Origin of the sequence: Streptococcus sp. A12, from assembly GCF_905372335.1 — a bacterium.
Lineage (GTDB): Bacteria > Bacillota > Bacilli > Lactobacillales > Streptococcaceae > Streptococcus.
In genome coordinates, this window is record NZ_CAJPOU010000007.1 from 1 (window position 1) to 48811 (window position 48811).

The window sequence follows — 48811 nt, forward strand, 5'->3', positions numbered from 1 at the left end:
GAGTGCATGGGAAGCCAGTTAGCTTCAATCTTGATGACCTTTGGATCAAGAACATCACGCTCAATACTGGTTTGGTCAATGCCAATACAACTGAAATGCTTCTTAACGTCTTGAAATCTGGTAAGATTGATGCGACGAAGTTGGTGACCCATCATTTCAAACTGTCAGAAGCAGAAAAGGCATATGAAATCTTCAAACATGCTGGCGAAAACAATGCCTTGAAAGTCATTATTGATAACGACCTCAGCTAAGAAGGCTCAATCGTTTGATGCTGAAACAAAAAGGACAGGAACAGTTTCATGTTCCTGTCCTTTTTAACAGATGTAGTAGTTGTTCTTGTCACATCTATTTACTTGCTACTCCTAATAAAACGTACTATAATATGATTAGAAATATAACATAAATAGAAAGGTGTGATCTTATGAAAATGTTCCATTATCATCGTGAGTTCTGGTTGGACTTTCATTTCTGGCTCTTGGTCTTACTTTTAGTGGCTGTAGCTATGATGACACAGGATCCGATTTCGGTTGTTAGCCTTGCTTATCTTGCTTTTGTAGGGATTTTGATTCTTCTTCAGGTCTTTCAACCGCAGGTGTCCATTCGCCAGCATCCAGTAGGTAGCTACCATTTCAATTGGGACTTTTATCGTGACACCAGACTGTATATTGATCTCTTTTTATTGGCTGGTCTCTTAGAAGGTCCGTTCACTTCAACGGATATAGTTTATTGGATCTTGCTTGGGGCATTCGTCGGCTCTATTGGCTTTGTGTTTGTCGTAAAGGAAAAACCGATTCAAAAAACGGCCTAGTGCACGAAAGTTCTAGAAGACATTTATTTGGGATCTCTCTCCTCGATGATGAAGAGGGAGAATAGAAAAAGGGCTTGCTTCGTTCAAACGAAAAAATCCTAGCTTTTTTAAAAGCTGGGATTTTTTGTACTGTTTAGTGAGATGATAAAGAAGTGTTACTGTTTGCCTCGTTTGCGAGCGTATTCGTCAAAGGCACCAGCGAAGGTTCCCATGAGTAGGGGAGTTGCGATCAGTCCGACAGTGATCCAGACGGATCCACCATCTACATGGCTGAGTTCCTGCTCGGACAAGCTTCTAAAACGTGTTTCTTCGAGTTTCATGCTTGCTCCTTTCTAGTGCATGATGCCATTGATGATACTACGGCCAAAATCACGTCCAGAATTGTATAAAATATTCCATGTTTGAACGATGAATTTTGCCGAGTCAAAGACGGAGGCTCCTCCATCAATGGTGGCCAGTTCAGCTTCCGTTAGGCAAGTATAATGAATGCTTGTATCCATAGGTGTCCTCCTTAATGTAAGATCGTGTAGAGTAAATCAATTGCCTCGTTGAGAATGGTGAAAGTGACCATGAAGGCAATAGCAAATTTAGGAAAGTACCCTTCTACCTGTTTGGGTGCTTTTTTATCAAGAATGCAGTATCCTGTCAAAAGGATGAGGGTGATAAAGGGCAGAGAAATCATAGAAATGCCTCCTTTTAGAAGAATTTCTTTTTGATATCTTTGCCAATTGTATAGGATAGAGCGAATAGTGAGACGCAGATTGTTGCTGAAATTACTGCTCCACCACCAACATCAACCAGTTCATCTTCCGTCAAGGTTACAAAGTTTTGTGTGAATTCTGTTGTCATTTAGTTTTCCTTTTTATGTTTTACTTGTTTTAGGGCAGTATCGACTGCCAAATAGATTGTAGCTGCAATGGCTAAATTAATCTGCGGTTGAAATGCAATCAGATGTGCATCGTGCAAAATCGTTAAAGTGATGATGATCGCAAATAGAATGGTGTGTACATGTTGTTTCATAATCCTTATCCCAAAAGCCAACCTAGGGCTAGACCGGTGATGATGCATCCTCCGTAGACGATGAAGGGAGCCACCCCGCCGTTGACATGAGTTAACTCTTCATCCGTCAGAGTAGCGAATTGATTGTCAATCAGTTGATTTGTTTGTGTCATAAACTATCTCCTTTTCTAATGTATTGTCTGTTATTACTTTCTTTGGCAACTACTTAAAGCCAAAAGTCCAAGAGGAATCAAGATGAAAGGGAGGAAACCTCCAGTACATTCTTCTAGTTCAGCGTCGTTTAGTTTTGAAAACTTTTTATCAATTGTTTTCATGATATTTCCTTTCTGTTAGAGCACATTGGCTAGTGTTTTCCTAGCTCGTAGCCTACTTGATAGATGCCATACATCAAAACGGGTGCTAGAATGCTAGCGAGTATGATGAGTGCCATTTTTTATTTTTCCTTGTTTTCATGATATTTCCTTACAGGATGATCAGTGATAAGAATAGTAATAGAATAAAAAATTGTGTATTCTTTTTCATGTTCGGTATTCCCTTTCCTTATTTATTTACGGAAGAAGTAATACAAAAACCATGGGATGATAATGGGAGTATAGTACATCTGTTGTCCTCCTTTCTTTTTGTTTGGTCACTTATACTATTCGTATAAAAATCTGGAAATGGATAAAATTTCTTAAAAAGTTTTAGAATGTTTGCATCTCTGAAACTAGTTTTAGAGATCTTTTTATTTTTCCCAAAATGTGAAACTATAATCCAATTGCAAGAATAATATTGTAAGCGCTTTAAAAATAGATTATAATCAATTTACAAGTACTCGAGTTGCCTTAGTATCAAAGGAGAAGGAGTTATGTCAAAGATTACAAAAGATGAACTGATTGAACAAATCAAAGATGGCATCATTGTTTCTTGTCAGGCCCTCCCTCACGAACCGCTTTATACAGAAACAGGAGGAGTCATTCCTCTCTTAGTTAGAGCGGCTGAGCAGGGTGGAGCTGTCGGGATCCGAGCCAATAGTGTCCGGGATATCAAGGAAATCAAGGAAGTGACCAAGTTACCGATCATTGGGATTATCAAGCGTGACTACCCACCGGAAGAACCCTTTATCACGGCTACCATGAAAGAAGTCGATGAGTTGGCCGTATTAGATATCGCGGTTATTGCTCTGGATTGTACCAAACGTCCCCGTCATGATGGTCTTTCGATTAGTGACTTTATCCATCGAGTCAAAGAAAAATATCCCGATCAGCTCTTGATGGCCGATATCTCGACCTTGGAAGAAGGATTGACGGCTGTTGAAGCGGGAGTAGACTTTGTCGGAACGACCTTATCTGGATATACAGACTACAGTCCAAAGGTCGATGGACCCGATTTTGAACTGATCCATAGCCTCTGCCAATCAGGAGTGGATGTCATCGCAGAAGGTAAGATCCACTATCCTGATCAGGCTAAGAAAATCCATGATCTCGGGGTGCGCGGTATCGTCGTAGGTGGCGCTATTACCCGACCAAAAGAGATCACTGAGCGCTTTGTCGCAGCCTTAAATTGAGAAAACAAAACAGAAGATTGAAGGAGGAGGAGGCCCAATAGAGACTAGTCGAATTCATTTAATGAGAATGTTTCAGTGAAGGATAACGATGAAGATTTCAAGAAGGAAGTCATATTTGCTTAACTTTCTGCAACATAAATCTAGTGTAAAAGGAGAAATAGATGATATTTGATGATTTAATAAACATAAAATTGTACAAAGGGATTCATCCTAATCTGGATCAAGCGATTGATTTTCTCTATGAACACCGGAAAGATTCTTTTGAGCTAGGGAGATATGATATCGACGGTGACAAGGTCTTTCTCGTTGTCCAAGAAAACACCCTTAACAAAGATGAAAATGATCGCTTTGAACATCATCGCCGTTATGCCGACCTTCATTTATTAGTTGAAGGACATGAATTTTCTAGCTACGGTTCCCGTATCCTAGATGAAGCTATTCCATTTGATGAAGCAAGTGATATTGGCTTTGTTCATTGTGAAAAATTCTATCCACTTCATTTGGGCTATCATAATTTTGCAGTCTTCTTCCCTGGTGAACCTCACCAACCAAATGGCTATTCAGGTCAGGAAGAAATAGTCAGAAAGTATCTATTCAAAATTGCGATTGATTAGATATGTCAAATAGAAAATGGAGGAGATAAGCGATATAGTTAGTTTTTCGGAGAAGTTACGGCTTCAAAGCACTGATTACATATTTTGTATTTAAAATAGAAAGAGGAAAACAATGAAAAATAGTAAGAAAATTCTTTTCGCTTTGGTTCTCGCGTTATTCGCATTGTTTGTCACTGCATGTTCATCTTCGAAAGATACTGCAGAAGGAAGTAATAAATCTGGAGAATTATCTGGAGAAATTGTAATTTGGCATTCCTTTACACAAGGACCGCGCTTGGAAAGTATTCAAAAATCAGCTGATGAATTTATGAAGAAACATCCAAAGGTTAAAATTAAAATTGAAACCTTCTCGTGGAATGACTTTTATACAAAATGGACGACAGGGTTAGCGAATGGGAATGTTCCGGATATTAGCACTGCATTGCCGAATCAGGTCATGGAAATGGTCAATTCAGATGCTTTGGTTCCATTGAATGATACCGTTAAAAAAATAGGAGAAGATAAATTTAATAAAACAGCATTAGATGAAGCGAAGGTTGATGGCAATTTTTATTCCATTCCTTTGTACTCACATGCTCAAGTAATGTGGGTTCGCACCGATTTATTGAAACAATATAATATTGAAGTTCCAAAAACATGGGATCAATTGTATGAGGCTTCCAAAAAATTAAAAGAAAATGGAGTTTATGGAGTGTCTGTACCTTTCGGGACAAATGATATGATGGGGACACGCTTCTTGAATTTCTATGTACGAAGTGGTGGTGGAAGTCTTTTGACAAAAGATATGAAAGCTGACTTGACAAGCAAACTGGCTCAAGATGGAATTAAATATTGGGTGAAGATGTACAAGGAATTTTCTCCAAAAGATTCACTTAACTTTAATGTCTTGCAACAAGCCACTTTGTTTTATCAAGGAAAGACAGCATTTGACTTTAACTCAGGATTCCATGTCGGTGGTATCCAAGCAAATAGCCCTCAATTGATTGATGCAATTGATGCCTACCCTATTCCAAAGGTGAAAGAATCAGATAAAGATTATGGTATTGAAACTTCTAATATTCCATTGGTAGTTTGGAAGAATTCCAAACATCCAGAAGTAGCGAAGGCATTCTTAGAATCTTTGTATGAAAAGGAAGATTACATTAATTTCTTAGATTCAACTCCTGTTGGAATGTTGCCTGCCATCAAAGGAATTAGTGATGTTCCTTCCTATAAAGATAATGACATCCGCAAGAAATTCCAACATGCAGAAGAAGTTATTACAAAAGCAGCAGAAAAAGGTACAGCTATTGGATATGAAAATGGTCCAAGTGTTCAAGCTGGAATGTTAACTAACCAACATATCATTGAACAAATGTTCCAAGATATTATTACAAATGGTAAAGATCCAATGGAGGCTGCCAAGGATGCAGAAAAACAATTGAACGATTTATTCGAAACTGTAGCAGTTGATGTTAAATAATAATAGCAGAGGCTACAATAATGTGGCCTCTGTTTTTAGAGAGGAATAAGCATATGGTCAAAAATAGAAATTTGACTCGATGGGTGTTTGTGTTACCTGCTATTATTATTGTTGGACTATTATTTGTTTACCCATTTTTCTCCAGCATCTATTTTAGCTTTACAAACAAACATTTGATCATGCCACGGTATAAATTTGTAGGATTAGCAAATTATAAAGCAGTTTTATCGGATCCTAATTTCTACAATGCTTTTTTTAATTCCCTTAAATGGACAGTCTTTTCTCTTTTGGGGCAAGTGCTTGTTGGTTTTGTGTTAGCACTTGCATTGCATAGAGTTAGACGTTTTAAGAAGCTATATAGGACATTATTGATTGTTCCTTGGGCATTCCCAACAATTGTCATTGCCTTTTCTTGGCAATGGATTTTAAACGGGGTATATGGTTATCTACCTAACTTGATTGTGAAATTAGGACTGATGAATCATGTACCTGGATTTTTGACAGAAAGTACCTGGGCCTTTATCTGTTTAGTATTTATTAATATTTGGTTCGGTGCCCCTATGATCATGGTCAATGTTCTATCTGCCTTACAAACGGTTCCAGAGGAACAGTTTGAAGCCGCTAGGATTGATGGAGCTTCCAGTTGGCAAGTTTTTAGATTTGTTATTTTACCTCACATTAAAGTAGTAGTCGGATTACTTGTTGTACTGAGAACAGTATGGATCTTTAATAACTTTGATATTATTTATCTGATTACCGGTGGTGGCCCTTCAAACGCAACAACAACATTGCCAATATTCGCATATAATCTCGGTTGGGGAACAAAACTTCTTGGGCGTGCCTCAGCGGTAACAGTCTTGCTATTTATTTTCTTGTTGGCAGTATGTTTCATTTACTTTGGAGTAATTAGTAAATGGGAGAAGGAGGGTAGAAAATGATGAAGAGAAGAACAAATGTACTCCTTGATATTGGCTCACATGTTGTTTTAGTTATTTCAACTATTATCGCAATTTTTCCTTTAATTTGGATCCTTTTATCTTCTGTAAAAGGAAAAGGTGAATTAACCCAGTTCCCAACAAGATTTTGGCCTAAACAGTTTACTCTCGATTATTTTACGCATGTTATTAATGACCTACATTTTATAGATAATATAAAAAATAGCTTATTAATCGCATTAACGACAACTGTCATCGCTATTATCATTTCTGCAATGGCTGCTTACGGGATTGTTCGCTTCTTTCCAAAATTAGGGGCGATCATGTCTCGGTTGCTAGTAATTACCTATATCTTCCCTCCGATCTTGTTGGCAATTCCTTATTCTATTGCCGTTGCAAAAGTTGGATTAACCAATAGTTTAATTGGTTTAATGATTGTTTATCTTTCGTTTAGTGTCCCTTATGCAGTGTGGTTGTTAGTAGGGTTCTTCCAAACAGTTCCAATTGGAATCGAGGAAGCAGCGAAAATAGATGGCGCAAATAAATTTGTTACCTTTTATAAAGTGGTGTTACCAATTGTTGCACCAGGGATTGTGGCCACAGCCATCTATACCTTTATCAATGCTTGGAATGAATTTCTTTATGCATTGATCTTGATCAATGATACAAGTAAGATGACGGTTGCGGTGGCTTTGCGTTCATTAAACGGTTCGGAGATTCTAGATTGGGGAGATATGATGGCAGCCTCTGTAATTGTGGTACTGCCTTCAATCATCTTCTTCTCAATTATCCAAAATAAAATTGCAAGTGGTCTTTCTGAAGGATCCGTAAAATAGTAAAAATAGAAACAGGAGAAAAACAATGGTTGTAAATTATGGTGTTGTTGGCACAGGATACTTTGGTGCTGAATTAGCAAGATATATGAAAGAAAATGACGGTGCAGTAATTACAGTTGTGTATGATCCAGAAAATGCAGAAGCTGTAGCAGAAGAATTAGGAGCACGAGTGGCTTCGTCACTGGATGAATTGGTTCAAAGTGATGATGTAGACTGTGTGATCGTTGCCTCTCCTAATAATCTGCATAAAGAACCTGTTATTAAAGCTGCTCAGAATGGAAAAAATGTATTTTGTGAAAAACCGATTGCTTTATCATATGAAGATTGTAAAGAGATGGTAAAAACATGTAAAGAAAATGGTGTGATTTTCATGGCTGGTCACATTATGAATTTCTTTAATGGTGTCCATCATGCTAAGGAATTGATCAATCAAGGTGTTATTGGGGACGTTTTGTACTGTCATACAGCTAGAAATGGCTGGGAAGAACAACAACCATCCATTTCATGGAAAAAAATTCGTGAAAAATCAGGAGGCCATCTTTACCACCATATCCATGAGTTGGATTGCGTTCAATTTTTAATGGGAGGTATTCCAGAAACAGTTACGATGACAGGTGGAAATGTAGCTCACCAAGGAGAAAACTTTGGTGATGAAGATGACATGATTTTTGTTAATATGGAATTCCCTGGTAAGCGATTTGCCTTGCTTGAATGGGGCTCTGCCTATCGTTGGGGAGAACACTATGTCTTGATCCAGGGAACAAAGGGTGCTATAAAATTAGATCTATTTAATTGTAAAGGTACTCTAAAAGTAGACGGAAAAGAAACTTATTTCTTAATTCATGAATCTCAGGAAGAGGATGATGACCGTACAAGAATTTACCATAGCACTGAGATGGATGGTGCCATTGCCTATGGTAAACCAGGGAAACGAACTCCATTGTGGCTTTCATCTGTTATTGATAAAGAAATGAAATATCTTCATGACATAATGAATGGTGCTCCTGTATCAAAAGAATTTGAAAAACTATTAACCGGAGAAGCAGCGCTAGAAGCAATTGCGTCTGCTGATGCTTGTACTCGTTCCATTAATGAGGACCGAAAGGTTAAATTATCAGAGATCATGGGTTAATAACATTACTGATACGACAAAAGGAGAAAAGAATGTCAGATTTAAAAAAATATGAAGGAGTCATCCCGGCTTTTTATGCCTGCTATGATGACCAAGGAGAAATTAGCCCGGAGCGGGTACGTGTGCTGGTAGAATATTTTATCGCGAAAGGTGTGCAGGGCTTGTATGTCAACGGATCTTCCGGAGAATGTATCTACCAGAGCGTAGCCGATCGCAAGCTGGTCTTAGAAGAAGTCATGGCAGTGGCTAAAGGAAAATTGACCATCATCGCTCACGTGGCTTGCAACAATACCAAGGACAGCGTGGAATTGGCACGACATGCAGAAGAGCTAGGAGTAGATGCCATTGCGGCCATTCCGCCAATTTATTTCCGCTTGCCAGAATACAGCGTGGCCCACTACTGGAATGAAATCAGCGCAGCAGCACCAAACACAGACTTTGTCATCTACAACATCCCGCAATTAGCAGGGGCAGCTCTGACACCGAGTCTGTATACAGAAATGTTGAAAAATCCACGGGTGATTGGGGTGAAGAATTCCTCTATGCCTGTTCAGGATATCCAGACCTTTGCTTCTTTGGGAGGCGATGACCATATCGTCTTTAATGGTCCAGATGAACAATTCTTAGGTGGCCGTCTTATGGGAGCAGGAGCTGGTATTGGGGGCACCTATGGTGCTATGCCGGAGCTCTTCTTGAAACTCAATCAGCTGATTGCTGAGAAAGACTTGGAAACAGCGCGTGCCTTGCAATTTGCCATCAATGGCATTATCGGAGTCTTGACGTCTGCTCATGGAAACATGTATGGTGTCATTAAAGAAGTCTTGCGGATCAATGAAGGTCTAGAACTGGGATCTGTTCGGAGTCCATTAAGTCCAGTAACTGAAGGAGACCAGGAAGTGGTTCAAAAAGCAGCTAGCTTAATCCGTGAAGTCAAGGAACGTTTCCTTTAAAAAAGAGTGTAAATCGGAAAGGAGAGGTGTATGGCCTATTACCTAGCGATTGATATCGGTGGGACCAATATCAAATATGGTCTGATTGATGAAGCAGAGAATTTGATTGAGTCGCATGAAATGCCGACAGAAGCTGAAAAAGGAGGCCCTGGGATTCTAGGGAAAACCAAAGCTTTAGTAGAATCTTACCTCGAAGAAAATACCATCCTTGGAGTCTGTATTTCGTCAGCTGGCATGGTTGACCCCGATAAGGGGGAAATCTTTTATGCAGGCCCTCAGATTCCTAATTATGCAGGAACTCAGTTCAAAAAAGAAATTGAAGAGACCTATCAAATCCCCTGCGAAATTGAAAATGATGTCAACTGTGCTGGTTTAGCAGAAGTGATGTCAGGGAATGGTCAGGGTGCTCAGGTTGCCGTCTGTTTAACGGTCGGTACTGGCATTGGTGGCTGTCTCTTGATCAATGGGGAGATTTTCCATGGCTTTAGCAATTCTGCCTGCGAGGTAGGTTACCTTCATCTTCAAGATGGGGCCTTCCAAGATTTGGCCTCGACGACGGCTTTGGTTGAATATGTTGCCAAGCAGCATGGGGATCCTGTTGAACAATGGAGTGGTCGTCGCATTTTTAAGGAGGCGACTCAAGGAAATACCATCTGTATGGCAGGAATTGATCGCATGGTTGATTACCTGGGCAAGGGGCTTGCCAATATCTGTTATGTTGTCAATCCTCAAGTAGTCATTCTTGGTGGTGGAGTCATGGGACAGGAAGCCATTTTGAAACCAAAAATTTCAGCTGCCCTCAAAGACTCCCTCGTTCCAAGCCTAGCGGACAAGACGCAATTGGAGTTTGCGCATCATCAAAATACGGCAGGGATGATAGGAGCTTACTACCATTTCAAACAACAACAAGCCAGACGGAATTAAAAAAATGCTCACCACTTAGGTGAGCATTTTTTGAATGTAGACAAACTATTGTTTTACATAAAACGGCTAGATAATTTTCAAAAAATGACTTATATTTATAGTCATTTAAGAAGATGAAAAAACTTTCCGCTGTGAGAAAAGTTCCTGAAACACAAGTGTTTCAGGAACTCGGGAGTTTTGGAACCTTAGGTCCAAAACTAAGTCATGGAACTTCTTCGAAGTTCGCTGACGTCCGTACTCACCTAAGGAAAATTTTTTAGAAGACTTTATTTCAATCTGAAACGCTCACCTAAGCAGTAAGTATTTTCTATTGAAAAGAAAAACCATGTTGCAGAGAAAAGAATTCTCAGCTCCTGGTGATAAATCAGAAGACTAGCGTCTACGTGAATCGTAGCCGTTGAGTTTTTTGTTTTCCCAATAGCTATTGAAAATTCTTTCTTTACGTTCCCGATCCATTTCGAGAAAGTGAGCATAGATTAAATCAATCGTGGTTAAGAAGGGAAGGGTTGCCGTAATACGGTCGATATAGGTGCTTCCAGGTAGGGGAGCAACTGGTAAAATTTCCGTAAAGTCATCTTTGATAGCGTCTGGTTGAGCAGTAAGAAGAACGGTTTTTGCCCCCATTTCTTTAGCATCCAGAAGGCTGTGGATAATCGAGCGGGTAGTTCCCGATAGAGAGAAGGCAATGACCAGGCAGGATTTATCCAAGATACTGGTCGTCCATGCAAAGCCGTCTTGATCGGTTAGGGCCTCGCAAACAACGCCCAGTCGAAGGAAGCGAAGTTTCATCTCGGAGGCGACTAGCCCTGAGCTTCCTTTTCCAAAGAAGTAGACCCGATCTGCTTGAGTGATTAAGTTGGCGACTTCTTTGATTTGGTCATCTTTTGCTAGGGTTTCTGTAGCCTGAAGGACCTGCTGGTAGCGACGCAAGACATCTTGGGTTAATTCGTCGTGCAGGGATTGTTGCTTTTGAGATTTGGTTTCTTCGTTAAAGTGATATATAAATTCACGGTAGCCTGTGAAGCCACACTTTTGGGAAAAACGGGTCAAAGCAGCTTTTGATACATGCAAAAGTTCCGTCACTCTAGACGAGGAAAGAGAGTGTTGCTGCGCTTCAGGAGATAAAAAATAGCGGGCAATGTCTAACTCTAGCTCCGTCATTTCTTCTTGATGGCTCTTAATAATGCTTCTGAGATCATGATCTTGTTTCACAGCGGTCCTCCTTTCAACTGTTGTTACACCTGGAGAAAATCCTATAATATATTTCACAGTATAACATAAAAAGCTGTGATATACAAGGAATACGACCAGTGAACGACTGAAAGAAGGAACAGAATCCACATCTTTTTTGAAACAATTTTGTTATAAAAATAACCTCTGGAAACAAAGGAAAGATGCTGAAAAAAGTTGATGAAATATGTTATAATTTACACAAGAATTTGTTCCTTCTCGTAAAGGAAGAGGTAAGGAGGTGGAGTGATGGCCAACGCAACTCTCGAAATGATGCAAGAGATTGAAATGGCGGCAGAAGCCGTTGTCGCAAGTTACGAGGATCAGGTCCAAAATTTGCGCCAACAGCTAGGTGATCACCTACAGGAGGTAGCAGCATCCTATGACAAAGAGACCGCTAAGCTAGTCGCAGAGCGGGAAGAGTCCTCGAAAGCGACGATTGCTAGCTTGGAAGCAGACCTGGCAGTGACCAGTCAACGCAATGACGAAAAGGTGCAGCAAGCTATGACAGATAAGCGCGCAGCTTTGGTAGACGAAATTGTAGAAAAGGTGGTAGCAACCTATGGCAATTAGTCCAATGCAACACCTTTCTCTGGTCTTGCCCACAAATCTAATGGACGAGCTTCTCTTGTCTCTCCAGTCAGAGGAGTCGGTCCAAATTTATGATTTGAGCGAGCAAGAGGATTGGCAAGTTGCTTTTCAGACGAGTGATGGGTCCAAAGGATCAGCTCTAAGAATGGATGAACTAAGACGTCGGGAAGAGCAGTTAGAAAAGGCCATACAGGCCCTGGAGCCTTTTATTCCCCAGAAGAAGGGATTAGAAAAACTAAAAGAAGCTCCCTTGTCCTTGTCTTTTCACGATTTAGAGTCTCATGGGGTCATCCGTGATGAGCAACGTCTTTTACAATCCGTACAAAAACAATTGGCTGTCTTAGCAAAGGCTCGGGATCGCATCCAGCAAGCCCAAGAGGAAATCGCCTCTTTAGAAAAATGGGCTACCTTGACGACAACACCTGACCAGCTCAAGCGTTTCCGTTATGTTCGTGGCTTAATCGGTACCATTCCGAATAGTGAACAGGATCAGGCGCGACAAGCCTTACTGGCTCATCCAGATGTAGAAGTTGATGTGGTCTTCAGCTCGGAAACGGAGCATGGGGTAGTAGTCTTGTATAAGTCTGGGGATTTAACAGACCTTCAAGATATGCTGACCAGTTCGCATTTCAAAGAGTTTGACTATCAAGGAGAAACGCTACCAAAAGAACGTTTGGAGCAACTCAAGAGAGAGATCAAAGAACAAGGTGCTGTCGAAGCAGCTACGTTGGAAACGCTCAGTCAAGCCAAGGAAGACCTCAACCAGCTCAAGTACCAACTCGATTATGTCTTGAGTCTAGGAGCTAGGGAAGAGGCCAAAGGCTCTCTTGCCAGTACAGCCCATTTGGTTGCCCTAGAGGGATGGATTGAAACTGCTCAACTCGATGCTTTAAAAGCCAAACTTCAAAAGGAATTTGGGAACCAAGTCGTCTTGCAGACGCGAGAAGTCGCTCAAGAAGAATGGGACCAGGTGCCCATCAAGCTGAAAAACAATGCCTTGGTGGAGCCCTTCGAGTTAGTGACAGAGATGTATGCTTTGCCCAAGTATTACGAGAAAGATCCGACCCCAATCGTCTCTCTCTTCTACTTTGTTTTCTTCGGCATGATGGTAGCAGATATCGGCTATGGTCTCTTGTTGACATTGGCAACTGGCTTTGCTCTAAAGGCCTTCCAGCTTCAGCCGAGCGCAGCAAAAAACCTTCGCTTTTTCTGCCTTTTAGGAATCTCGGTAGCCCTTTGGGGAGTCGTCTATGGTTCCTTCTTCGGCTTTGAGATGCCATTTGCTTTGATCAGTACGACGACCAATGCCATGACTATCTTGATCCTATCGGTTGTCTTTGGTTTCATCACCGTTTTGGTCGGTCTCTTCCTAGGTGGAATGAAAAACGTTCGCCTGAAAGACTATACGGAAGCCTACAATGCAGGCTTTGCCTGGGTCTTGATTTTATTGGGCTTGATGCTCTTAGCGGTCGGAAACATCCTACCAGGTTTATCCTATCTAGTCCCCATTGGCCAGTGGCTAGCCATTCTCAATGCGATTGGCATTTTGGTCGTGTCTATTGTCAGTGCAAAGAAATTATCAGGACTTGCAGCAGGTCTCTTTAATCTTTACAACGTCAGTGGCTATGTCGGAGACTTGGTCAGCTTTACTCGTTTGATGGCGCTTGGTTTATCAGGGGCCAGCATCGGGTCGGCCTTTAACCTGATTGTCAATCTCTTCCCAACCCTGGGACGATTCACCGTCGGCCTTGTCCTCTTTGTCCTCCTTCATGCCATCAACATGTTCCTGTCCTTTTTATCAGGCTATGTGCATGGAGCACGTTTGATCTTTGTCGAGTTCTTTGGCAAGTTCTACGAGGGTGGTGGCAAGCCCTTCCGACCTCTAAAACCGTCGGAACGCTATGTCAAAACGAAAAAATAATTCAGTAAATCAATCATAAAAAATTTTATAGGAGTATATTCATGGAATCTTTAGCTTCATATTTCTCAACCCATGGGGGTGCCTTCTTTGCAGCACTTGGTGTAGCCATTGCAGTGGCTCTTAGTGGAATGGGTTCAGCCCTCGGTGTTGGTAAGACTGGTCAGGCAGCTGCCGCACTCTTGAAAGAACAACCAGAAAAATTTGCCCAAGCCTTGATCTTGCAATTGTTGCCAGGTACACAAGGTTTGTACGGTTTCGTTATCGGGATCTTGATCTGGTTGCAAATTAAACCAGATATGGCTCTTGAAACAGGAGTTGCTTACTTCTTCACAGCCCTTCCAGTAGCGATCGTCGGCTATTTCTCAGCAAAACACCAAGGAAATGTCGCAACTGCTGGGATGCAAATCTTGGCAAAACGCCCTGAAGACATGATGAAAGGGGTTATCCTTGCGGCCATGGTTGAAACCTATGCCATCTTGGCCTTCGTTGTGTCCTTCCTTTTGACTCTTCGCGTCGGCTAATCTAGACACACCTCAGTCAAAGAAGAGGAATGTTCTCTTCGTCTATTATCGGTGGCGAAGAACTCCAAAGGAGGAAATAAAAACAATGACGGATTATTCCCAATTAAAGGATTCCATCCTTGAACAGGCCCATGAAAAAGGCCGGAAATTAGTGGCGGAAGCAACGGCTAAGGTCCAAGCAGAAGCCCAGTTGCAGGAAGCTCGTTTGGTAGAAGAAAAGCTACACCAACGGGCGGTTCAATTGCAGACCATTGAGCGCCGCTTGCAACGTGAAAGCCAACAAATAGAAAATCAAAAGCGCCAATCAACATTGGTCACCAAGCAACGGGTCTTAAAAGAGTTGTTTGCGGATGCCTACCAGAAAATGGCGACTTGGTCACGCCAAGAAGAGCTCGCATTTCTGCATCGCGTTCTTCCTCGCTATGCAGATCAAGCAATGGTCTTAACGTTTGGTGCTGTGACGGCAGAAAAATTGACAGATCAAGATCGTCAGGATTTGCTAGAGGCCTATCCACAGCTTCAATTAGCGAAAGAAACACTTGCCCAAGAGGCTGGTTTTGTCCTTTCCTTTGGCAAAGTGGATGCCAGCTACCTCTACCGTGATTTGGTTGATGCTGTGCGGGAGGAGCAAAGCTTCCATATGGCAGCTAGCATTTTTAAAGAAGAGAAAAACTAGGAGGGTCTATGAGTGAACGGACGTATTCTCAAGTAAATACCGGGATTAGTGTACGTGAAGCTAGTTTTTTGAGCCCGGCTCAGTTTGATGCCCTTCTGAACAGCTCCGATGCAGAAGCGCGTGCTAATCTCTTGCAAGGGACGGCCTATGCCTTGGAGGCAGATCAACTGCGTCAAGTCCAAGTGGTCGAGCAAGCCTTGATGAAGCACCTTCTAGCAGAGTACGATTGGGCTTATCAGGTAGCTCCGAACCCTGCGGTAGTCGACCTCTTCGCCCTCAAGTACACCTATCACAATCTCAAGGTCTTCTTGAAAGAGCGAGCAACGGGGCGGGATTTGAACTTCCTATTATTGGATGCAGGTCCCTATTCCTTAGCAGTTCTTGAACAAGTAGCCAAGACCTTTTCTTCAGAGAACTGCCCAGAGTTTATGGCTCAAGAAGTCGCAGCAACCTGGCAGGAATATGTCGACTATCAGGATATTCGGGTTCTGGAGATCGGCATGGATTTGGCTTACTTTGATCATCTCAAACGCTTGGCGAAAGATCTGGACCATCCACTTTTAAAATCCTTGGTCACCTTGACCATTGATTGTTACAATGTCATCACAGTTGAACGAGCCCTCAGTTTGAAAAAGCCGAACAGCTTTATGAAGCAACTCTTGTCCGATGCAGGGACCTTCTCAGCAAGAGAAGTCATCCAGTGTGTCGAGCAGGGCAACCTCATCAGTTGGTTCCAACAAGTCAATCCCTTGCCTTATGATGTGGAATTGACACAGTACGAAGAACAGATGCGATCTGGCAGAGTAACCGCCGAGACAGTGGAATACCTGGAGCATGTGCTTAAGTACCGAATATTGGAACAAGCTTCCTTTGAGATAGACGGGCCCTTGCCTTTAGCTCGCTATCTCTTTGGAAAAGAGCTGGAGGTGAAGAACCTTCGTTTGGTCTTGACGGGTCTGGATAATCAGCTCCCGATTGACAAAATAAAAGAAAGGATGAGACCAATCTATGGCCAGTAAAACGCAAAAAATTGCCGTTGTGGGAAACCGTGATGCCATCCTTCCTTTTCAAATGATTGGCTTTCAGACCTTTCCTGTAGCAGAGGCTCAGGAAACCATCAATACCTTACGTCACTTGAGCCAAGAAGATTTTGGCATCATCTATCTGACGGAGGATATGGCTCAGGAAATCCCAGATACCATTGCCCACTATGATCGCCAAGTAACCCCAGCCGTCATCTTGATCCCTACTCATAAGGGAACGACTGGACTGGGGCGGCAGCGAATTCGGGACAATGTCGAAAAGGCAGTAGGACAGGATATTTTATGAGAACAAATGAATTTGGCCAAGCGATTGGCGATGCACTGCCGGATTTTACTCCGGGGCGTCTGCCAGCTATTGAGCGGATCGAAGGTCGCTATACCGTGATCGAGCGCCTCTCAAAAGAAAAACACGGAGCAGATCTTTATCAGGTCTACGGGCCGGACTCTCCAGCAGTGATGTGGACCTTTCTATTCAAAGGCCCTGCCCGCAATGAAGAGGAGTGGGACCGCTTATTGGATGATCTCATGACAGATCAAGGTCGCTTTTACTATGCGATTGTAGACAAAGATTCAGGCAAGGCTTTGGGGACTTTCTCTCTCATGCGGATCGATCAAGCTAACCGAGTGATCGAAGTCGGAGCAGTGACTTACTCACCAGCGCTCCAAAAAACACGCATGGCTACAGAAGCCCAGTATCTCTTAGCGCGCTACGTGTTTGAAGATTTAGGCTACCGCCGCTATGAATGGAAATGTGATGCCCTAAACCAAGCATCTCGCAAAGCAGCTGAGCGCTTAGGGTTCACCTATGAAGGCTGTTTCCGTCAGGCTGTTGTTTATAAAGGTCGTACCCGTGATACAGACTGGTTGTCCATCATTGACCAAGAATGGCCAGCTATTAAACAGCGCTTCGAAGCTTGGTTGGATCCAAGCAATTTCGATGCCAATGGCCAACAAAGGCAAGCTCTAAGAGAGATAGCACAAAAGTAAAACAAAGAAACAAAGGATTCCCAGGAGGAATACATGACTCAAGGAAAAATTATTAAAGTTTCTGGTCCCTTGGTGGTCGCATCAGGGATGCAGGAGGCCAATATCCAAGACATTTGCCGGGTCGGCGATCTTGGTTTGATTGGCGAAATTATTGAGATGCGGCGGGATGAAGCCTCTATCCAAGTATATGAAGAAACGTCAGGAGTCGGACCAGGTGAACCAGTGGTAACAACCGGAGCTCCCCTTTCTGTCGAGTTGGGACCTGGTTTGATTTCTCAGATGTTTGACGGGATCCAACGTCCCTTGGAACGCTTCCAAGAAGTCACCGCCAGTGACTTCCTTATTCGTGGGGTGCAAGTTCCCAATCTAGACCGCGACACCAAATGGACCTTCGAGCCAAGTGTGGCAGAAGGAACAGAGGTAGTTGCCGGAGACATCATCGGTACAGTTCAGGAGACCAATATGGTGGAGCACCGTATCATGGTACCGTTTGGTGTTAGTGGACGTGTGACCAAGATCGCAGCAGGTTCTTACACAGTGGAAGAGTCAGTTTATGAGATCGAGCAGGCAGATGGTAGCCTCTTTACTGGTACTTTGATGCAAAAATGGCCAGTTCGTCGAGGCCGTCCTTTTGCACAAAAACTGATTCCAGTAGAGCCTTTGGTTACAGGCCAACGGGTCATCGATACCTTCTTCCCTGTGACTAAGGGTGGGGCTGCAGCTGTTCCTGGTCCTTTCGGAGCTGGAAAGACAGTTGTGCAACACCAGGTGGCCAAGTTTGCCAATGTAGACATCGTAATTTACGTTGGTTGTGGGGAACGTGGAAATGAAATGACGGACGTTCTGAATGAGTTTCCAGAGTTGATCGATCCAACGACCGGTCAATCCATTATGCAACGGACGGTTCTAATCGCCAACACTTCGAACATGCCAGTAGCGGCGCGGGAAGCTTCCATTTACACAGGGATTACCATTGCCGAATACTTCCGTGATATGGGCTATTCAGTTGCCATCATGGCCGATTCGACATCGCGCTGGGCGGAAGCTCTTCGTGAAATGTCTGGTCGTCTAGAAGAAATGCCAGGGGATGAAGGCTACCCAGCCTATCTTGGTAGCCGGATTGCTGAATATTACGAGCGTGCAGGTCGGGTTAAGACACTCGGAACCACTGCGCGTGAAGGTTCGATTACCGCCATCGGTGCCGTTTCCCCTCCAGGTGGAGACATTTCGGAGCCGGTGACCCAAAATACGCTGCGGATCGTCAAGGTCTTCTGGGGACTAGATGCTCAGTTGGCGCAACGCCGTCACTTCCCAGCCATCAACTGGTTGAGTTCTTATTCCCTTTACCAAGATGAAGTGGGCCAATATATCGATCAGCATGAGCAGATTAGCTGGGCAGAAAAAGTGACCCGCGCCATGAACCTATTGCAAAAAGAGAGTGAATTGCAGGAGATCGTGCGTTTGGTTGGTCTGGATTCCCTGTCTGAGAAAGACCGCTTGACCATGAATGCGGCCAAGATGATCCGCGAAGACTACCTGCAACAAAATGCCTTTGATGAGGTCGATACCTATACTTCCTTCAGCAAGCAGGTGGCCTTGTTGACCAACATTTTGACTTTTGACCAAGAAAGTCAAAAAGCGTTGGAATTGGGAGCTTACTTCACAGAAATCATGGAAGGAACTGTAGATCTTCGGGACCGCATTGCCCGGAGCAAGTTCATCCATGAGGATCAGTTGGCCACCATACAAGCTTTAAAAGAAGAAATCGTAGAAACCCTACACCAAATCGTCTCAAAAGGAGGAGTAGACAATGAGCGTGATTAAAGAATACCGTACTGTCAGCGAAGTTGTTGGCCCCTTGATGATTGTCGATCAGGTCGAAGGGGTTCACTACAATGAGCTGGTAGAAATCAAGCTTCATGACGGAACGACCCGCCAGGGACAAGTCCTCGAAGTCCAAGAAGATAAGGCCATGGTCCAGCTCTTTGAAGGATCTAGCGGAATCAACTTGGAAAAAGCCAAAGTCCGCTTTACGGGACGTCCCCTAGAACTCCCAGTGTCTGAAGACATGGTGGGACGCATCTTTAACGGGATGGGCAAACCCATCGATGGTGGTCCAGAGATTATCCCAGAGAAGTACTTGGACATTGATGGGCAAGCCATTAACCCTGTTTCGCGGGACTATCCGGATGAATTTATCCAGACAGGGATCTCAGCCATTGACCATTTGAATACTCTAGTTCGGGGGCAAAAGCTTCCAGTCTTCTCAGGTTCTGGTCTTCCTCACAAGGAGTTGGCTGCTCAGATTGCTCGTCAAGCGACGGTGCTTAATTCGGAAGAAAACTTCGCCGTGGTCTTTGCGGCTATGGGGATTACCTTTGAAGAAGCCGAGTTCTTTATGAACGACCTTCGGGAGACAGGTGCGATTGACCGCTCTGTTCTCTTTATCAACCTAGCTAATGATCCAGCTATCGAGCGGATTGCCACTCCTCGGATCGCCTTGACCGCTGCCGAATATTTGGCCTATGAAAAAGACATGCACGTCTTGGTTATCATGACCGATATGACCAACTACTGTGAAGCCCTTCGGGAAGTCTCTGCTGCCCGCCGGGAGGTTCCAGGACGTCGGGGCTATCCAGGTTACCTTTATACTAACCTTTCAACCCTCTATGAACGTGCAGGACGCTTGGTTGGAAAGAAAGGATCTGTGACCCAAATTCCGATCCTCTCCATGCCAGAAGATGACATCACCCACCCAATCCCTGACTTGACAGGCTACATCACCGAAGGTCAGATTATTCTGTCCCGCGATCTCTACAATAGTGGTTACCGCCCACCGATCAATGTTCTTCCATCCCTTTCCCGTTTGAAGGACAAGGGTTCTGGTGAAGGCAAGACTCGGAAAGACCATGCGGCGACCATGAACCAGCTCTTTGCGGCCTATGCCCAAGGGAAACAAGCCAAAGAATTAGCCGTGGTGCTCGGAGAATCCGCCTTGTCCGATACCGACAAACTTTATGTCAAATTTACGGATCGCTTTGAGAAGGAGTACATCAACCAAGGCTTTACCACCAATCGGACCATTCAAGAAAGTCTGGATCTAGGTTGGGAATTGCTGGCTATCCTGCCACGGACAGAGCTCAAGCGGATCAAGGATGACATGATTGACGAATACCTCCCAAAAACTTCTCAGGAAGCACAAGCCTAGGAGTAGAAAGGAGGAAGTCAGATGGCACGATTAAATGTCAAACCCACTCGGATGGAGTTAAACACCCTCAAAGAGCGTCTGAAAACGGCAACCAGAGGACATAAACTTCTCAAGGACAAACGAGACGAGCTCATGCGACGCTTCATCGAATCGGTCCGTGAAAATGACCGCCTCCGTCAGAAGGTTGAGGCAGCTCTCATTGGCAATATGCAAGAGTTTGTCCTGGCTAAATGTCTGGAAAATGACCTCATGGTCCAGGAAATCTTTGCAGTTCCGACGCGGGAAGTCAGCCTGCATATCGAGACGGAGAACATCATGAGTGTGCGTGTGCCCAAGATGCATGCCCATATTGACAATCCATATGGAGACGATGAGGGAGACGTGGTCTACAGCTATGTGGCTTCTAATAGCCAGATGGACAACACCATTCAAGAAATGGAAGAGCTCCTTCCAGACCTGTTGCGCTTAGCAGAGATTGAAAAAACTTGTCAGCTAATGGCTGATGAGATTGAAAAAACGCGTCGTCGGGTCAATGGATTGGAATATGCGACCATCCCAGATCTCAAAGAAACCATCTATTATATCGAAATGAAACTCGAAGAAGCCGAACGCGCCAACCTGGTCCGAATGATGAAGGTCAAATAAGATACAAAGCCGTTAAGCAACTCAAAGGAAAATAGAAAATCCAACGACGAAGAATCAGCTTCTAGTTGGATTTATCTTTTTCCAAAGAGTTGTAGGCGTGTTCAATTAATAAGATACAAGCCGTTAAAAACAGCACCCCAAGTGATGTCTACAAGACACGAACTTGGGGTGTTTTTTAGCTTTTATTCAACTGAAAAATCTTTCAAAATTCCCTCGTTCATGGCTTTCAAAGGCTTCTGATACAATGAATTTGTTTGAGTATCCAAATAGTACTAACTGTCATTAATTGTTAAGAGAATGTAACAAGAAAGGGCTAATGTTACAAATTAGGGTCAGTTAGATTAAAAGAAAAGAAGAGCCATTTTAAAGACAAATAATGTGGTAGAATATTAAATGTATCTGTCTGGAGATAAATCTCCGATAATAAGAAAACGAGGAAATAACGTATGAAGAAAGTAAATAAAAAGGCTTTAATTGCGTCGACTGTTACTATGGCGGTCTTGCCATTTACAACTGGTAAAGCAGAATCAAATGGGGATTGGGTTGCCCGTTCTGTAGATGAAATTCGTGCAGATATTTCAACTTCAGAAAACAAACAAACCTACACCATCAAATATGGGGATACCCTAAGCACGATTGCGGAAGCTTTGAATGTTGATGTAACTGTTTTGGCAAACTTGAACCAAATCAGCAACATTGATTTGATTTTCCCAGGAACTGTCTTGACAACAACTGTCAATGATCAAAACCAAGTAACAGGTGTAGAAATCCAAACTCCTACAGCAGGAAATGCTGATGCAACTGTGACAACTTCTGCTGATTTGACAAACAACCAAATCAAAGTAGACAACCAAACTGTTGCAGTGGGTGATTTGACAAAACCAGTAGCAGATGAAAGCAACCAAGCTGTAGAACTCCCTCAAGCACCTGCAGTTGTAGCAGCAGTGGCAGAGCAAGTATCAGAAAGCTTGCCAACTCCAGAAGCACCAGCTGAAACACCTGCCCCAGCTGCTCCAGTAGCAGAGGAAGCCCCAGCACCAGTTGTTGAAGAAGCACCTACGCAACCTGCTGTAGCGCCAGCTGAAGAAGCGGCTCCTGTAGAAGCACCAGTTGTTGAGGAAGCCCCAGCGACTCCAGTAGCTGAACCAGCTCCAGTCGTAGAAGTTCCAGCAGAACCAGAAGTTACTGCGGTTGCTTCAACACCACAATATGGTGCCCCAGCACCAGTTGTTGATACTACAGCTTCAACTCCTTCAACAGCAACTCCAACTTCAAATGAAGGTCTTCGACCTCAAACAATTAAATTCAAAGAACAAGTGATTAATGAACTTGGCTTGACTGATATCGGTGGTTACCGTCCTGGTGACCCAGAAGATCACGGTAAAGGTCTTGCGGTCGACGTTATGGTTCCAGAAAGTTCAGAGATTGGTGATCGAGTAGCTCAATATGCAATCGATCACATGCAAGAAAATGGAATTTCTTACATCATCTGGAAACAACGTTTCTATGCTCCAGTAAATAATATTTATGGACCAGCAAACACTTGGAATGAAATGCCAGACCGTGGTAGCGTAACAGAAAATCATTACGACCACGTACACGTATCATTCTACGAATAATCAAGTTATACCAAAGAATCAGGAATGTCCTGATTCTTTTTTCGTATAAAAAATAGATCCCATTGCTCAATGGGATCTAGCGGATTAAAGGATGATATCAGATTTTTCAACTTGATAGAGAGCCATACTCATAAACAAAGCAACAACAAGAAGAATAAGAATCCCGGGTGTCCAAGAGTGGAAGATTTGTTGGCTTGAACCAAATAAGATAGGTCCAAGTGCAGCAAAGACGTATCCTCCCGTTTGAGCTAGTCCAGAGAGCTGAGCAGTTTTCTCAGGAGAGCTAGACTTCATGGAGAAGGTAACCATGAGGTAAGGGAATAAGATACTCGTAAAACTTCCGATCAAGATATTCAGGATCAACCAGTAAATGAAGTTGTCTGTATTTAGTAACAGCATGGCTATTCCAGTAAAACCAGCCAAAACAGTCGTTATCAGCATGATGCGACGGTTTCGTTCAGAAAGGCTGGTGGTGAGACTTGGAATGGTCATAGAGAAGGGAAGACTCATCAGGGTGAATACAGATGCTAAAATTCCTGCATTGGCTTGACTGATGCCGGCTTGGGTCGCCATGGTAGGAAGCCAGGTCATCGTGGTATAGAACAAGAGAGATTGTAGACCACAGAAGAGCATGATAGCCCAGACCTTACCATTCTTATACCAGCTAGTCTTATTTTCATTAGAAGAGGAGCTTTTTTTCAAATAATGATTATGACGAGCATTGGGGAGCCAGATCACAAGTGCAAGCGCACAGACAACTGTCAGAACCCAAACCAGACCTTGCCAAGAGGTGGCTTGAGTGATAGGAACAGCGACAGAAGAAGCTACCGTAGTAGACAAGCCCATTGCAGTGATATAGAGGGTTGTTAAGAAGCCAAGACGTTTTGGCTCATTGGCTTGGATCAAGCTTGGTAGAAGGACATTGATAAAGGCAATAGCAGCACCAATCAAAAGAGTTCCCACATAGAGGAGAGGCAGATTGATGGTGCGTAGAGCAGATCCAATCGTCATCAGAATCAAAACTCCAAGAAAGAGTCGCTCAATCCCAAATCGTCTCGCCCAGCTAGTAGCAAAAGGAGAGAAAATAGCGAAGGTTAAGAGGGGCAGACTCGTCAAGAGGCCGAGAGAACTCACCTCGACACCAAAGCTAGCAGCAATATCTGATAAGACAGTGGAGAGGGTCGTAAATGGGGCCCGCAAGACCACTCCTAGTAAAAGGATCCCTGGAATGAGAAAACGTGAATGGTTTTGTTTCATAATGTACCTCCTTGTTCGAAAATGAACAGCATCCGTATCATTATAGCACAAGAACTTGGAGGAGGCAAAAAGAATTATCGGGGAATAAAGCCCGTAAAATAGCTATTTTGCCTATAAATATAGGAAATAATAGAAAGATAGAGCTGAAAAAATTTTTGAAGGTTTTAAAACTTTCTTCACACATACTTTTTATAGGAGTCTAATTATCTTCGCTCAAACTGCGTCAACGTCCCTAAACTCGCCGATGCTCGTAAAAAAATAAGGAACGTAGTTCTCACTGTCGTTCGAACTGCATCAATGTACCTAAGCTCACTAACGTTCGCTAAGGTACATAGAAAAAGCCACCGGATTTGGTGGCCTTTATGGGAGATTATTATGAAAAAGTTTAGGATTTTCTATCAAACAAAGTTAGGAGGTCTTCATTTGATGATATTAGTATAAATCGGAAAACTTAAAGAAAACTTAAGATACCTTCCTGTAATTATAAATCAGTCTTAAGACGGATGGTTTGATTTGTAGCTGTCATTCAATCTCATTCTAGGTGAACTTGCATTATTATCAGAATTGTGAGAAAATAGTCTTCATTAAAGGAGGGAAAGGATAGCGAGATGAGAGAGGATATCAAGATTAACGACCGTGCCCTGGCACTGGAGAAACAATTGATTGAGAAGTTAGAGCTTGTGTTTGATACCGATGTTGAGTTGGACGTCTACAACCTCGGTTTGATTTATGAGTTGGATCTGGATGAGGAAGGGACTTGCAAAGTAGTCATGACCTTTACCGATACCGCTTGCGACTGTGCGGAAAGTTTGCCTATCGAAATCGTCGCCCGCCTAAAAGAAATTGACGGTATTGAAGACGTCAAAGTAGAAGTAACCTGGTCACCCGCTTGGAAAATTACACGGATCAGCCGGTATGGGCGCATCGCCCTTGGGCTTCCCCCACGATAAAAAAGTTCTTCTTCCTGAATACAGAGAAGAAGATTTTTTTATCCTTGATTCCCCCCAAAAAACAGGTCCCAGTATTACTGGAAAGACCTGTTTTGTTTTCTATTCATCTTGTTTTTTCAATACAAGCGCACTTCCTGCACCCGCAAAGGCTAAACCTGCCACAAGAAGGCCAGTACTGATGACTTCTCCGGTAGAAGGAAGTCCTTTTTTCGGTTCTTCTTTTGGTTTTTCACCTGGAACAGATGTTTTCGGTTTTTCCATTGAAGGTGGCGGTGTATTTCCTTTTGGAGGCGTATTTGGAGTCTTTTCATTTGTGAAAAGTCCCTTGTCCACTACAAGATCTGCCGCTCTATTAAAGTCACTTGCTGCAACCTTAATCGTATCTGTTGAAAGTTGATAACCGATTGGTGCTGTGAGTTCCTTGATCACATAGTCCTTAGTTGCAAGACCTACGAAGCGAACCAAACCAGTGGTGTCTGAGGTAGCCGTTGCTTGACCTTCCCCGTATGGATTGGCAACTGGGGTCACGCCATCTGCCTCAAAGAGACCGAAGACTGCACCAGCCAAAGCTTTCCCACGACTATCAACCTTGTGCAATTGAATCGAATAGAGTTTTGTTTTTGGTTTATCCACTGTTGGTGGTGTTGGCGGAATTTCAGTGAATGGTTTATTGACCACATTTCCCTTATCCACTACAAGATCTGTCGCGGCATCAAAATCGCTGGCTGCTACCGTAATAGCATCCTTCGCGATTTGATAGCCTGCAGGTGCTGTCAGTTCCTTGATTACATAATCTTTGGCTTCAAAGCCGATAAAGCGAACCAAACCAGCCTCATCTGAGGTGGCCCTTGCTTGACCTTCACCATATGGGTTAGCAACTGGAGTCACGCCGTCTGCCTCAAAGAGACCAAAGACTGCGCCGGCTAGAGCAGCTCCCTTGTCATCGACCTTATGCAATTGAATCGAATAGAGCTTCAATTCCGAGTTGTCCACTGTTGGTGGTGTCGGCGGAATTTCGGTGGTAACAACTTTGTTAACAAAATTTTGCTTCTCTCCATCGATGGCCACTTGGGCTTGTAATTGGCCAGATGCATCTTTTGTGACCGTCACTGTTACCTTCACTTCTTCTGCATCATACTGGACTTTTTCGTCAGTTCCCTTGACTTCTGAGACGGTAAAATGATAGGTTCCTTCTTTGGTAAAGCCTAGGTTTTTAAAGGTAACCTTACCGTTTTTATTTTTAACGGTCTTAAGGACTTTCCCCTTCTTATCTTTTAATTCAAAACTGAATTGACCGTCCTTGAGTTCTCCACCCAGGAGTTGTTTCTCAAGCTCGATAGTCGCTTTAGCTGGCTCGAGTTTTTTATTGATCACTTCTTTACGAATCACATGATCTTGAGTATCTGCCTGATGAATCGTTATTTCTTCATCTGACAAGGCATAACCAGCTGGAGCTTTGGTTTCTTTGATGGTGTATGTTTCTTCGTCTAGTTGATCAAAGGTTACTAAACCATTGGCATCTGAAGTTGCTGTTTGGACAAGCGTGCCATTATGATACAGGCCGAATTCAGCGTTAGCTAATGCTTTCTGATCCTCAGACTTTTTGGTCAATTGAACTGTATAAAATTCCTTTGAGCCTCCGCCCCCATTATCTTGATAAACAACAGGGTATCTTGAGGTATAAGCATATCCGGAATCCAAGTCCATCCGTGCATCGTTATTCAGAGTGATTCCGCTTGTATGTTTTCCAGTCAGCTTCACATCGTATTTTACATAGTAGCCTTTGTTTGGATCAAACGGGGGAAAGCGCAAGGAGAATGATTTCCCATCTGCAGAAAATTGAGGAGCATAACTTGCGGTCACATCTTCTGCCCAACCAAGTCGAAGAGAATTATCTGATGTGTCTGTATACCAATAACCTGACAAGACTTGGAAGCTAGATGGATCAATCCTTGCATTATCAAATTGAAGGGTATCACTTACCGTAAATTCCCCAAGATTTGCGTAATTCTGGTTAATGTACAAAATATAATGTAGTTTACTACCATCATTTTCATCTTGCCAACCAGATTTCGCAAAGGTCTGAGGTTCCGTTCCAGCAATTCCTGTATAGTCTACAGTTCCGGCATAATGCGGAGTTTGGTTGACTGTAACGGTTACTGGAATTGATTGCGCATCGCGCACCACATTTCGATCGACTCTCACCGTCATGTGGAAATTACCTGTGAAACCTGTACCTTTGGATACATAATCAGTGAATGTTACGGTTACATTCTTGTTGCTTGCATCTGCAGTAGCAACCGCTACGACCTCTCCATTTGGGTCTAAGATATTGAACTGAGAACCTACAAATACGAGTTCATTTGGCAAAGAGACGGTGATTGTGTCTCCAGGTTGTACCTGACCTCGATTGAATGCAAAATCTGCATTCAGTCGCATATTGGTCCAACCTCCAACGCCCTCTGTTAATTCTCCTCCTTGAGAATTTTGAAGGGTCACATTGGTAAGGACATTATTCACTTCTGCTGCCTTCACCCTTGTGGAGCGAACTCCTAGCGCAATGAGGGAGAAGAGTAAAAAGACTCCCGTTAACGCGAGTAGAATACGACTAAATTTTTTCATTTTAACCTCCCATTATCTACACCTTAATGACGCGTCATCAAGATACAGAAAAACACGCCCTAATCGTGTTTTATCAAAATTTAGTTTCATTTCTGAAATTATATAACATTTTTTTAAAAAAAGGAATCCTATTCATAAAAAAATTCGCAATGTTATCATAATGGATATAGTAGGTGAAAAAATAAAATGAAAACCTTGCCAGCAATTGCTGGACAAGGCTTTTTCAACTATAGTACATTAAGATTTACCAGACTGTTCCATATTCCAGAAGTCTGTCACGGCACCACGAGAGGCTGAAGAAACAATGTGGGCGTATTTACCCAGCACCCCACGGCTATATAGCGGTGGCAAGGTTGTTTCAGCTTTCCGTTTGGCCAACTCTTCATCTGAGACGTGCATGGTGATTTCTTTGGTATCTTGGTCAACTGTTACCAGATCCCCTGTGTGGAGATAGGCGATTGGACCGCCGACCTGAGCTTCAGGCGCAATATGTCCGACAACGAGACCATAAGTACCACCAGAGAAGCGTCCGTCTGTCAAGAGGGCCACCTTGTCCCCTTGGCCTTTCCCAACGATCATAGATGACAAGGACAGCATTTCCGGCATACCAGGACCACCCTTAGGTCCTACGAAACGAACAACAACAACGTCGCCATCCACGATTTCATCCGAAAGAACCGCTTCAATGGCAGCTTCTTCCGAGTCAAAGACCTTAGCAGGACCAGTGATGTTACGAACTTTCACACCTGATACTTTGGCAACCGCCCCTTCTGGAGCCAAGTTCCCTTTCAAGATGATCAATGGACCATCCGCACGTTTTGGATTTTCAAGTGGCATGATGACTTTTTGACCTGGTGTCAAATCAGCAAAGGCTTCCAAGTTCTCAGCTACTGTTTTACCAGTACATGTGATGCGATCCCCATGAAGGAAACCATTCTTAAGAAGGTATTTCATGACAGCTGGCACGCCACCGACATTGTAAAGGTCTTGGAAGACGTATTGACCAGAAGGTTTCAAGTCTGCCAAGTGAGGCACGCGCTCTTGGAAATCGTTGAAGTCTTCAAGGGTCAAATCCACATTGGCCGCATGAGCGATTGCGAGCAAGTGAAGGGTCGCATTGGTGGAGCCACCCAGCGCCATAGTCACTGTAATCGCATCTTCAAAGGCTTCACGGGTCAAGATATCAGATGGTTTCAGTCCCATTTCAAGCATTTTGACAACTGCACGACCCGCTTCTTCGATATCGGCTTTTTTATCAGCTGATTCAGCAGGGTGAGAAGATGAACCTGGCAAGCTCATACCAAGGACCTCAATCGCTGTCGCCATGGTGTTAGCCGTATACATACCCCCACAGCCACCAGGGCCAGGGCAGGCATTACATTCCAGTTGCTTCACTTCTTCAGCAGTCATATCACCGTGGTTCCATTTCCCTATCCCTTCGAAAACTGAAACCAAGTCGATATCCTTGCCGTTCAGATTACCCGGTGCAATGGTACCACCATAGGCAAAAATCGCAGGGATATCCATATTGGCAATGGCAATCATCGAACCAGGCATGTTCTTATCACAACCCCCGATGGCTACAAATGCATCCACGTTGTGACCGCCCATAGCCGCTTCGATAGAGTCCGCAATGATATCACGAGAAGTCAAGGAGAAGCGCATCCCAGGCGTTCCCATAGCAATCCCATCGGCAACCGTAATGGTTCCGAATTGAACCGGCCAAGCTCCCGCATCTTCTACACCTTCTTTGGCCAATTTTCCAAAATCATGAAGGTGCATGTTACAAGGCGTGTTTTCAGCCCAGGTAGAGATTACCCCTACGATTGGTTTTTCAAAGTTTTCATCTGTCATCCCAGTTGCCCGAAGCATAGCCCGGTTAGGGGACTTGACCATGCTGTCGTAGACGCTACTGCGATGGCGAGTATCTAATTCTGTCATCTGATTCCCTCTCACGTATTTTTTATTATTATAGCACAATTTACGGCCCAACGACAGAAGAAAATTCTTGAATTTTCAGACAATTCAGCTTGCTCGGTTTCTTGCTAAAATAATTTACAGTTATATCTTGACTTTTATAAGCAAAGTGATATCATTTAGATATCACAAAGAAAGAAGGGCTCGTCTCATGGAAGAAAAAATTTTAACCCAAAAGAAAAACGGCTTAGCTGCCCTTATAGGATTGCTAGTTGGGGATCTTGTCTTAGTTTTAGCCTTTATTAGTGCGATTGCTAGTCTACCAGAAGGTTTTCCACTTGCGATTGCAGTTATTACTTGTATTTTTCTCTTTATTGCTAGTCTGGTGTGCTATGCGGGGATCAAAATTATTAAACCGCAAGAGGCCTTGGTTTTGACCTTGTTTGGGAACTATATTGGAACCATTCGAGAAGCGGGTATTTACTTTGTCAATCCTTTCTGTGTCGCTGTCAATCCTGCCAATAACACCCGCTTGGGCCAAAGTGGTGATGTCACCACCAAGTCATCCATGTCTGTCAGTAAAACAGCAGAAGGTAACAATATTTCTATCGAGACAGGTAAAAAGAATATTTCCTTAAAAGTGATGACCTTGAACAACTCTCGTCAGAAGATTAATGACTGTTTGGGAAATCCTGTAGAAATCGGTATTGCAGTCACTTGGCGTGTAGTGGATACGGCTAAAGCAGTCTTCAATGTGGATAACTACAAAGAATATCTCTCATTGCAGTGTGATAGTGCTCTTCGTAATATTGTCCGCATCTATCCTTATGATGTAGCTCCTAATGTCGATACGACAGGAGACGGCCAGGCAGATGAGGGTAGCCTAAGAGGCTCCAGTGAAATTGTGGCCAGTCGTATTCGAGAAGAGATTCAAGCACGTGTAAAAGATGCTGGGCTCGAAATTCTAGAAGCTCGTATTACCTACTTGGCCTATGCTCCAGAAATCGCAGCTGTCATGCTTCAACGCCAACAAGCTTCTGCCATTATCGATGCGCGGAAGATGATTGTAGACGGAGCAGTTGGGATGGTTGAAATGGCCCTTGAACGCCTGAGCGAAGGAGAGATTGTAGAGCTAGACGAAGAACGGAAGGCTGCCATGGTTTCGAACCTTCTTGTCGTTCTCTGTGGCAATCATGATGCACAACCAATTGTCAATACGGGAAGTCTCTATTAAGAATGGCTGACCAAAAGAAAAAACAGATTCCACTTAGATTGTCAGCCAAGTTATATGCTGCTATCGCATCATGGGCAGAAGATGACTTTCGATCGGTCAATGGGCAGATCGAGTACCTGCTGACAGAATGTGTCAAACAACGAAAAAAGGATGGCAAATACGTTTCGGAAACGATTGATGAGCCATTTGAAATAGACCTTTAAGGAGAACTCCTGTTCCATTTGATGGGGCGGGAGATTTTTTTAACAATTTTTTGTCAAGTAACTTTACTTTACAAAAAAGTTTTGTTATACTGTTAAAGTTGATGAAAATCAAACCTAATTGAATTTATATCTTAAAAGGAGAAAAACGAAATGGCAGTACCTGCACGTCGCACATCAAAAGCGAAGAAAAACAAACGTCGTACACACTACAAAGTAACAGCTCCATCTGTAAACTTTGACGAAACTACTGGAGATTACTCACGTTCTCACCGTGTATCACTTAAAGGATACTACAAAGGACGTAAGATCGCTAAAGCTGCATCAGCTGAATAATAGAAGGGAGATACCATGCGCGTAAATATTACACTTGAACACAAAGAATCTGGTGAACGCTTGTACCTTACTTCTAAAAACAAACGTAACACTCCAGACCGTCTTCAATTGAAGAAATACTCACCAAAACTTCGCAAACACGTCGTGTTTACAGAAGTTAAGTAATTAAGTAAGCAAAAGCCTTTGAAATCAACGTTTCAAAGGCTTTTTTCTTTTTGTCAAATGCAGTATATTTCAGTTCAATCACTATCTTTGTCACTACTTTTTTAGATAAATTTCAATGAATATACTAGATTATAGAAAGAATATAAAAAACTATGACTTTCCGAAAAAAGCCTGTCCCCGAAAGTTGGGAATTTGAAACGATGAATATACAAAAACAACCGGAAAAGAAACAGTTCCCAACTAGTTCTTCTCTGGTTGTTTTTTTATAAATCATACATAAAATAAACTTTCCTAAAAAGAGAACCGGATGACTCTTTTAAAAATCTAATATATATTAATGATTAGTTCACTTTCTATACTGATCTAACATATTGTTGATTGTTTGTTTTAAATCATCTACTAATTTTTGAGGTTTAGTGATCACCAAACTATCTCCCTGACTTAGTAGCCACCTTTTCAGACCTGGAGTATATTGCGTTTCAATCTCCATAACTGTCTGATTCTCTTCTTGACTTAAAATTTTTGTATTGGGAAATTGATCCAGAACAATAGAGGGATCATTGTTAAACTTGAGCCTGATTTTTATGAGAGATCCTGAAAATGCATCAACTTTCATGTTTCTCACATCTCCATCACGAAACTTATTGCGATGGGGTATGTTTGGTTTCTTACTATCGCTTAATTTCCATCTTTTGATACGATCAATTTTAAACGTTGTATATGTCTCATGCTTAAGGTGATATGCAACTAAATAGAAATAGTGAAAATCATAATACATTGAGACTGGGAAAACGATGTGCTTTTTTACAAAATCTGTATAGGGACTTTTATATTCTAATTCAATTACTTGTTCATAAATAATCTTTTCTGAGAGCTCCCATGTTTTAACTATACGATCTTGCTTGTCAGAGATTGGCTCGTAATTTAATTTTTCGCTAGCTATAACTGATTCGATTAATTTTTTATCGTCTATTGAAAGTGTGTTTAATAAACTATTTATCACTCTATTAAATTCATTTTTATTTAATGCTCTGTTTTCCAATAATATTTTAGATATAAATAGTACTTCTTGCTTTTCTACAGTTGATGGTCGATCTATTGAATATTTTTTTATATCTCTATTGTAAACAAGATTACCTAAAATACTTGAATGAACAGACACAAAATATCTCAAAAATGATAAATCTCTTTGTATTGTTCGTTCATTAACTTCAAATTCATCTGCTAGAGATTTCTTTTGTAATTTCTCTCCAAAAAACAAACGTAAAAATATATTAAGAATTCTTTCTTGATCATTCATATTGATTACCCCACATATTAAAAATTATAACATACTAACAAACCTTACAAAATTTGTTTTTTACAATCTTGACAATTAAAAAGGACAAATATTGTCTATCTGATCTGATATAATTAACACATAGTGAGTTTCTCACTAATGCTTTTAGAAAAAATTTAATTAATATTTTACCTTTACTTAAGGAGTTTGGATCATGAAAGAAATGCAAATTGTTTATCAAGGACAACATCAATCTTTTGAATCTTTATCATATATTGTATTCGATATAGAAACAACCGGATTAAATGCTACTAAAGATGAACTTATTCAAATTAGCGCCGTAAAAATTGAAAAGGGAGAGAAAATTGATAGTTTCAATGAGTATATTACTCCTTCTCAACCTCTCAGTGATTTTATAAAAGAAATTACCAATATTACAGATGAAGATATAATGAATTCAAAATCATTACCAGAAGTACTACAAAACTTTTTAGATTTTGTTCAAGATAGTGTACTTATTGCTCACAATATAACTTTTGAAATGAAGTTTCTTCAAGAAAAACTAAAAAATTGTCATTACCTGCCATTAGAAAATACTTATATCGATTCTCTGGAACTCGCTCGCCGTATTTATCCAGATAGAAAAAGACATGGGCTTGTACCACTGATCCGAGATTTTTTGAACAGTGAAGACTATAGTGGCCAAGGTTGTTTGGCAGGTGTAAACGCGCTTTGCAAACTGTTTCCTATCATGTTAAACGAAACCCTAGCCAAATATAATTTTAAAGAAATTGAACAACTAAATGATTTACCCGTAAAAAATCTATCTATATAAAAAATGTAATTCTAGAGTTTTTAATCTGTTGTCTTTGAAAAATTCCCTACATTGACAATACTTGCACTAGGTAAATAATAGATTTTATTTAGGAGAAAATAGATTATTATGAAAAAACAAACTATTGTTTATTGTTATAGGATGACCCATGATTATGGTATAAATCCTTGTGTTTTTACTGAAAATTATGATAAAACACCTCAGCTTCTAAGTGAAGGTGGTTGTATGCAGCAGCTAAGAAGAAACATTAAGAAGAACTGGGCCGATAAAATTAATAATAATGAAGTGGATGCATACATAATGGCGATAGCTGGCCATTCGAAAGATGGTCAACAGTGGAAAGATGACCAAGGCACCTTTATTACCCCCAAATACAATCATTTAATTTTTGTGGCTAAAATTAGTGAAATTATGACTATGGGAGAATATTTAAGATCTCCAAAGTCAGAAAATCGGCGGGATTCGTATACTTATCAATGGATGATTGAGCATGATGGATTGCATAATACTCATTTTATGAATGAGGTGGTTATTCTCGCAGACCGTTTTAGCTATTTTGGAAAATCTCCTCTTGAAATACCGAAGGAAATCCTTTCCTTTTTTCCTATGGGAAGCCGAGCTAGACTAAATGGCAAACCATTTCCGCGATGGAATGCAAAAAATGGGTTTTATAATTCAAATGATCGATTTATGGATACTCTAGAGTTAGCAAATTTTGCTGAGAATTTACTAGGATCACAAAACAAAATTATTGATTTACCATACCATCCATTCTACATAAAAGGAAACAAACTATGAAAATCATTTTATCTAGAAAGGGGTTTGATTCGTCTAATGGAGGAATTCCAAGCCCAATCTTACCTGACGGAACCTTATTATCAATACCAATTCCTGGGAAGTTTGATAACTTATCTTTTGATGATTTAAACTATAACGGGGTTAGTTTCTCAAATATTTTAAGACAATTGAGAGGAAATGAAGATAAGACTAATCATTATAACTGCCATCTTGACCCTGATATAAGAGAAGGTCTGAGAAATGTGCCTGTCTCTGACTGGAAACCTGCATTTGGACAGATTAATAGTTCGCAAGGTTTACTACGAAACCAAAATGTTGCGGTTGGGGATCTCTTCCTATTTTTTGGTTGGTTTAGACAAACCGAAGGAGATATTCAGGATGGAACACTACATTTTAAAAAAGGTTCACCTGATTTAAATATTATTTATGGTTATTTGCAAATTGGTGATCTAACAAATAATCAAGATATATTGAAAAAAAGTTATTCTTTTCATCCTCACTCTAACAATCATCTGATCAATGCTAAATCAAATATGTTGTATATGCCCAGTGATAAATTAGCATTTTCATCTAATTATAAAGGTTATGGAACATTTGATTTTGATGAGAAGAGAGTATTAACCATGAGAGGAAAAAGCAGAAGTGTTTGGAAAGAAATCCCTGCATTAATGCCTGAAAATCTATGTGGTAATCATAGAAATTCTGCTAAAAACGAAGGAATACAATATTCTGGAATATGGCAGGAAAAAGTATTAATGGAGAATAAAATCACAACTAATTGGGCAAAAAGTCTATTTTCGTAATTGGAAGGCAAATTAATACATATTCTAGACATTCCTAATATACCAACACTAGTATAGTCATTACGTATATTAGATGACAAAGAATTATCCAATTTAACACTCCAGCAAGAGGAAACATCCACCAAACTGTTGACCTAAATTGCTATCGGTATAAGAGCGTATTCTTATGAGAACAAGCAAAAACAACCGGAAAAGAAACAGTTCCCAACTAGTTCTTCTCTGGTTGTTTTTCATACTAACGATTTTTCCGACTTAATTGGTAAGAGTACATCACAGGGATAAACACAATGGCGAGGATGACCAGCACCAGCACATAAGAAAGCGCGAATTGAAGGCCAGCTTCCAGTAGGAGGATCAAGCCACCAAGCACCCACAACTTCCCTGCCAAGCGATGGGTTTTGTGCCAGTTATCTTCACTCTGTAAGGTCCAAGGTAGGCGGATTCCAACCGTGTGATTCACTTTCAACTTAGGCATGTAGTTGCCCATGATCACAAAGATGAGTCCTAGCAAAGCCGAAACAAAAACAGATGGATTGGTAGTAGAACCTAGCGCTTTGCTATAGATGAGATAGGAGACGATTAAGGAGACTATTGGAATCAACCAGTAGATTACTTTGACCATTTTCTCATTCATAGTACGGTTCTTAGGATCACGTCCGATCATAAAGATCACAAACAGATGCACCAAGAGAAGGAAAACAGGAAGACCAAACACAGCTAGTGCTTTCGATTGGAAGTTATTGGCCTGACCAGCAGCGTTAAAGTGAATCGAGATTTGGTTAGGCAATTGCGACCAAATCATCAGTCCCCAAAGTATGGGGAAGAGTGTTACGGTAGAAGTTACAGTCAATAGGGTTTTATTCGTTTTCATCAGTAGAGTCTCCTTTCAAATCAACGAGCCAGACCATTAAATCCTCTAAGACTGAAGTATTGAGTTCATAGTAGATAAAATTCTTCTCTTTTTCCTCTCGAATTAAATCTGCCTGCTTGAGTATGCTTAAATGATGGGAAATGGTCGCTCCTGCTACATCAAAGTGGTCAGCGATATCGCCAGCGGATAATTTCCCTGCCTTTAGCAGCTCTAAGATACTTCTTCTTATCGGATTCGATAAAGCTTTAAATGTTTGCGCAAAATTCATTCTCTATCTTCTCCAATCTATTTAGATTTCTTTCTAAATAGATTCTAGTACTTCCAGATAGATTTGTCAACTCTATTTAGAAAAAAATCGAAATAGGTCTGAATTGGATCTCCTTACGACCTGCTAGAAAGATACTATTACTAGTAGGAATGTTGTTTTCGAATACAAAAAACCTCTAGCCATTAGCTAGAGGTTGCGATTTAGTCAGGTTTATTGATTTGAGAGTTTACGTTTCAATAAGATAGCACCTGATAGAACAACTGCTCCTAGGACAATGAATCCAGTAGCGGCAACTTCACCTGTACTTGGGAGAACTTTCTTCCGACCTTTACCGTTGCCATCGCCGGTACCTTCAGTTGTTGAAGATGATGGAGTTGGGTTTGGAGTAGTCGTCACTTTAGTAGTCGGTTCTTCACTTGTAGTAGTAGTTGTAGTCGTGGTTTCGCCTGTAGTAGTAGTTGTAGTCGTGGTTTCACCTGTAGTTGTCGTGGTTGAAGTAGTAGTCGGCTCTTCAGTTGTCGTAGTCGTTGAAGTAGTAGTCGGCTCTTCGGTTGTCGTAGTCGTTGAAGTAGTAGTCGGCTCTTCGGTTGTCGTAGTCGTTGAAGTAGTAGTCGGCTCTTCAGTCGTCGTAGTTGTTGTAGTAGTCGTCGTTGTAGTCGTGGTCGTCGTAGTTGTTGTTTCTTCTTTCGGATTGACGATCGTCTTGGTTACTGAGTGATCGGCTTTGAAATCTTCAGCATTGACTTCGGTATCTGCAGATTTGATGGTGTACCCTGCAGGTGCTTCAGTTTCAGTTAAGATATACTTATCTTTTAACAAGGCATTGACAGTAATGTTTCCATTTTCGTCGGTTACATATTCACCGATGACTTGGTTGTTCGACTGACGTACGACCTTGAATTTCGCACCTTGAAGAGGTTGGTTGGCATCATCTACTTTGTGGATATTGATGGTAAATACATAACCGATACCAGAGCCACCAGCGATTTGTACAGCGGCAGCATTTGTTACGGCTTTGTCATCAATGTTTTTTCCTCTTAAGATGGCATCATTTTTGAGGAGTTCACCATCTACAGGTTCGTAGTTGAGCTCAACGTCGTAAGAAATGCGATACTGGTCGTTTTCAGTGATGTCTCCTAAGTCAACTACAAAGGATTGACCGTCTTCACTAATAGTCACCTTGTGTTGGTCAGTGACATCCGTTCGGTTGCTAAATTGCCATTCACCTGCTACAAAGGCAAAGGTACCTTTCAACACCTTGATGCTACCAGGTACATAAGAAGCGTTGGTGAATTTCATATGGTCTTCGATGGTCACGCTATTGATATTTTCTTTGGTCCGGTTGACAGAAATGGTATAGGATACCTTCTTGTGATTGTCTGAATTCACCCAGCTTGTCTTTGTCAAGACTTTGGGATTTCCGTCTCCAATTCCCTTGAAGTTCACTTTGCCGCCGATTTTTAGCTCGTTGTTAATGGTGATTTCAATCGGGATTTCTCCTTTTTCAGGGTGCTTCTGGAAATCAATCCGTGCATAGAAGAAGAAGGAACCGTTTGTGTCAGAGTGTTTTTCAACATAGTCTGTATAGGTGAGGGAAATCGATTTTTTTGCAGCATCTACGGTTGCATGAGCGATGATCTCGTTGGTATTAACATCTCGAATCTCGAAGCTGTCTGAAGAAATGATGAGGGCCTCTGGCACAGTCACGACAGTGGTGTCCCCTGCCTTGACATTTTTTCCAGCTAAATCGTAGGTGGCATTAATTCGGAAAGTAGCCCACTGTTCCAACTCCCAAGTGAGATCTCCACCTTCGTTATTGGTGACGTTAACACTGGTTATTGTGTCCGCAAATTTCCCTGTTACCGAAACAGTCGATGTTTCAGCAGATGATCTATTCAAACCTAAAGTGAATAGGGTGACTAGTAAACAAAGAATAAACGGGAAAATCAAAAATTTCTTTTTATCCATAATTTTCTTCCTTTTTCATAAAATGGGTATTTAATAAACAATCCTACTCTTAGTTCAACTAAGACTATCAGTAGGTTTCCAAAAGATGGAGTCGCTATTAAACGACACGGTATTGCGACAGGTTACTCGGTTGTTAGTTATGCTGTTGTTAAGAATAAAATCCTCCCTTTGTTCAAACAATCACAAGATCGTTTTCTTAGATAGATTGTAGCACAAAAAGCACCTTATTTCAACAGTATAACTTTGATTGTTAAAATAAAAATGAGTATAAAATAGATAGGTTAAATAGCTGAAAGGAGTAGGTCTTGAAACAGCTTTCAAAACCCTCTTTTTGAAGCAGTAAGTATTGCTTTTTCTCTAAAAAAGCGTATAATCAAATTCATACTATCTAAAGGGAGTCTCTATGAAGAAGAGTTTTATTCACCAACAAGAAGAAATTTCATTTGTAAAAACAACATTTACCCAGTATTTGAAAGATAAACTAGAAGTCGTTGAGGTTCAAGGTCCAATCTTGAGCAAGGTAGGAGATGGGATGCAGGACAACCTATCCGGAGTGGAAAACCCTGTCTCTGTAAAGGTCTTGCAAATTCCTAATGAAACTTATGAAGTGGTTCATTCCCTTGCAAAATGGAAGCGTCATACCTTGGCGCGATTTGGCTTTGGGGAAGGGGAAGGTCTCTTCGTCCATATGAAGGCTCTTCGTCCAGATGAAGATTCTTTGGATGCGACCCACTCAGTTTATGTCGACCAATGGGACTGGGAAAAGGTCATTCCAAATGGGAGCCGTAACCTAGCCTACTTGAAGGAAACAGTTGAAAAAATCTACAAGGCCATTCGTTTGACGGAGTTAGCTGTCGAAGCTCGCTATGATATTGAGTCTATCTTGCCGAAGCAAATCACCTTTATCCACACAGAAGAGTTGGTTGAGCGCTATCCTGATTTGACACCAAAAGAACGGGAAAATGCCATCACCAAAGAATATGGAGCAGTCTTTTTGATTGGGATTGGTGGCGTCTTATCAGATGGCAAACCGCACGATGGACGAGCGCCAGACTATGACGACTGGACAACGGAGACCGAAAATGGCTACAAGGGTTTAAATGGGGATATCCTTGTTTGGAATGATAACCTAGGGGCGGCATTCGAACTGTCTTCTATGGGGATCCGGGTCGATGAAGATACCCTCAAACGCCAGGTTGCTATTACAGGAGATCAAGATCGTTTAGAATTGGAATGGCACCGCGCGCTCTTGAATGGACTGTTTCCGCTAACTATCGGAGGTGGGATCGGTCAATCGCGGATGGCTATGTTCTTGCTTCGCAAGAAACATATCGGAGAAGTCCAAACCAGCGTCTGGCCACAGGAAGTTCGCGAACAATATGAAAATATCTTATAAGATAGTTGAAAGTAAAGCAACGAAAGAAATCGAGCCTTGCACCTGATGCGGGCTCGATTTTTATGGGCTGGGGAAGCTACCTTTTTCTATTCCTGATGGGCTTGCAGTCTGATTTTATCGCTTGAGCGCTGTCACGAACTAGAAATTATGATAGAATAAATAGTACAAAGCAAGCAAAGGAGTGGTGTCTATGAAATTACAAAAACCAAAAGGAACCCAAGATATCCTGCCACAGGAATCCGCTAAGTGGCAATATGTAGAAGGATTTGCTCGCGAAACCTTTAAAAAATACAATTACGCAGAAATCCGCACACCTATTTTTGAACATTACGAGGTCATTAGTCGTTCGGTAGGGGATACAACGGATATCGTGACCAAGGAGATGTACGACTTCTATGATAAGGGTGATCGTCATATCACTTTGCGTCCGGAAGGGACAGCACCAGTGGTCCGCTCCTATGTTGAAAATAAACTCTTTGCACCAGAAGTTCAAAAGCCAAGCAAGGTTTATTATATCGGGCCCATGTTCCGCTATGAGCGCCCTCAGGCTGGCCGTTTGCGTCAGTTCCACCAGATTGGCGTAGAATGCTTTGGATCTAGCAATCCTGCAACAGACGTTGAGACGATTGCCATGGCTGACCAATTCTTCAAAGAGATTGGCATTGAAAATGTCGTCCTCCACTTGAATACCCTTGGTAGCACAGCTAGTCGGGCAGCTTATCGTCAAGCTTTGATCAACTATCTCCTTCCAATGAAGGACCAACTTTCAAACGATAGCCAACGTCGTCTAGAGGAAAATCCGCTCCGCGTCTTGGATTCGAAAGAAAAAGAAGACAAGCAAGCGGTTGAGAATGCTCCATCTATCCTGGACTACTTGGACGAAGAAAGCCAGGCACACTTTGATGCCGTACGGGCTATGCTAGACGGCCTAGGAATTGACTATGTCATCGATACCAATATGGTACGTGGTCTAGACTACTACAACCACACCATTTTCGAATTCGTAACAGAAGTAGATGGGAATGAGTTGACCGTTTGTGCGGGAGGTCGTTACGATGGCTTGGTAGAATATTTTGGTGGACCAGCAACGCCAGGTTTCGGTTTTGGGATGGGACTTGAGCGTCTTTTGTTGATCCTCGATAAACAAGGAGTTGAGCTTCCTGTTGAGACATCATTGGATGTCTACATTGCTGTGTTAGGTTTAGAAGCAGAAGTAGCCGCTTTGGAATTGGTTCAGGCCCTTCGTCGTCAAGGTTTCATCGCAGAACGTGATTACCTAGGCCGTAAGTTGAAGGCTCAGTTCAAGTCAGCTGACGTCTTTGGGGCCAAAACTATCATTGCCTTAGGTGGTAGCGAGGTTGAAAGTGGGCAAATCACCGTCAAAAACAACCAGACTCGCCAGGAAGTGACCACGTCCATCGAAGAAGTAAAAAATGATTTTCAGACTATTTTGAATCAACTATAAAAAGAAAAGACGGATGCCGAGAAGGTATCGGTCTCAGATTGAAGAAAAAATTCTTAGAAACTTTCCTTAGGTGAGTACGGACGTCAGCGAACTTCGTAGAAGTTCCATGACTTAGTTTTGAACCCCTTCGCTCTTTAATTTCTATGCTCAAGCTAAAACAGTTTCCCAAACTGTTTTACGTTCAAAACTCCCGAATGCTTGAAACATTGGTGTTTCAAGCATTTTTATCACAGCGGAAAGTTTCAGAGATTCTTAAATGACTCAAAGTAATAGAAGTCATTTTTTTGAAAAATTATCTAGCTATTTTAAGTAAAAAATAGTCTGTCTTTTTTTGTCTGTCCTCTATTTTCTCCTCGTGGAGAAAGCTGACAGCTGGGTTCATTTTTGATATACTAGTAGGGTATGCATGTGCCCTTTAGCACTTGCAAGTCTAGTAAAGGAAAGAACATGGTATGAGTGAAAAAGAAAAAGAATCGCATAAACTTGGCTTGAGTGTCGGGTCAAATTTTCAAGATACTCAAGAGCTACGAAAGGTATTGGAACAATCAATTAGCCGGGAAGAAGAAGTTTTGACAGCTAGTCAACCGGTGGAATCAGAGCAGAACCAGGAAGAGAGCCAGGTTGCTGGAGAAGCGGTGGAAACAGAAGCTTCGACTGGAACTCTAAGTCGCCTATCACGATCTGGTCATCGTCGCGAAGAGAAGGTCGGAGCGAGGCCAAAAGACCAAGAGGATGTAGAAGAGACATTGGAAGAGCAAGAAGATGAAAAGTCGTTAGGGCGCTATGCCACTAAGCGACCAGTTCCCTTGTCATTACCAATTGCTCTTAGTGTCCTACTTGGGTTGGTCCATGTAGCCCTTCCTTTTATCAACTTACTGGCGACCAATCAGCAAACCCAGGACTTATATGCCGGTTGGGCAATGTCTCAAGGTCAAGTTCCCTATGGTCATTTCTTTGGGGTCAATGGCTTGCTCTACTACGGGATCAGCGCTTTAGGAAGTTTGCTAGGAGGTCAAGTTCTCCTGGTGGTCTTCCAGATTTTAGCCTACTTTTTTGCTGGGACGAGCCTGTATCGGATGGTCAGAAGCTTAGTTGCAAGTGAAAAAATTGCAGGACAAGTTCAGCTACTTTTCTACCTACTTGCTGGAGTGCTTGGATTTGGCGGCAATTACGCTGTCTTTTATGCCCTGCCCTTCCTATTTGGCTCTATGAATTTCATTCTCGCTTATCTAGAGGGAGATAAAACAGATGAATCCTTTGTCGCTTATGGCGCAGGAGCCTGTTTGGCCTTTATGATGGTGCCATGGCTGAGTGTGATTTTTTATCTGCTTGCTTTTCTCGGATTGACAGCCTATCATGTGAAACAAAAGAAATTTGCTCACGGCTTCTATCAATTCCTTGCTGCCCTCTTGGGATTCTCCCTTCTCTTCTATCCCTTAGGCTACATCACCGTGTGGAACGGCTCCTTTGGGTATGCGATTCATCAGACCTTGTATAGTCTCCGCTCTCTCCAGTTTGATGCGGGGCACCTATTTGCCAACCTAGTTTATTACTGTTTATTGCTGTTAACGCTTGGTTTCGCTTCAGCTTTCGTCATGTCCTTCCGAAAAGTATCGACAAGTGGTCAACGTGTGATCCGGTTTATGAGTTGGTTTGGTCTTCCGCTAGTTGCCACTGTTGTGGTCGGGACACCAGAGCAAGGGGCCTATCAGTTCCTTAGCTTGTTACCTTTTGGTCTTCCCTTGTTCGCTCTTTGGTTTGCCGGGGATGAGTCCGCTTATCAGCGCCGGAAGATGAAGAACAATTCTATCTGGGACCTTTATTTCTCCTGTCAAGCTTTCCTACCGATGTTGGCAATGGTTTATCTAGTTGGCTATCCTGTTGTGAATCAATTGGTTCTCCAAAACAACCTAGCGAGTGAACGAAGTACGATTGCTCAATATATCAAGAATCATAGTGACTCCAAGGATACCATCTATGTTTGGGATCAGACGGCCCATCTCTATCAGGAAAGTGGTCGCTTGGCATCTTCGTCCCTCCTGACTCCGACGGCCTATCTAAGTCCGAGGGAAAACCGAACCAATCTGCTCAATCAGATTAAGCAAGCAAAGCCGAAGTTTATTGTGGTCAATAAGGACCTAGATGTAACGTCTGCTCTGCAGAAAGTTTTAACTAAAAATTATGAAAAAGTGAACCAGAAGGGTTCCCAGTATACCTTGTACCAATATAAATAGACTATCAATATCTTGTGGTTTTGAAATGAAATAACATTTTTTTCCACAAGATATTGATTTTTTATTTTTGAGTGATATAATATGGAGTGAATTCTACTTGTATAAAAAAGAAAGTGGGCGAGCGTATGATAACGTTACGAGAAGAACATAACCAAAGTCTCCCCCCACTCTTTGTAGAAAAGAGAGATGGGCGGAAGGTCAAGTTTGATGTCGATAAAATTTACCGTGCTTTGGTCAAAGCGACAGAAGAAGTGACTGGTCTCACTCCGGCCTTGGAAGCGAAATTAGAAACCGTAACAGACCGAATCGTGGCTGAAATTTTGGAACGCTTCCCTTGTGGCGTAAAAATCTACGAGATTCAAAATGTCGTTGAGCATGAGTTGCTGCAAGCTAATGAGTATGCGATTGCCGAGAGCTATATTACCTATCGTACCCAGCGTGATTTTGAGCGTTCAAAGGCAACGGATATCAACTTTACCATCGGCAAGCTTCTCAACAAGGACCAAGCTGTCGTTAATGAAAATGCCAATAAGGACAGCGACGTTTTTAATACCCAGCGTGATTTGACAGCAGGAATTGTCGGAAAATCCATTGGTCTCAAAATGTTGCCCAAACACGTAGCCAATGCCCACCAAAAAGGGGATATCCACTACCATGATTTGGATTATAGTCCTTACACTCCGATGACCAACTGTTGTTTGATCGATTTTGAAGGCATGCTGCGCAATGGCTTTAAGATTGGGAATGCAGAAGTAGAAAGTCCCAAGTCCATCCAAACTGCAACGGCACAGATTTCGCAAATCATTGCCAATGTAGCCTCTAGCCAGTATGGGGGTTGCTCAGCAGACCGGATCGATGAAGTCTTGGCTCCTTATGCAGAAAAGAATTATCAGAAGCACTTGAAAGATGCAGAGGAGTGGGTTCTCCCTGAAAAACGCGAGGACTATGCTTGGCAAAAAACGAAAAAAGACATCTATGATGCCATGCAGTCTTTGGAGTACGAAATCAACACCCTCTTTACCTCAAATGGGCAAACGCCCTTTACTTCGCTTGGCTTTGGTCTTGGAACCAATCGCTTCGAACGGGAAATTCAAAAGGCCATTCTGGAAATTCGAATCAAAGGACTTGGTTCAGAACACCGGACCGCTATTTTCCCTAAGTTGATTTTCAGTTTAAAAAGAGGCCTCAACTTAGAACCAGGTAGTCCTAACTACGACATCAAGCAGTTGGCCTTGGAATGTGCGACCAAACGCATGTATCCAGACGTTTTGTCTTATGACAAGATTGTTGAGTTGACGGGCTCCTTCAAGGTGCCTATGGGTTGCCGCTCTTTCCTTCAAGGGTGGAAGGATGAAAATGGCGTTGAAGTCAATTCTGGTCGGATGAATCTAGGGGTTGTGACAGTCAATCTCCCTCGGATTGCTTTGGAATCTGAAGGAAATAAAGAGAAATTCTGGGAAATCTTCAATGAACGGATGAACATTGCTGAAGATGCTTTGGTTTATCGGGTGGAACGCACCAAAGAAGCAACCCCAGCTAATGCACCGATTCTCTACCAATATGGAGCTTTCGGAAAACGCTTGGGCAAATATGACCAGGTAGACCAGCTCTTCCGCAACCGTAGAGCAACCATTTCACTCGGCTATATCGGATTGTATGAAGTGGCGACGGTCTTTTATGGCCCTAACTGGGAGCAAAATCCAGAGGCCAAGCAATTTACAATCGCCATCATCAAGGATATGAAGAAACGGGTCGAAGAATGGTCCGACCAGTATGACTACCACTTCTCGATTTATTCGACGCCGTCAGAAAGCTTGACAGACCGCTTCTGTCGCCTGGATACGGAGAAATTTGGTCAGGTTCCGGATATCACAGATAAGGAATATTACACCAATAGTTTCCACTACGATGTCCGCAAGAACCCAACTCCATTTGAGAAGCTGGATTTTGAAAAAGTTTATCCAGAAGCAGGCGCCTCTGGTGGTTTTATCCACTATTGCGAGTATCCTGTGCTCCAACAAAATCCAAAAGCGCTAGAGGCGGTTTGGAATTATGCCTATGACCGGGTCGGCTATCTCGGAACCAATACACCAATTGACCGTTGCTACAAGTGTGATTTTGAAGGGGATTTCACACCAACCGAACGAGGGTTTACTTGTCCAAACTGTGGCAATAGTGATCCTAAGACAGTTGATGTGGTCAAACGGACCTGTGGCTATCTAGGAAATCCTCAAGCCCGTCCTATGGTTAATGGCCGTCATAAGGAAATCGCTGCACGGGTCAAACACATGAATGGGTCCACGATTAAATCAGCTGGACACCAAGTGACAGATTAGAAAAGGAAGATTATGGGAAAATACCAACTAGACGATAAGGGCAAGGCCCAGGTTCAACGATTCCACGAGAAACATTCGACAGGTGGAATCAATAAAAAAGACCGGGTGACCAGCCTGAGAGAGCAATTTTTAAAAAAAGCTAAGAAAAAATAAAAGTGAGAGTTCGCTCTCGCTTTTCTCGTATGGGGGGAGGTAAAGATGGAATTACGCAGACCAACATTAGCAGATAAAGAAACCATTCTAAACATGATGACAGAGTTCGAAGAGACCCAGTCGGCCCACGATGGCGGCTTTTGGGATGCGGAAGCTTTTGTTTATGAAGACTGGTTGGAAAGTAATCGTGACATGGAAATGGGGCTAGGAATTCCGGAAGGTTGGGTGCCTGCTGTTCAGTTAGTCTCTTTTGATAGAGACGGTCAAGCGGTTGGTTTTCTCAATCTCCGCTTACGCCTGAGTGACTATCTATTGGAGAAAGGTGGACATATCGGTTATTCTATCCGCCCTTCTGAAAGGGGCAAAGGATACGCCAAGGAAGCCCTTCATCAAGGTCTGCAAGTGGCTAAAGAAAAGAACATTCATCGTGCTCTGGTGACATGTAGCACGGAAAATCCTGCCAGCCGAGCTGTTATCTTAGCCAATGGAGGCCAATTGGAGGATGTGCGGAATGGTACCGAACGGTATTGGATAGAGGTGGAGTAGAAGGATGACATGGAATACACCAAAACCAGGCGAGTGGAAGAGTGAAGAACTGAGTCAAGGTCGCATCATCGACTACAAGGCTTTTAACTTTGTCGATGGCGAAGGAGTCCGCAACTCCCTTTATGTAGCCGGCTGCATGTTTCACTGTGAGGGTTGTTACAATGTAGCGACCTGGTCTTTCAAGACGGGTATTCCCTACACCAAAGAGTTAGAAGAGCAGATTATGGCCGATCTGGCCCAACCCTATGTCCAGGGCTTGACCTTGCTTGGGGGGGAGCCTTTTCTCAACACCGGTATCCTGCTGCCCTTGGTTAAGCGCGTGAAAAAAGAGTTGCCTGATAAAGATATCTGGTCTTGGACCGGCTATACCTGGGAAGAAATGATGCTGGAGACGCCGGACAAACTAGAACTGCTTTCGCTGATTGATATTCTGGTCGATGGGCGCTATGATAAGAGCAAACGCAACCTCATGTTGCAGTTCCGAGGCTCTTCCAACCAGCGGATCATTGATGTTCAACAATCTCTCAAAGAAGGAAAAGTTGTCATCTGGGACAAGCTCAATGACGGCAAGGACTCTTATGAGCAAATAAAAAGAGACTAGCAAGACTCGGATAGCCACTATAAAGATGGAGATTTCATGGTTTTTCAATTTGCAAGAAGTAGGCTCTTTTTTCAGACAATTTCATTCTCACTGATAAAATTCAGAAGGATTCATGGTATAATAGAATAGATTGTACGAAAGTTAGAGTAATCTAACATGTACATTTAAGGAACAGAATGAGGAAATTGACATGACATTAGTTTATCAATCAACGCGTGATGCGAAAAATACCGTAACAGCCAGCCAAGCGATTTTGCAAGGTTTGGCGACAGATGGAGGTTTGTTTACTCCAGTTAGCTATCCAAAGGTAGATTTGGATTTTGACACATTAAAAGACGCTTCTTACCAAGAGGTGGCTAAACTTGTCTTGTCAGCCTTCTTGGATGACTTTACAGCAGAAGAGTTGGACTACTGTATCACCAATGCCTATGACAGCAAGTTTGATACACCAGCCGTTGCCCCTCTTGTCAAACTCAATGGCCAATACAATTTGGAACTCTTCCACGGTTCAACCATTGCCTTCAAAGACATGGCCTTGTCTATCTTGCCATACTTTATGACAACGGCAGCTAAGAAACACGGCTTGGAAAACAAAATTGTTATCTTGACAGCGACATCTGGAGACACTGGTAAAGCTGCCATGGCAGGATTTGCGGATGTTCCAGGAACTGAAATTATCGTTTTTTATCCAAAAGATGGTGTCAGCAAGGTACAAGAGTTGCAAATGACTACTCAAACTGGGGATAATACCCATGTGATCGCCATTGATGGAAACTTTGATGATGCTCAGACAAATGTGAAGCATATGTTCAATGATGTGGCCCTTCGTGAAAAATTGGCAGCCAACAAGTTGCAATTTTCATCAGCCAACTCTATGAATATCGGCCGTTTGGTACCACAAATTGTCTACTATGTTTATGCCTACGCTCAGCTTGTTAAAACTGGCGAGATTAATGCTGGTGACAAGGTTAACTTCACTGTACCGACAGGAAACTTTGGAAATATCTTGGCTGCCTTTTACGCTAAACAAATCGGCCTACCAGTCGGTAAATTGATCTGTGCTTCAAATGACAACAATGTCTTGACAGACTTCTTTAAAACTCGTGTTTATGACAAGAAGCGTGAGTTTAAGGTAACCACTAGCCCATCTATGGATATCTTGGTCTCTTCAAACTTGGAGCGCTTGATTTTCCATCTTTTGGGAAATGATGCTGAAAAGACAGCTGAACTCATGAATGCCTTGAATACGCAAGGTCAGTATGAATTGACAGACTTTGATACAGAGATTTTGGACCTCTTTGCGGCAGAGTATGCAACAGAAGCAGAAACCGCAGCAGAAATTAAGCGTGTTTATGAGTCAGATTCTTATATTGAGGACCCTCATACAGCGGTTGCTTCAGCAGTTTATAAAAAATACCAAGCAGCGACAGGCGATGCGGCCAAGACCGTAATTGCATCAACAGCTAGTCCTTACAAATTCCCAGTGGTTGCGGTGGAAGCTGTAACAGGGAAATCAGGTTTGAGCGACTTTGAAGCCTTGGCTCAATTACATGAAATCTCAGGTGTAGCCTTGCCACCAGCAGTGGATGGTCTCGAAACTGCTCCAGTTCGTCACAAGACAACTGTTGCAGCAACAGATATGCAGGCTGCAGTTGAAGCCTATTTGGGATTGTAAGTGGGAGTCCCAAAATTAGAAAGCAGAAGTCTCTAGGACTTGACTGAATAAATCTCACAATAGTTCTACAAGCAGAACTCAGTTAGGCAACTAGCTGAGTTTCTTTTCATCAGGAGGAAAGTGTGTCACGTCAACAACAAGTAGATCGACAAATTTTAAGAATTGCCCTTCCAGCCATTGGAGAAAACTTTCTCCAAATGCTCATGGGGATGGTAGATAGCTACTTGGTTGCTC

At 42.3% G+C, this 48811-nt stretch carries 51 protein-coding genes and 1 pseudogene; 37 read left to right on the plus strand and 15 right to left on the minus strand.

What is annotated here, in order from left to right; all coding sequences use genetic code 11:
- A pseudogene (locus tag QZ158_RS01705) lies at positions 1–251 on the plus strand (alcohol dehydrogenase); the annotation flags it as partial.
- A 170-nt stretch (positions 252–421) separates the two neighbouring features.
- The gene (locus QZ158_RS01710; RefSeq protein WP_293873815.1) at positions 422–808 is read left to right on the plus strand and encodes an ABC transporter permease; all 387 of its coding nucleotides are present in this window, start codon (positions 422–424) and stop codon (positions 806–808) included.
- Between the two features lie 155 nt (positions 809–963).
- Here the strand turns inward: QZ158_RS01710 and QZ158_RS01715 are convergent, their stop codons facing one another.
- Genes QZ158_RS01715 through QZ158_RS01745 form a run of 7 tightly spaced genes read right to left on the minus strand, consistent with a single transcriptional unit; the run spans position 964 to position 2142 of the window.
- On the minus strand, positions 964–1128 hold the full coding sequence (locus QZ158_RS01715; protein WP_185761541.1) for a hypothetical protein: 165 nt from the start codon (positions 1126–1128) through the stop codon (positions 964–966).
- Positions 1129–1140: 12 nt separating this feature from the next.
- Complete coding sequence (locus QZ158_RS01720; RefSeq protein WP_023024913.1) at positions 1141–1308, minus strand: hypothetical protein; 168 nt, start codon at positions 1306–1308, stop codon at positions 1141–1143.
- An 11-nt stretch (positions 1309–1319) separates the two neighbouring features.
- Positions 1320–1490 carry a hypothetical protein gene (locus tag QZ158_RS01725; protein ID WP_270296898.1) on the minus strand — a complete coding sequence of 57 codons (171 nt, stop codon included), beginning with the start codon at positions 1488–1490 and terminating at the stop codon, positions 1320–1322.
- Between the two features lie 14 nt (positions 1491–1504).
- Entirely contained in the window at positions 1505–1657 is a 153-nt protein-coding gene (locus QZ158_RS01730) for a bacteriocin (RefSeq protein WP_293873831.1), read from the minus strand.
- Positions 1658–1828, minus strand: coding sequence for a hypothetical protein (locus QZ158_RS01735; protein WP_293873834.1), 171 nt, complete (start codon positions 1826–1828; stop codon positions 1658–1660).
- A 5-nt stretch (positions 1829–1833) separates the two neighbouring features.
- Positions 1834–1980 (minus strand): class IIb bacteriocin, lactobin A/cerein 7B family, encoded by a 147-nt coding sequence (locus tag QZ158_RS01740; RefSeq protein WP_293873837.1) that lies wholly within the window; start codon positions 1978–1980, stop codon positions 1834–1836.
- A 33-nt stretch (positions 1981–2013) separates the two neighbouring features.
- Positions 2014–2142, minus strand: a complete 129-nt coding sequence (locus QZ158_RS01745; RefSeq protein ID WP_293873840.1) for a hypothetical protein — start codon at positions 2140–2142, stop codon at positions 2014–2016.
- Between the two features lie 533 nt (positions 2143–2675).
- Here QZ158_RS01745 and QZ158_RS01750 point away from each other — a divergent pair.
- The 8 genes from QZ158_RS01750 to QZ158_RS01785 all read left to right on the plus strand — a co-directional run bounded on the left by QZ158_RS01750 (position 2676) and on the right by QZ158_RS01785 (position 10227).
- Positions 2676–3374, plus strand: coding sequence for an N-acetylmannosamine-6-phosphate 2-epimerase (locus QZ158_RS01750; RefSeq protein ID WP_293873843.1), 699 nt, complete (start codon positions 2676–2678; stop codon positions 3372–3374).
- Positions 3375–3535: 161 nt separating this feature from the next.
- Complete coding sequence (locus QZ158_RS01755) at positions 3536–3988, plus strand: YhcH/YjgK/YiaL family protein (RefSeq protein ID WP_045760113.1); 453 nt, start codon at positions 3536–3538, stop codon at positions 3986–3988.
- Between the two features lie 112 nt (positions 3989–4100).
- On the plus strand, positions 4101–5450 hold the full coding sequence (locus QZ158_RS01760) for an extracellular solute-binding protein (RefSeq protein WP_293873852.1): 1350 nt from the start codon (positions 4101–4103) through the stop codon (positions 5448–5450).
- Positions 5451–5503: 53 nt separating this feature from the next.
- Positions 5504–6388, plus strand: coding sequence for a carbohydrate ABC transporter permease (locus QZ158_RS01765; RefSeq protein WP_006595263.1), 885 nt, complete (start codon positions 5504–5506; stop codon positions 6386–6388).
- Positions 6388–7221 carry a carbohydrate ABC transporter permease gene (locus tag QZ158_RS01770; protein ID WP_048687910.1) on the plus strand — a complete coding sequence of 278 codons (834 nt, stop codon included), beginning with the start codon at positions 6388–6390 and terminating at the stop codon, positions 7219–7221. The genes QZ158_RS01765 and QZ158_RS01770 overlap by 1 nt, the downstream gene beginning before the upstream one ends.
- A gap of 25 nt (positions 7222–7246) precedes the next feature.
- On the plus strand, positions 7247–8353 hold the full coding sequence (locus QZ158_RS01775) for a Gfo/Idh/MocA family oxidoreductase (RefSeq protein ID WP_293873857.1): 1107 nt from the start codon (positions 7247–7249) through the stop codon (positions 8351–8353).
- A gap of 32 nt (positions 8354–8385) precedes the next feature.
- On the plus strand, positions 8386–9303 hold the full coding sequence (locus QZ158_RS01780) for a dihydrodipicolinate synthase family protein (RefSeq protein ID WP_293873860.1): 918 nt from the start codon (positions 8386–8388) through the stop codon (positions 9301–9303).
- 30 nt (positions 9304–9333) lie between these two features.
- On the plus strand, positions 9334–10227 hold the full coding sequence (locus QZ158_RS01785; RefSeq protein WP_293873863.1) for an ROK family protein: 894 nt from the start codon (positions 9334–9336) through the stop codon (positions 10225–10227).
- A gap of 372 nt (positions 10228–10599) precedes the next feature.
- Here QZ158_RS01785 and QZ158_RS01790 read toward each other — a convergent pair whose 3' ends face one another.
- A complete protein-coding gene (locus tag QZ158_RS01790) occupies positions 10600–11439 on the minus strand; it encodes a MurR/RpiR family transcriptional regulator (protein WP_293873866.1) in 840 nt (279 codons plus the stop codon).
- A gap of 267 nt (positions 11440–11706) precedes the next feature.
- Between QZ158_RS01790 and QZ158_RS01795 the strand changes: the two genes are divergently transcribed.
- The 11 genes from QZ158_RS01795 to QZ158_RS01845 all read left to right on the plus strand — a co-directional run bounded on the left by QZ158_RS01795 (position 11707) and on the right by QZ158_RS01845 (position 22668).
- Positions 11707–12030 (plus strand): hypothetical protein, encoded by a 324-nt coding sequence (locus tag QZ158_RS01795; protein ID WP_129270542.1) that lies wholly within the window; start codon positions 11707–11709, stop codon positions 12028–12030.
- Complete coding sequence (locus QZ158_RS01800; protein ID WP_293873877.1) at positions 12020–13969, plus strand: V-type ATP synthase subunit I; 1950 nt, start codon at positions 12020–12022, stop codon at positions 13967–13969. Before QZ158_RS01795 ends, QZ158_RS01800 begins: the two co-directional genes overlap by 11 nt.
- Positions 13970–14010: 41 nt before the next feature.
- The gene (locus tag QZ158_RS01805; RefSeq protein ID WP_023024938.1) at positions 14011–14490 is read left to right on the plus strand and encodes a V-type ATP synthase subunit K; all 480 of its coding nucleotides are present in this window, start codon (positions 14011–14013) and stop codon (positions 14488–14490) included.
- An 85-nt stretch (positions 14491–14575) separates the two neighbouring features.
- The gene (locus QZ158_RS01810; protein ID WP_293873886.1) at positions 14576–15166 is read left to right on the plus strand and encodes a hypothetical protein; all 591 of its coding nucleotides are present in this window, start codon (positions 14576–14578) and stop codon (positions 15164–15166) included.
- A gap of 8 nt (positions 15167–15174) precedes the next feature.
- Entirely contained in the window at positions 15175–16185 is a 1011-nt protein-coding gene (locus QZ158_RS01815) for a V-type ATPase subunit (protein WP_293873889.1), read from the plus strand.
- Positions 16175–16495, plus strand: coding sequence for a V-type ATP synthase subunit F (locus tag QZ158_RS01820; protein WP_048717121.1), 321 nt, complete (start codon positions 16175–16177; stop codon positions 16493–16495). Before QZ158_RS01815 ends, QZ158_RS01820 begins: the two co-directional genes overlap by 11 nt.
- Positions 16492–17196, plus strand: a complete 705-nt coding sequence (locus QZ158_RS01825; protein WP_293873897.1) for a GNAT family protein — start codon at positions 16492–16494, stop codon at positions 17194–17196. Before QZ158_RS01820 ends, QZ158_RS01825 begins: the two co-directional genes overlap by 4 nt.
- Before the next feature lie 33 nt (positions 17197–17229).
- Positions 17230–19020, plus strand: a complete 1791-nt coding sequence (locus tag QZ158_RS01830) for a V-type ATP synthase subunit A (protein ID WP_293873900.1) — start codon at positions 17230–17232, stop codon at positions 19018–19020.
- Complete coding sequence (locus QZ158_RS01835) at positions 19007–20404, plus strand: V-type ATP synthase subunit B (RefSeq protein WP_048690706.1); 1398 nt, start codon at positions 19007–19009, stop codon at positions 20402–20404. The genes QZ158_RS01830 and QZ158_RS01835 overlap by 14 nt, the downstream gene beginning before the upstream one ends.
- A gap of 21 nt (positions 20405–20425) precedes the next feature.
- On the plus strand, positions 20426–21049 hold the full coding sequence (locus tag QZ158_RS01840; RefSeq protein WP_023024951.1) for a V-type ATP synthase subunit D: 624 nt from the start codon (positions 20426–20428) through the stop codon (positions 21047–21049).
- A gap of 446 nt (positions 21050–21495) precedes the next feature.
- On the plus strand, positions 21496–22668 hold the full coding sequence (locus QZ158_RS01845; RefSeq protein ID WP_293873909.1) for a LysM peptidoglycan-binding domain-containing protein: 1173 nt from the start codon (positions 21496–21498) through the stop codon (positions 22666–22668).
- 84 nt (positions 22669–22752) lie between these two features.
- On the opposite strand, the gene QZ158_RS01850 is transcribed toward QZ158_RS01845, so the two are convergent.
- Complete coding sequence (locus QZ158_RS01850) at positions 22753–23925, minus strand: MFS transporter (protein WP_293873912.1); 1173 nt, start codon at positions 23923–23925, stop codon at positions 22753–22755.
- Positions 23926–24533: 608 nt separating this feature from the next.
- On the opposite strand from QZ158_RS01850, the gene QZ158_RS01855 reads away from it, so the two are divergent.
- On the plus strand, positions 24534–24875 hold the full coding sequence (locus QZ158_RS01855) for a metal-sulfur cluster assembly factor (RefSeq protein WP_006595245.1): 342 nt from the start codon (positions 24534–24536) through the stop codon (positions 24873–24875).
- A 99-nt stretch (positions 24876–24974) separates the two neighbouring features.
- Here QZ158_RS01855 and QZ158_RS01860 read toward each other — a convergent pair whose 3' ends face one another.
- Both QZ158_RS01860 and ilvD read right to left on the minus strand, forming a co-directional pair.
- Positions 24975–27497 (minus strand): SpaA isopeptide-forming pilin-related protein, encoded by a 2523-nt coding sequence (locus tag QZ158_RS01860; RefSeq protein ID WP_293873915.1) that lies wholly within the window; start codon positions 27495–27497, stop codon positions 24975–24977.
- A gap of 237 nt (positions 27498–27734) precedes the next feature.
- Entirely contained in the window at positions 27735–29438 is a 1704-nt protein-coding gene (gene ilvD / locus QZ158_RS01865) for a dihydroxy-acid dehydratase (RefSeq protein ID WP_293873918.1), read from the minus strand.
- Between the two features lie 187 nt (positions 29439–29625).
- On the opposite strand from ilvD, the gene QZ158_RS01870 reads away from it, so the two are divergent.
- The 4 genes from QZ158_RS01870 (at position 29626) to rpmG (ending at position 31349) form a co-directional block, all read left to right on the plus strand.
- Positions 29626–30648 carry an SPFH domain-containing protein gene (locus tag QZ158_RS01870; protein WP_214255335.1) on the plus strand — a complete coding sequence of 341 codons (1023 nt, stop codon included), beginning with the start codon at positions 29626–29628 and terminating at the stop codon, positions 30646–30648.
- Between the two features lie 2 nt (positions 30649–30650).
- A complete protein-coding gene (locus QZ158_RS01875) occupies positions 30651–30851 on the plus strand; it encodes a PTS ascorbate transporter subunit IIC (protein ID WP_003011522.1) in 201 nt (66 codons plus the stop codon).
- 150 nt (positions 30852–31001) lie between these two features.
- Positions 31002–31184 carry a 50S ribosomal protein L32 gene (rpmF, locus tag QZ158_RS01880; protein WP_000290417.1) on the plus strand — a complete coding sequence of 61 codons (183 nt, stop codon included), beginning with the start codon at positions 31002–31004 and terminating at the stop codon, positions 31182–31184.
- 15 nt (positions 31185–31199) lie between these two features.
- Positions 31200–31349 (plus strand): 50S ribosomal protein L33, encoded by a 150-nt coding sequence (gene rpmG, locus QZ158_RS01885; RefSeq protein WP_001265622.1) that lies wholly within the window; start codon positions 31200–31202, stop codon positions 31347–31349.
- A gap of 346 nt (positions 31350–31695) precedes the next feature.
- Here the strand turns inward: rpmG and QZ158_RS01890 are convergent, their stop codons facing one another.
- Positions 31696–32649, minus strand: coding sequence for a WYL domain-containing protein (locus QZ158_RS01890; RefSeq protein WP_293873933.1), 954 nt, complete (start codon positions 32647–32649; stop codon positions 31696–31698).
- Between the two features lie 193 nt (positions 32650–32842).
- Between QZ158_RS01890 and QZ158_RS01895 the strand changes: the two genes are divergently transcribed.
- The 3 genes from QZ158_RS01895 to QZ158_RS01905 all read left to right on the plus strand — a co-directional run bounded on the left by QZ158_RS01895 (position 32843) and on the right by QZ158_RS01905 (position 35064).
- Positions 32843–33463, plus strand: a complete 621-nt coding sequence (locus tag QZ158_RS01895) for an exonuclease domain-containing protein (protein WP_293873936.1) — start codon at positions 32843–32845, stop codon at positions 33461–33463.
- Between the two features lie 108 nt (positions 33464–33571).
- Positions 33572–34261: a hypothetical protein gene (locus tag QZ158_RS01900; RefSeq protein WP_023920118.1), complete on the plus strand. Its 690-nt coding sequence runs from the start codon at positions 33572–33574 to the stop codon at positions 34259–34261.
- Positions 34258–35064 carry a hypothetical protein gene (locus QZ158_RS01905; RefSeq protein WP_293873943.1) on the plus strand — a complete coding sequence of 269 codons (807 nt, stop codon included), beginning with the start codon at positions 34258–34260 and terminating at the stop codon, positions 35062–35064. The genes QZ158_RS01900 and QZ158_RS01905 overlap by 4 nt, the downstream gene beginning before the upstream one ends.
- 235 nt (positions 35065–35299) lie before the next feature.
- On the opposite strand, the gene QZ158_RS01910 is transcribed toward QZ158_RS01905, so the two are convergent.
- The 3 genes from QZ158_RS01910 to QZ158_RS01920 all read right to left on the minus strand — a co-directional run bounded on the left by QZ158_RS01910 (position 35300) and on the right by QZ158_RS01920 (position 38171).
- Entirely contained in the window at positions 35300–35935 is a 636-nt protein-coding gene (locus QZ158_RS01910) for an SdpI family protein (RefSeq protein WP_293873945.1), read from the minus strand.
- Complete coding sequence (locus QZ158_RS01915; protein WP_293873947.1) at positions 35922–36203, minus strand: autorepressor SdpR family transcription factor; 282 nt, start codon at positions 36201–36203, stop codon at positions 35922–35924. Before QZ158_RS01915 ends, QZ158_RS01910 begins: the two co-directional genes overlap by 14 nt.
- Before the next feature lie 210 nt (positions 36204–36413).
- On the minus strand, positions 36414–38171 hold the full coding sequence (locus tag QZ158_RS01920) for an Ig-like domain-containing protein (RefSeq protein ID WP_293873949.1): 1758 nt from the start codon (positions 38169–38171) through the stop codon (positions 36414–36416).
- A 403-nt stretch (positions 38172–38574) separates the two neighbouring features.
- Between QZ158_RS01920 and asnA the strand changes: the two genes are divergently transcribed.
- From asnA to thrC, 8 genes are all read left to right on the plus strand, one after another.
- On the plus strand, positions 38575–39567 hold the full coding sequence (gene asnA, locus QZ158_RS01925) for an aspartate--ammonia ligase (protein WP_048692049.1): 993 nt from the start codon (positions 38575–38577) through the stop codon (positions 39565–39567).
- A gap of 190 nt (positions 39568–39757) precedes the next feature.
- Entirely contained in the window at positions 39758–41032 is a 1275-nt protein-coding gene (hisS, locus tag QZ158_RS01930; protein WP_293873953.1) for a histidine--tRNA ligase, read from the plus strand.
- Positions 41033–41484: 452 nt separating this feature from the next.
- Positions 41485–43266 carry an MFS transporter gene (locus tag QZ158_RS01935; RefSeq protein WP_293873955.1) on the plus strand — a complete coding sequence of 594 codons (1782 nt, stop codon included), beginning with the start codon at positions 41485–41487 and terminating at the stop codon, positions 43264–43266.
- A 125-nt stretch (positions 43267–43391) separates the two neighbouring features.
- Positions 43392–45602 carry an anaerobic ribonucleoside-triphosphate reductase gene (gene nrdD, locus QZ158_RS01940; RefSeq protein WP_293873957.1) on the plus strand — a complete coding sequence of 737 codons (2211 nt, stop codon included), beginning with the start codon at positions 43392–43394 and terminating at the stop codon, positions 45600–45602.
- A 12-nt stretch (positions 45603–45614) separates the two neighbouring features.
- On the plus strand, positions 45615–45755 hold the full coding sequence (locus QZ158_RS01945) for a hypothetical protein (protein WP_154854760.1): 141 nt from the start codon (positions 45615–45617) through the stop codon (positions 45753–45755).
- Between the two features lie 45 nt (positions 45756–45800).
- Positions 45801–46301 (plus strand): GNAT family N-acetyltransferase, encoded by a 501-nt coding sequence (locus tag QZ158_RS01950; protein ID WP_293873961.1) that lies wholly within the window; start codon positions 45801–45803, stop codon positions 46299–46301.
- A 4-nt stretch (positions 46302–46305) separates the two neighbouring features.
- Positions 46306–46902 carry an anaerobic ribonucleoside-triphosphate reductase activating protein gene (gene nrdG, locus QZ158_RS01955; RefSeq protein ID WP_293873963.1) on the plus strand — a complete coding sequence of 199 codons (597 nt, stop codon included), beginning with the start codon at positions 46306–46308 and terminating at the stop codon, positions 46900–46902.
- A gap of 190 nt (positions 46903–47092) precedes the next feature.
- Positions 47093–48577, plus strand: a complete 1485-nt coding sequence (gene thrC, locus QZ158_RS01960) for a threonine synthase (protein ID WP_293873965.1) — start codon at positions 47093–47095, stop codon at positions 48575–48577.
- Positions 48578–48811: the final 234 nt, after the last annotated feature.

What these genes read in the sequence shown, in the direction of transcription:
- QZ158_RS01910 (WP_293873945.1), bottom strand. Translation starts at nt 35,935, where the DNA reads ATGAAAACGAATAAAACCCTATTGACTGTAACTTCTACCGTAACACTC.
- ilvD (WP_293873918.1), bottom strand. Translation starts at nt 29,438, where the DNA reads ATGACAGAATTAGATACTCGCCATCGCAGTAGCGTCTACGACAGCATG.
- QZ158_RS01950 (WP_293873961.1), top strand. Translation starts at nt 45,801, where the DNA reads ATGGAATTACGCAGACCAACATTAGCAGATAAAGAAACCATTCTAAAC.
- QZ158_RS01795 (WP_129270542.1), top strand. Translation starts at nt 11,707, where the DNA reads ATGGCCAACGCAACTCTCGAAATGATGCAAGAGATTGAAATGGCGGCA.
- QZ158_RS01715 (WP_185761541.1), bottom strand. Translation starts at nt 1,128, where the DNA reads ATGAAACTCGAAGAAACACGTTTTAGAAGCTTGTCCGAGCAGGAACTC.
- QZ158_RS01860 (WP_293873915.1), bottom strand. Translation starts at nt 27,497, where the DNA reads ATGAAAAAATTTAGTCGTATTCTACTCGCGTTAACGGGAGTCTTTTTA.
- QZ158_RS01735 (WP_293873834.1), bottom strand. Translation starts at nt 1,828, where the DNA reads ATGAAACAACATGTACACACCATTCTATTTGCGATCATCATCACTTTA.
- QZ158_RS01820 (WP_048717121.1), top strand. Translation starts at nt 16,175, where the DNA reads ATGGCCAGTAAAACGCAAAAAATTGCCGTTGTGGGAAACCGTGATGCC.
- QZ158_RS01900 (WP_023920118.1), top strand. Translation starts at nt 33,572, where the DNA reads ATGAAAAAACAAACTATTGTTTATTGTTATAGGATGACCCATGATTAT.
- QZ158_RS01840 (WP_023024951.1), top strand. Translation starts at nt 20,426, where the DNA reads ATGGCACGATTAAATGTCAAACCCACTCGGATGGAGTTAAACACCCTC.
- QZ158_RS01845 (WP_293873909.1), top strand. Translation starts at nt 21,496, where the DNA reads ATGAAGAAAGTAAATAAAAAGGCTTTAATTGCGTCGACTGTTACTATG.
- QZ158_RS01780 (WP_293873860.1), top strand. Translation starts at nt 8,386, where the DNA reads ATGTCAGATTTAAAAAAATATGAAGGAGTCATCCCGGCTTTTTATGCC.
- QZ158_RS01750 (WP_293873843.1), top strand. Translation starts at nt 2,676, where the DNA reads ATGTCAAAGATTACAAAAGATGAACTGATTGAACAAATCAAAGATGGC.
- asnA (WP_048692049.1), top strand. Translation starts at nt 38,575, where the DNA reads ATGAAGAAGAGTTTTATTCACCAACAAGAAGAAATTTCATTTGTAAAA.
- QZ158_RS01725 (WP_270296898.1), bottom strand. Translation starts at nt 1,490, where the DNA reads ATGATTTCTCTGCCCTTTATCACCCTCATCCTTTTGACAGGATACTGC.
- QZ158_RS01805 (WP_023024938.1), top strand. Translation starts at nt 14,011, where the DNA reads ATGGAATCTTTAGCTTCATATTTCTCAACCCATGGGGGTGCCTTCTTT.
- QZ158_RS01905 (WP_293873943.1), top strand. Translation starts at nt 34,258, where the DNA reads ATGAAAATCATTTTATCTAGAAAGGGGTTTGATTCGTCTAATGGAGGA.
- QZ158_RS01800 (WP_293873877.1), top strand. Translation starts at nt 12,020, where the DNA reads ATGGCAATTAGTCCAATGCAACACCTTTCTCTGGTCTTGCCCACAAAT.
- thrC (WP_293873965.1), top strand. Translation starts at nt 47,093, where the DNA reads ATGACATTAGTTTATCAATCAACGCGTGATGCGAAAAATACCGTAACA.
- QZ158_RS01730 (WP_293873831.1), bottom strand. Translation starts at nt 1,657, where the DNA reads ATGACAACAGAATTCACACAAAACTTTGTAACCTTGACGGAAGATGAA.
- hisS (WP_293873953.1), top strand. Translation starts at nt 39,758, where the DNA reads ATGAAATTACAAAAACCAAAAGGAACCCAAGATATCCTGCCACAGGAA.
- QZ158_RS01720 (WP_023024913.1), bottom strand. Translation starts at nt 1,308, where the DNA reads ATGGATACAAGCATTCATTATACTTGCCTAACGGAAGCTGAACTGGCC.
- QZ158_RS01895 (WP_293873936.1), top strand. Translation starts at nt 32,843, where the DNA reads ATGAAAGAAATGCAAATTGTTTATCAAGGACAACATCAATCTTTTGAA.
- QZ158_RS01760 (WP_293873852.1), top strand. Translation starts at nt 4,101, where the DNA reads ATGAAAAATAGTAAGAAAATTCTTTTCGCTTTGGTTCTCGCGTTATTC.
- QZ158_RS01855 (WP_006595245.1), top strand. Translation starts at nt 24,534, where the DNA reads ATGAGAGAGGATATCAAGATTAACGACCGTGCCCTGGCACTGGAGAAA.
- QZ158_RS01850 (WP_293873912.1), bottom strand. Translation starts at nt 23,925, where the DNA reads ATGAAACAAAACCATTCACGTTTTCTCATTCCAGGGATCCTTTTACTA.
- QZ158_RS01890 (WP_293873933.1), bottom strand. Translation starts at nt 32,649, where the DNA reads ATGAATGATCAAGAAAGAATTCTTAATATATTTTTACGTTTGTTTTTT.
- nrdD (WP_293873957.1), top strand. Translation starts at nt 43,392, where the DNA reads ATGATAACGTTACGAGAAGAACATAACCAAAGTCTCCCCCCACTCTTT.
- nrdG (WP_293873963.1), top strand. Translation starts at nt 46,306, where the DNA reads ATGACATGGAATACACCAAAACCAGGCGAGTGGAAGAGTGAAGAACTG.
- QZ158_RS01710 (WP_293873815.1), top strand. Translation starts at nt 422, where the DNA reads ATGAAAATGTTCCATTATCATCGTGAGTTCTGGTTGGACTTTCATTTC.
- QZ158_RS01765 (WP_006595263.1), top strand. Translation starts at nt 5,504, where the DNA reads ATGGTCAAAAATAGAAATTTGACTCGATGGGTGTTTGTGTTACCTGCT.
- QZ158_RS01920 (WP_293873949.1), bottom strand. Translation starts at nt 38,171, where the DNA reads ATGGATAAAAAGAAATTTTTGATTTTCCCGTTTATTCTTTGTTTACTA.
- QZ158_RS01810 (WP_293873886.1), top strand. Translation starts at nt 14,576, where the DNA reads ATGACGGATTATTCCCAATTAAAGGATTCCATCCTTGAACAGGCCCAT.
- QZ158_RS01935 (WP_293873955.1), top strand. Translation starts at nt 41,485, where the DNA reads ATGAGTGAAAAAGAAAAAGAATCGCATAAACTTGGCTTGAGTGTCGGG.
- QZ158_RS01870 (WP_214255335.1), top strand. Translation starts at nt 29,626, where the DNA reads ATGGAAGAAAAAATTTTAACCCAAAAGAAAAACGGCTTAGCTGCCCTT.
- QZ158_RS01745 (WP_293873840.1), bottom strand. Translation starts at nt 2,142, where the DNA reads ATGAAAACAATTGATAAAAAGTTTTCAAAACTAAACGACGCTGAACTA.
- QZ158_RS01775 (WP_293873857.1), top strand. Translation starts at nt 7,247, where the DNA reads ATGGTTGTAAATTATGGTGTTGTTGGCACAGGATACTTTGGTGCTGAA.
- QZ158_RS01830 (WP_293873900.1), top strand. Translation starts at nt 17,230, where the DNA reads ATGACTCAAGGAAAAATTATTAAAGTTTCTGGTCCCTTGGTGGTCGCA.
- QZ158_RS01945 (WP_154854760.1), top strand. Translation starts at nt 45,615, where the DNA reads ATGGGAAAATACCAACTAGACGATAAGGGCAAGGCCCAGGTTCAACGA.
- QZ158_RS01835 (WP_048690706.1), top strand. Translation starts at nt 19,007, where the DNA reads ATGAGCGTGATTAAAGAATACCGTACTGTCAGCGAAGTTGTTGGCCCC.
- QZ158_RS01825 (WP_293873897.1), top strand. Translation starts at nt 16,492, where the DNA reads ATGAGAACAAATGAATTTGGCCAAGCGATTGGCGATGCACTGCCGGAT.
- QZ158_RS01785 (WP_293873863.1), top strand. Translation starts at nt 9,334, where the DNA reads ATGGCCTATTACCTAGCGATTGATATCGGTGGGACCAATATCAAATAT.
- rpmF (WP_000290417.1), top strand. Translation starts at nt 31,002, where the DNA reads ATGGCAGTACCTGCACGTCGCACATCAAAAGCGAAGAAAAACAAACGT.
- QZ158_RS01915 (WP_293873947.1), bottom strand. Translation starts at nt 36,203, where the DNA reads ATGAATTTTGCGCAAACATTTAAAGCTTTATCGAATCCGATAAGAAGA.
- QZ158_RS01815 (WP_293873889.1), top strand. Translation starts at nt 15,175, where the DNA reads ATGAGTGAACGGACGTATTCTCAAGTAAATACCGGGATTAGTGTACGT.
- QZ158_RS01770 (WP_048687910.1), top strand. Translation starts at nt 6,388, where the DNA reads ATGAAGAGAAGAACAAATGTACTCCTTGATATTGGCTCACATGTTGTT.
- QZ158_RS01755 (WP_045760113.1), top strand. Translation starts at nt 3,536, where the DNA reads ATGATATTTGATGATTTAATAAACATAAAATTGTACAAAGGGATTCAT.
- rpmG (WP_001265622.1), top strand. Translation starts at nt 31,200, where the DNA reads ATGCGCGTAAATATTACACTTGAACACAAAGAATCTGGTGAACGCTTG.
- QZ158_RS01875 (WP_003011522.1), top strand. Translation starts at nt 30,651, where the DNA reads ATGGCTGACCAAAAGAAAAAACAGATTCCACTTAGATTGTCAGCCAAG.
- QZ158_RS01740 (WP_293873837.1), bottom strand. Translation starts at nt 1,980, where the DNA reads ATGACACAAACAAATCAACTGATTGACAATCAATTCGCTACTCTGACG.